General features: G+C 65.1%; 56 protein-coding genes and 1 riboswitch (1 of these 57 only partly in view). Of the genes, 31 read left to right on the top strand and 25 right to left on the bottom strand.

Annotated features, from left to right (window positions below):
• Positions 1–29: 29 nt before the first annotated feature.
• The 3 genes from RQP54_RS14305 to RQP54_RS14295 all read right to left on the bottom strand — a co-directional run bounded on the left by RQP54_RS14305 (position 30) and on the right by RQP54_RS14295 (position 3,277).
• Positions 30–779, bottom strand: coding sequence for an electron transfer flavoprotein subunit beta/FixA family protein (locus RQP54_RS14305; protein ID WP_315679058.1), 750 nt, complete (start codon positions 777–779; stop codon positions 30–32).
• A gap of 193 nt (positions 780–972) precedes the next feature.
• On the bottom strand, positions 973–2,250 hold the full coding sequence (locus RQP54_RS14300; RefSeq protein ID WP_315679057.1) for a mechanosensitive ion channel family protein: 1,278 nt from the start codon (positions 2,248–2,250) through the stop codon (positions 973–975).
• A 73-nt stretch (positions 2,251–2,323) separates the two neighbouring features.
• Positions 2,324–3,277: a histone deacetylase family protein gene (locus RQP54_RS14295; protein WP_315679056.1), complete on the bottom strand. Its 954-nt coding sequence runs from the start codon at positions 3,275–3,277 to the stop codon at positions 2,324–2,326.
• 44 nt (positions 3,278–3,321) lie between these two features.
• Between RQP54_RS14295 and RQP54_RS14290 the strand changes: the two genes are divergently transcribed.
• Genes RQP54_RS14290 through RQP54_RS14270 form a run of 5 tightly spaced genes read left to right on the top strand, consistent with a single transcriptional unit; the run spans position 3,322 to position 9,943 of the window.
• Complete coding sequence (locus tag RQP54_RS14290; protein ID WP_315679055.1) at positions 3,322–4,242, top strand: MoxR family ATPase; 921 nt, start codon at positions 3,322–3,324, stop codon at positions 4,240–4,242.
• Between the two features lie 12 nt (positions 4,243–4,254).
• Entirely contained in the window at positions 4,255–5,265 is a 1,011-nt protein-coding gene (locus RQP54_RS14285; protein ID WP_315679054.1) for a DUF58 domain-containing protein, read from the top strand.
• A 12-nt stretch (positions 5,266–5,277) separates the two neighbouring features.
• Entirely contained in the window at positions 5,278–7,299 is a 2,022-nt protein-coding gene (locus RQP54_RS14280; protein WP_315679053.1) for a DUF3488 and transglutaminase-like domain-containing protein, read from the top strand.
• A 55-nt stretch (positions 7,300–7,354) separates the two neighbouring features.
• Positions 7,355–8,497: a lytic murein transglycosylase B gene (gene mltB, locus RQP54_RS14275; protein ID WP_315679052.1), complete on the top strand. Its 1,143-nt coding sequence runs from the start codon at positions 7,355–7,357 to the stop codon at positions 8,495–8,497.
• A 3-nt stretch (positions 8,498–8,500) separates the two neighbouring features.
• Entirely contained in the window at positions 8,501–9,943 is a 1,443-nt protein-coding gene (locus RQP54_RS14270) for an SPOR domain-containing protein (protein ID WP_315679051.1), read from the top strand.
• Between the two features lie 34 nt (positions 9,944–9,977).
• Here the strand turns inward: RQP54_RS14270 and RQP54_RS14265 are convergent, their stop codons facing one another.
• Both RQP54_RS14265 and RQP54_RS14260 read right to left on the bottom strand, forming a co-directional pair.
• Positions 9,978–10,844, bottom strand: coding sequence for an HDOD domain-containing protein (locus tag RQP54_RS14265; protein WP_315679050.1), 867 nt, complete (start codon positions 10,842–10,844; stop codon positions 9,978–9,980).
• Positions 10,845–10,930: 86 nt separating this feature from the next.
• Entirely contained in the window at positions 10,931–12,301 is a 1,371-nt protein-coding gene (locus RQP54_RS14260; RefSeq protein WP_315679049.1) for a tryptophanase, read from the bottom strand.
• Positions 12,302–12,494: 193 nt separating this feature from the next.
• Positions 12,495–12,579: riboswitch (cyclic di-GMP riboswitch) on the top strand.
• 62 nt (positions 12,580–12,641) lie between these two features.
• On the opposite strand from RQP54_RS14260, the gene RQP54_RS14255 reads away from it, so the two are divergent.
• On the top strand, positions 12,642–13,088 hold the full coding sequence (locus RQP54_RS14255) for a hypothetical protein (protein WP_315679048.1): 447 nt from the start codon (positions 12,642–12,644) through the stop codon (positions 13,086–13,088).
• A 27-nt stretch (positions 13,089–13,115) separates the two neighbouring features.
• Here the strand turns inward: RQP54_RS14255 and RQP54_RS14250 are convergent, their stop codons facing one another.
• From RQP54_RS14250 to RQP54_RS14240, 3 genes are all read right to left on the bottom strand, one after another.
• Positions 13,116–15,554, bottom strand: coding sequence for a ComEC/Rec2 family competence protein (locus RQP54_RS14250; RefSeq protein ID WP_315679047.1), 2,439 nt, complete (start codon positions 15,552–15,554; stop codon positions 13,116–13,118).
• 121 nt (positions 15,555–15,675) lie between these two features.
• A complete protein-coding gene (locus RQP54_RS14245; protein WP_315679046.1) occupies positions 15,676–16,581 on the bottom strand; it encodes a DMT family transporter in 906 nt (301 codons plus the stop codon).
• An 8-nt stretch (positions 16,582–16,589) separates the two neighbouring features.
• Entirely contained in the window at positions 16,590–17,258 is a 669-nt protein-coding gene (locus tag RQP54_RS14240; RefSeq protein ID WP_315679045.1) for a ProQ/FINO family protein, read from the bottom strand.
• A gap of 94 nt (positions 17,259–17,352) precedes the next feature.
• On the opposite strand from RQP54_RS14240, the gene RQP54_RS14235 reads away from it, so the two are divergent.
• Both RQP54_RS14235 and RQP54_RS14230 read left to right on the top strand, forming a co-directional pair.
• Complete coding sequence (locus tag RQP54_RS14235; protein WP_315679044.1) at positions 17,353–18,552, top strand: EAL domain-containing protein; 1,200 nt, start codon at positions 17,353–17,355, stop codon at positions 18,550–18,552.
• 101 nt (positions 18,553–18,653) lie between these two features.
• A complete protein-coding gene (locus RQP54_RS14230) occupies positions 18,654–19,424 on the top strand; it encodes a hypothetical protein (protein WP_315679043.1) in 771 nt (256 codons plus the stop codon).
• A gap of 75 nt (positions 19,425–19,499) precedes the next feature.
• Here the strand turns inward: RQP54_RS14230 and RQP54_RS14225 are convergent, their stop codons facing one another.
• From RQP54_RS14225 to RQP54_RS14210, 4 genes are all read right to left on the bottom strand, one after another.
• Positions 19,500–20,333 (bottom strand): undecaprenyl-diphosphate phosphatase, encoded by an 834-nt coding sequence (locus RQP54_RS14225; RefSeq protein ID WP_315679042.1) that lies wholly within the window; start codon positions 20,331–20,333, stop codon positions 19,500–19,502.
• A 91-nt stretch (positions 20,334–20,424) separates the two neighbouring features.
• The gene (locus RQP54_RS14220) at positions 20,425–21,660 is read right to left on the bottom strand and encodes an ABC transporter permease (protein ID WP_315679041.1); all 1,236 of its coding nucleotides are present in this window, start codon (positions 21,658–21,660) and stop codon (positions 20,425–20,427) included.
• Positions 21,657–22,376, bottom strand: a complete 720-nt coding sequence (locus RQP54_RS14215; RefSeq protein WP_315679040.1) for an ABC transporter ATP-binding protein — start codon at positions 22,374–22,376, stop codon at positions 21,657–21,659. The genes RQP54_RS14220 and RQP54_RS14215 overlap by 4 nt, the downstream gene beginning before the upstream one ends.
• 3 nt (positions 22,377–22,379) lie before the next feature.
• A complete protein-coding gene (locus tag RQP54_RS14210; protein ID WP_315679039.1) occupies positions 22,380–23,732 on the bottom strand; it encodes an efflux RND transporter periplasmic adaptor subunit in 1,353 nt (450 codons plus the stop codon).
• A 147-nt stretch (positions 23,733–23,879) separates the two neighbouring features.
• Between RQP54_RS14210 and RQP54_RS14205 the strand changes: the two genes are divergently transcribed.
• From RQP54_RS14205 to RQP54_RS14165, 9 genes are all read left to right on the top strand, one after another.
• Positions 23,880–25,169 (top strand): alpha/beta hydrolase, encoded by a 1,290-nt coding sequence (locus RQP54_RS14205; RefSeq protein WP_315679038.1) that lies wholly within the window; start codon positions 23,880–23,882, stop codon positions 25,167–25,169.
• A 3-nt stretch (positions 25,170–25,172) separates the two neighbouring features.
• Complete coding sequence (gene trhA / locus RQP54_RS14200; protein ID WP_315679037.1) at positions 25,173–25,793, top strand: PAQR family membrane homeostasis protein TrhA; 621 nt, start codon at positions 25,173–25,175, stop codon at positions 25,791–25,793.
• Between the two features lie 125 nt (positions 25,794–25,918).
• A complete protein-coding gene (locus tag RQP54_RS14195; RefSeq protein ID WP_315679036.1) occupies positions 25,919–26,332 on the top strand; it encodes a DUF2306 domain-containing protein in 414 nt (137 codons plus the stop codon).
• Positions 26,333–26,363: 31 nt separating this feature from the next.
• A complete protein-coding gene (locus RQP54_RS14190; RefSeq protein ID WP_315679035.1) occupies positions 26,364–26,654 on the top strand; it encodes a 2TM domain-containing protein in 291 nt (96 codons plus the stop codon).
• A 14-nt stretch (positions 26,655–26,668) separates the two neighbouring features.
• Positions 26,669–27,715: a sensor histidine kinase gene (locus tag RQP54_RS14185; RefSeq protein WP_315679034.1), complete on the top strand. Its 1,047-nt coding sequence runs from the start codon at positions 26,669–26,671 to the stop codon at positions 27,713–27,715.
• The gene (locus tag RQP54_RS14180) at positions 27,712–28,503 is read left to right on the top strand and encodes a LytTR family DNA-binding domain-containing protein (protein WP_315679033.1); all 792 of its coding nucleotides are present in this window, start codon (positions 27,712–27,714) and stop codon (positions 28,501–28,503) included. Before RQP54_RS14185 ends, RQP54_RS14180 begins: the two co-directional genes overlap by 4 nt.
• Positions 28,504–28,546: 43 nt before the next feature.
• Positions 28,547–29,137, top strand: coding sequence for a hypothetical protein (locus RQP54_RS14175; protein ID WP_315679032.1), 591 nt, complete (start codon positions 28,547–28,549; stop codon positions 29,135–29,137).
• Between the two features lie 144 nt (positions 29,138–29,281).
• A complete protein-coding gene (locus RQP54_RS14170; protein WP_315679031.1) occupies positions 29,282–30,442 on the top strand; it encodes a branched-chain amino acid ABC transporter substrate-binding protein in 1,161 nt (386 codons plus the stop codon).
• A 251-nt stretch (positions 30,443–30,693) separates the two neighbouring features.
• Positions 30,694–31,833 carry a branched-chain amino acid ABC transporter substrate-binding protein gene (locus RQP54_RS14165; protein ID WP_315679030.1) on the top strand — a complete coding sequence of 380 codons (1,140 nt, stop codon included), beginning with the start codon at positions 30,694–30,696 and terminating at the stop codon, positions 31,831–31,833.
• Positions 31,834–31,925: 92 nt separating this feature from the next.
• On the opposite strand, the gene RQP54_RS14160 is transcribed toward RQP54_RS14165, so the two are convergent.
• Entirely contained in the window at positions 31,926–32,804 is an 879-nt protein-coding gene (locus RQP54_RS14160) for an MBL fold metallo-hydrolase (RefSeq protein ID WP_315679029.1), read from the bottom strand.
• Between the two features lie 120 nt (positions 32,805–32,924).
• Between RQP54_RS14160 and RQP54_RS14155 the strand changes: the two genes are divergently transcribed.
• A complete protein-coding gene (locus tag RQP54_RS14155) occupies positions 32,925–33,368 on the top strand; it encodes a MerR family transcriptional regulator (protein WP_315679028.1) in 444 nt (147 codons plus the stop codon).
• Here the strand turns inward: RQP54_RS14155 and RQP54_RS14150 are convergent.
• Entirely contained in the window at positions 33,323–34,507 is a 1,185-nt protein-coding gene (locus RQP54_RS14150) for a DUF2157 domain-containing protein (RefSeq protein ID WP_315679027.1), read from the bottom strand. The genes RQP54_RS14155 and RQP54_RS14150 overlap by 46 nt on opposite strands.
• Positions 34,508–34,588: 81 nt before the next feature.
• On the opposite strand from RQP54_RS14150, the gene RQP54_RS14145 reads away from it, so the two are divergent.
• From RQP54_RS14145 to RQP54_RS14125, 5 genes are all read left to right on the top strand, one after another.
• On the top strand, positions 34,589–35,485 hold the full coding sequence (locus RQP54_RS14145; RefSeq protein ID WP_315679026.1) for a transporter substrate-binding domain-containing protein: 897 nt from the start codon (positions 34,589–34,591) through the stop codon (positions 35,483–35,485).
• A gap of 148 nt (positions 35,486–35,633) precedes the next feature.
• On the top strand, positions 35,634–36,893 hold the full coding sequence (locus tag RQP54_RS14140; protein ID WP_315679025.1) for an HD-GYP domain-containing protein: 1,260 nt from the start codon (positions 35,634–35,636) through the stop codon (positions 36,891–36,893).
• Positions 36,894–36,955: 62 nt separating this feature from the next.
• On the top strand, positions 36,956–38,797 hold the full coding sequence (locus RQP54_RS14135) for a glutamine--tRNA ligase/YqeY domain fusion protein (protein ID WP_315679024.1): 1,842 nt from the start codon (positions 36,956–36,958) through the stop codon (positions 38,795–38,797).
• A 63-nt stretch (positions 38,798–38,860) separates the two neighbouring features.
• Entirely contained in the window at positions 38,861–39,886 is a 1,026-nt protein-coding gene (locus RQP54_RS14130; RefSeq protein ID WP_315679023.1) for a ParA family protein, read from the top strand.
• A 1-nt stretch (position 39,887) separates the two neighbouring features.
• Entirely contained in the window at positions 39,888–40,760 is an 873-nt protein-coding gene (locus tag RQP54_RS14125; RefSeq protein WP_315679022.1) for an SIR2 family protein, read from the top strand.
• A gap of 193 nt (positions 40,761–40,953) precedes the next feature.
• On the opposite strand, the gene RQP54_RS14120 is transcribed toward RQP54_RS14125, so the two are convergent.
• Positions 40,954–41,700 (bottom strand): NYN domain-containing protein, encoded by a 747-nt coding sequence (locus tag RQP54_RS14120; RefSeq protein WP_315679021.1) that lies wholly within the window; start codon positions 41,698–41,700, stop codon positions 40,954–40,956.
• Positions 41,701–41,834: 134 nt separating this feature from the next.
• Between RQP54_RS14120 and RQP54_RS14115 the strand changes: the two genes are divergently transcribed.
• The 3 genes from RQP54_RS14115 (at position 41,835) to RQP54_RS14105 (ending at position 43,805) form a co-directional block, all read left to right on the top strand.
• Positions 41,835–42,374, top strand: a complete 540-nt coding sequence (locus RQP54_RS14115) for a DUF924 family protein (protein ID WP_315679342.1) — start codon at positions 41,835–41,837, stop codon at positions 42,372–42,374.
• 130 nt (positions 42,375–42,504) lie between these two features.
• Positions 42,505–42,888 carry a hypothetical protein gene (locus tag RQP54_RS14110; protein ID WP_315679020.1) on the top strand — a complete coding sequence of 128 codons (384 nt, stop codon included), beginning with the start codon at positions 42,505–42,507 and terminating at the stop codon, positions 42,886–42,888.
• Complete coding sequence (locus tag RQP54_RS14105) at positions 42,885–43,805, top strand: M48 family metalloprotease (RefSeq protein WP_315679019.1); 921 nt, start codon at positions 42,885–42,887, stop codon at positions 43,803–43,805. The genes RQP54_RS14110 and RQP54_RS14105 overlap by 4 nt, the downstream gene beginning before the upstream one ends.
• Positions 43,806–43,906: 101 nt before the next feature.
• On the opposite strand, the gene RQP54_RS14100 is transcribed toward RQP54_RS14105, so the two are convergent.
• The gene (locus RQP54_RS14100) at positions 43,907–44,683 is read right to left on the bottom strand and encodes a substrate-binding periplasmic protein (RefSeq protein WP_315679018.1); all 777 of its coding nucleotides are present in this window, start codon (positions 44,681–44,683) and stop codon (positions 43,907–43,909) included.
• A 195-nt stretch (positions 44,684–44,878) separates the two neighbouring features.
• Between RQP54_RS14100 and RQP54_RS14095 the strand changes: the two genes are divergently transcribed.
• Entirely contained in the window at positions 44,879–45,205 is a 327-nt protein-coding gene (locus tag RQP54_RS14095) for a hypothetical protein (RefSeq protein ID WP_315679017.1), read from the top strand.
• A gap of 141 nt (positions 45,206–45,346) precedes the next feature.
• The gene (locus tag RQP54_RS14090; RefSeq protein ID WP_315679016.1) at positions 45,347–46,555 is read left to right on the top strand and encodes a serine hydrolase; all 1,209 of its coding nucleotides are present in this window, start codon (positions 45,347–45,349) and stop codon (positions 46,553–46,555) included.
• 9 nt (positions 46,556–46,564) lie between these two features.
• On the opposite strand, the gene RQP54_RS14085 is transcribed toward RQP54_RS14090, so the two are convergent.
• The 3 genes from RQP54_RS14085 to RQP54_RS14075 all read right to left on the bottom strand — a co-directional run bounded on the left by RQP54_RS14085 (position 46,565) and on the right by RQP54_RS14075 (position 48,267).
• Positions 46,565–46,873, bottom strand: a complete 309-nt coding sequence (locus RQP54_RS14085) for a single-stranded DNA-binding protein (RefSeq protein ID WP_315679015.1) — start codon at positions 46,871–46,873, stop codon at positions 46,565–46,567.
• A gap of 22 nt (positions 46,874–46,895) precedes the next feature.
• A complete protein-coding gene (locus RQP54_RS14080; RefSeq protein WP_315679014.1) occupies positions 46,896–47,447 on the bottom strand; it encodes a hypothetical protein in 552 nt (183 codons plus the stop codon).
• Between the two features lie 190 nt (positions 47,448–47,637).
• On the bottom strand, positions 47,638–48,267 hold the full coding sequence (locus RQP54_RS14075; protein WP_315679013.1) for a TetR/AcrR family transcriptional regulator: 630 nt from the start codon (positions 48,265–48,267) through the stop codon (positions 47,638–47,640).
• 68 nt (positions 48,268–48,335) lie between these two features.
• On the opposite strand from RQP54_RS14075, the gene RQP54_RS14070 reads away from it, so the two are divergent.
• Positions 48,336–48,806 carry a hotdog fold domain-containing protein gene (locus RQP54_RS14070; protein WP_315679012.1) on the top strand — a complete coding sequence of 157 codons (471 nt, stop codon included), beginning with the start codon at positions 48,336–48,338 and terminating at the stop codon, positions 48,804–48,806.
• A 96-nt stretch (positions 48,807–48,902) separates the two neighbouring features.
• Here RQP54_RS14070 and RQP54_RS14065 read toward each other — a convergent pair whose 3' ends face one another.
• The 5 genes from RQP54_RS14065 to RQP54_RS14045 form a co-directional block, all read right to left on the bottom strand.
• Positions 48,903–49,469, bottom strand: a complete 567-nt coding sequence (locus tag RQP54_RS14065; RefSeq protein ID WP_315679011.1) for a hypothetical protein — start codon at positions 49,467–49,469, stop codon at positions 48,903–48,905.
• Positions 49,470–49,564: 95 nt separating this feature from the next.
• Positions 49,565–50,020 carry a hypothetical protein gene (locus RQP54_RS14060; protein WP_315679010.1) on the bottom strand — a complete coding sequence of 152 codons (456 nt, stop codon included), beginning with the start codon at positions 50,018–50,020 and terminating at the stop codon, positions 49,565–49,567.
• Positions 50,021–50,099: 79 nt separating this feature from the next.
• Complete coding sequence (locus tag RQP54_RS14055; protein WP_315679009.1) at positions 50,100–51,053, bottom strand: histone deacetylase; 954 nt, start codon at positions 51,051–51,053, stop codon at positions 50,100–50,102.
• A 16-nt stretch (positions 51,054–51,069) separates the two neighbouring features.
• Positions 51,070–53,001 (bottom strand): putative bifunctional diguanylate cyclase/phosphodiesterase, encoded by a 1,932-nt coding sequence (locus tag RQP54_RS14050; RefSeq protein WP_315679008.1) that lies wholly within the window; start codon positions 52,999–53,001, stop codon positions 51,070–51,072.
• 164 nt (positions 53,002–53,165) lie between these two features.
• On the bottom strand, positions 53,166–54,101 hold the full coding sequence (locus tag RQP54_RS14045) for a LysR family transcriptional regulator (RefSeq protein ID WP_315679007.1): 936 nt from the start codon (positions 54,099–54,101) through the stop codon (positions 53,166–53,168).
• A gap of 131 nt (positions 54,102–54,232) precedes the next feature.
• Between RQP54_RS14045 and RQP54_RS14040 the strand changes: the two genes are divergently transcribed.
• Positions 54,233–54,844 carry an FMN-dependent NADH-azoreductase gene (locus RQP54_RS14040; protein ID WP_315679006.1) on the top strand — a complete coding sequence of 204 codons (612 nt, stop codon included), beginning with the start codon at positions 54,233–54,235 and terminating at the stop codon, positions 54,842–54,844.
• Between the two features lie 134 nt (positions 54,845–54,978).
• On the top strand, positions 54,979–55,641 hold the full coding sequence (udk, locus tag RQP54_RS14035; protein WP_315679005.1) for a uridine kinase: 663 nt from the start codon (positions 54,979–54,981) through the stop codon (positions 55,639–55,641).
• Between the two features lie 4 nt (positions 55,642–55,645).
• Here the strand turns inward: udk and RQP54_RS14030 are convergent, their stop codons facing one another.
• Positions 55,646–55,936, bottom strand: the 3' portion of a protein-coding gene (locus RQP54_RS14030; RefSeq protein WP_315679004.1) for a polyketide cyclase/dehydrase. The gene runs 129 nt beyond the window's last position; the window shows 291 of its 420 coding nt (coding positions 130–420); its start codon lies beyond the right edge, outside the window; the stop codon is at positions 55,646–55,648.

The following is a 55,936-nucleotide window of genomic DNA, read 5'->3' as shown; positions in this document are numbered from 1 at the left end:
AAGGCAAGCGCCAGCTTGACTCAGGGGTGTTAGATAACTTTCGCTTCGGTCTTGAGCTTGGCAACCAGGGTGGCCACGTCGGGCACCTTGATACCGGCGCTGCGCTTGGGCGGCTCGGAAACCTTGAGGGTCTTGATGCGGGGCGCCACGTCCACGCCGAGGTCTTCGGGCTTGACGGTATCCAGCGGCTTCTTCTTGGCCTTCATGATGTTGGGCAGGGTGACGTAGCGCGGCTCGTTCAGGCGCAGGTCGGTGGTCACCACGGCCGGCAGGGTCACGGACACAGTCTGCAGACCGCCGTCAACCTCGCGGGATACAGAAGCCTTGCCGTCAGCCACTTCCACCTTGTTGGCGAACGTGGCCTGGGGCAGGTCGGCCAGGGCGGCGAGCATTTGGCCGGTCTGGTTGCAGTCGTCGTCAATGGCTTGCTTGCCCAGGATGATCAGGCCGGGCTGTTCCTTGTCGACCAGGGCCTTGAGCAGCTTGGCCACGGCCAGGGGTTGCAGTTCAGCATCGGTTTCGACCAGGATGCCGCGGTCGGCGCCGATGGCCATGGCGGTACGCAGGGTTTCCTGGCACTGGGCCACACCGCAGGACACGGCGATCACCTCGGTAACCACGCCCTTTTCCTTCAGGCGCACAGCCTCTTCCACGGCGATTTCGTCAAACGGGTTCATGCTCATTTTGACGTTGGCAATATCCACACCGGTGTTGTCCGACTTGACGCGAACCTTCACGTTGTAGTCCACCACACGCTTGACGGCGACCAGGGCTTTCATGGCATCCACTCCAGTAGTTTTAAATGGGAATTACTTGACGTACACGTCAACTCTCGCATTCTATGCTGCAGTGCAGTGCGGACTCTAGCCCTGCGCACAAAAACAAAAACGAACGGTCGTGCTAATTTGTATTATAGACCGCCCGCCGCTGCGTGCAAGCAGAAATTTTCTCGGTACGCACCACTACCTACGCTCAGCGGCTGTGCACCACGCGCTGGGGGTAAGGGATCTCGATGCCGTGGGAGCGCAGGGCGAGCAAGACCGCAATGTTGACTTCCGAACGCAGGTTGCCCTGCCCGTTCTCGATGTCATTGATCCAGTAGACCAGGGTGAACTCCAGCCCATCTGCACCAAAGGCGGACAGCTGCGCCGAAGGAGCCGGATCGCGCAACACACGCGGCTGCGACAGTGCGGCCTGCACCAGGAGCGACTGGACCACGGCCACATCGGCGTCGTAGGCCACCGTCACTGCGGTACTCTGGTACACGGAAGGATCGGCCAGCGACAGGTTCTCGACCCGGCTGGTGATGAGCATTTCGTTCGGAACGATCGACTCGCGCCCGGCCGGGGAACGCACGATCGAGTAGCGGGCGTTGATGGCGGTAATCTGCCCTTCGAAGCCATCGACCTTGACGTTGTCGCCGATGCGCATGCTGCGCTCGGCCAGGATGACAAAGCCCGAGACGTAGTTGGCCGCCAGTTTCTGCAGACCCAGGCCTACACCCACCCCCAGCGCACCACCCAGCACCGACAGGGCGGTCAGGTCAATGCCGACCGCCGACAGCGCCAGCAGCAGCCCCACGAACATGAGGATGGCCCGCACCGCGTTACTTACCGCCTTGCGCAGCGACAGTTCTCCACCGGTGGCATTGCGCAACAGCCGCGACTCGATGGCCGAGGACACCCACAAGGCCAGCAGCAACACCAGGCCAGCCGTCAGCCCGCCTTCGAGCACATTGCGCAGGCTCAAGCGTGAATTGCCCACCTTCCAGGCGATCTGGTCCATCTCGCCCAGCAGCAACGGCAGCAAGCCCGTGACCCACAGCACCATTGCCAGCCACGCCATCCAGGAAATGCTTTGCTCCAGCAGCTTGACCCAGCGGGCGGCACCGAAGGCCACCTGCAGCACCTTGACGCCAACCCGGATCGCCACCAGGGAAAGCAGCACTGGAATGGCCACCGTAAACACCGCCAGATCAAGGTAACGGTCCAGCACCGTGCGCGCCAGGTAGCCCAGGCTGAGCAGCAGCAAGGGGAAGAGCACGCCGTCAATCAGCCGGTCACCGAACCAGACCGAGCGGCTGTCGGACACCGGGGCATTCGCCCCGCGCAGCGCCCGCACCAGCCACCACGCCAGCACGACACAGGCAGCAAGCACGGCCAGTTCGGCCAAGGCCGAAGGGTGGGCAAAGCTGTCCAGCCAGGCCGAGAGGTCGTCGATGGGCTTGGGGGCGGGAAGGCGGGAGGACATGGGCAAATGAAAAGGGCGACTGCAATCAGTCGCCCAGTGTACCCAGCGGCGTAACGGGAAGAACTCCCTGCGATCAGATGTCGGCCAGCACCCGGATATGCGCCTCGACGCTGCGCGCCAAGGCACTGAGGTCGTATCCTCCCTCCAGACAGGACACGATCCGGCCCTGTGCATAGCGCTGCGCCACTTCCTTGATCCGCTTGGTGATCCAGGCGAAGTCGGCCTCGGTCAGCCCCATCTGCCCCATGTCATCCTCGCGGTGCGCATCGAACCCGGCGCTGATGAAGACCATCTCCGGCTTGTAGGCTTCCAGGCGCGGCAACCAGTGCTGCTCAATCAACGCGCGCACCTGCTCGCCCTTGGTGTAGGCGGGAACGGGCATATTCACCAGGTTGCTGGCATTCGACAGCGAGCCGCCTTCCGGGTAGAACGGATGCTGGAAGAAGCTCACCATGAGGATGCGCTGATCACCGGCCACGATGTTCTCGGTGCCGTTGCCGTGGTGCACGTCGAAGTCGACGATGGCCACGCGCTTCAAACCATGCCGTTCCAGCGCATAGCGCGCCGCAATCGCCACGTTGTTGAAGAAGCAAAAGCCCATGGCCTTGTCCTTGCAGGCATGGTGGCCCGGCGGACGGATGGCGCAGAACGCATTGGCCAGGTCCCCCGCCATCACCGCATCGGTCGCGGCAATGGCAGCACCCGCCGAGCGCAGCGCCGCATCCCAGGTATGGACGTTGATGGAGGTGTCAGGGTCGATCTGCGCATGCGTGGGGCCACCGGCGTTGATTTCCTCGCGCAGTCCGTCGGTCAGGCCGCGGATGGAGGCAATGTACATGCGTCCGTGGGCCAACTCGATGTCGGCGATCGGCGCCGGGTCGGCTTCGCGGCGATCCAGCACGTCCAGCACACCGCTGACCAGCAGCCGGTCGTCAATGGCATCGAGCCGTTCGGGGCATTCGGGGTGACCCGCACCCATTTCATGTTTGCGGCAGTCTCGGTGGGTAAAGTATCCGGTCGTCGTCACGGGCGTCTCACACAATTTGTCGTTTTCGGGTAAGGTGGCACGCCATGAACACGTCCACCAAACTCGCTGCATTGCTGTCCCAGCTTAACACGGTCATTGCCGGCAAATCCTTACAGGTGCAGGACTGTGTGGCCTGCCTGCTGGCTGGCGGCCACCTGCTCATCGACGACGTTCCCGGCGTCGGCAAGACCACCCTGGCCCACGCCCTGGCCCGCACCTTCGGCCTGCAGTTCTCGCGCGTGCAGTTCACGGCCGACCTGATGCCCAGTGATCTGACCGGCGTGTCGATCTACGAGCGCGGCAAGGAAGCCTTTGTCTTCCACCCGGGGCCGCTGTTCGCCCAGGTGCTGCTGGCCGACGAGATCAACCGTGCCAGCCCCAAGACGCAGAGTGCGCTGCTCGAAGCCATGGAGGAAAAGCAGGTTACGGTGGAAGGCGAAACACGCCCCCTGCCCCAGCCCTTCTTCGTCATCGCCACCCAGAACCCGCTCGACCAGCTGGGTACCTACGCCCTGCCCGAGTCGCAGCTGGACCGCTTCCTGATGCGCATCTCGCTGGGCTACCCCGACCGGGCTTCCGAGCGCGAACTGCTGCGTGGTGGCGACCGCCGCGACCAGGTACTGGCGCTGCCGGCCCTGCTCGCGCCCCAGGAACTGGCGGCGCTGCAGGCCCAGGTACTGGCAGTGCACGCCGCCGACCCCTTGCTGGACTATGTGCAGGACCTGATCGCGGCCACACGCTCGGGGCGCTGGTTCGTACAGGGCCTGTCGCCGCGGGCCGGTCTGTCGGTGCTGCGCGCGGCCAAGGCCCAGGCACTGCTGCAGGGGCGCGACTACGTGGCCCCCGACGACGTGCAGGCCATCCTGCCGCAGACCATCGCCCACCGCCTGAACCCGGTCAGCGACAGCGGCCGCGGTGCCGTGGAGCAGGTCCAGGCCATGATCGAAGCAACCCCGCTACCCTGACGCCCCCCGACCATGGCTCCTGCGGATACCGCCATCGCCGCGCTCCCAACGGGCCGATTGAGCCGATGGAGCCCGGTTGCGCGCCTGCGTCAACGCCTGCAGCACTGGTTCGAGTCGCGCCTGACACGGCGCGACACCATGGAGCTGACCCAGCGCAATGTCTACATCCTGCCCACCGGCGCCGGGCTCATGCTGGCCACGACCCTGCTGGTGCTGCTGGTCGCAAGCATCAACTACCAGCTCAACCTGGGCTACCTGCTGACCTTCCTGCTGGCCGGCTGCGCCGTGGTCGGCATGCATGTGTGCCACGGTAACCTGCGTGGCATTGCCATGCATCTGCTGGCACCTTCCGCAACCTTTGCCGGGACCAGCACCGCGCTGGACATCCAGCTGAGCAGCAAACGCAAGGCACTGCGACCGGCCATCGGTGTCGCCGTGCTCGGCAGCGGCCACTGGAGCTGGACCGACGTTCCGGGTCAGGGCAGCTGCAAGGTGCAGGTCGGCTTTGCCCCACCCCAGCGAGGCATCCACCCGGTACCGACCCTGACGCTGGAAACACGCTTTCCCCTGGGCACCTTCCGGGTCTGGACCGTGTGGCGACCGGCCTCCACGCTGGTGGTCTACCCCCGCCCCGAGGCGCATCCGCCGCCCTTGCCTGCGTCCACCCCGGTGGGCAGTGGGCAAACCACTGCACCTCGTTCCCAGGCCACCGGCGAATTTGACGGCGTGCGGGCCTACCGGCGTGGCGACGCACTCAAGTTGGTGGTGTGGAAGAAAGCTGCCAAGAATGACGAGTTGGTGAGCCGGGACGCGGTCCACGCCCAGCGATCCGAACTGTGGCTGGATCTGCAGCACGCCGGCAGCGGCGACCTGGAGAACAAGCTCTCGCGGCTGTGCGCCTGGGTGCTGCTGGCCGAAAAGCGGGGGCTGGACTATGGCCTGCGCCTGGGTGCCCAGGAAATTGCGCCGGCGCAGGGTCCGGCCCAGCAGGCGCGCTGTCTGCAGGCACTGGCCCGCTACTGAAACGCACTGGCCATGGCTTTTCTTTCCGCCCCCGCGACCTTGCGCCAGCTGCCGCGCGACACGCGCGACACCTGGTTCCTGCTGGCCGTCATTGGCTGGACCATTGCCCCCCACTTCGAGCACCTGCCACTATGGTGCAGCGCCATGGCTGTGACCCTGCTGCTGTGGCGCGGCCGCATTGCCTGGCATGCCCACCCGCTGCCCTCACGCTGGTGGCTGCTGGCGCTGCTGGTCGTCGCCGTGGGCGCCACCTTGTTCAGCCACCGCACACTGCTCGGCCGCGACCCCGGGGTCACGCTCATCGTGGTGCTGCTGGCGCTCAAGACGCTGGAGATGCGGGCCAGGCGCGACGCTTTTGTCATCTTCTTCCTGTCCTTCTTCACGCTGCTGTCGAACTTCTTTTTCTCACAGAGCCTGCTCACCGCGGCGGCCATGCTGCTGTCGCTCCTGGGCCTCTTGACCGCCCTGGTCAACAGCCACCTGCCGGTCGGGCGTCCGCCGCTGTGGCAATCGGCCCGCACGGCCTTGTGGATGGCTCTGCTGGGCGCCCCGATCATGGCCCTGCTGTTCATGTTCTTCCCGCGCATCGCGCCCCTGTGGGGCATGCCCGGGGATGCCATGGCGGGGCGCAGCGGCCTGTCCGGCCAGATGAAGGTGGGCAGCGTCACCAGCCTGGCGCTCGACGGCAGCGTGGCCTTCCGGGTGGAGTTCCTGGACAAACGCCCGCCTCAGCGCGAACTCTACTTCCGCGGCCCAGTGCTCACGCAGTTCGATGGCCGCGAGTGGCGCGCCGGCACCGCCGACCCGTTCACGGCCCCCGCTCCTGCAGCACTGGCGGTCGAAGGCACGGCCTACCCTTACCGCGTGACACTGGAGGCGCACCAGCGGCCCTGGCTACTCACGCTGGACGCCACGCCAGAAGCCCCGAAACTGCCCGACGGACGCGCCCGCATGCAGAACGACCTGCAGTGGTTCTGGGACCGTCCGGTAACGGAGTTGCTGCGCTACGAGGCCACTGCCTATCCGGCCTTCCGCCATGGCCCCGCACGCGCCCATCCCGGTCTGCAGGAAGCCCGCAGCCTGCCCCCCGGATCCAACCCACGCACGCAGGCCCTGGCCCAGGAGCTGCGCCGCAGCCTGGGCGAGCGCACCGACACGCCGACCCTGATCGAGGCCGTGCTCACGCGGCTGCGCACCGGTGGCTACACCTACACGCTGGAGCCGGGTGAGTACGGTGAACACACGGCGGACGAGTTCTGGTTCGACCGCAAGCAGGGCTTTTGCGAACACATCGCGTCGAGCTTCGTCATCCTGATGCGCGCCCTGGGGGTACCCGCGCGCATCGTCACCGGCTACCAGGGTGGCGAAATCAATGGCCTGGACGGATTCTTCACCGTGCGCCAGAGCGACGCCCACGCCTGGGCCGAAGTCTGGGTGGCCAACCAGGGTTGGGTGCGGGTAGACCCCACCGGTGCCGTGGCACCCGGGCGAACCGGCAGCTTCCAGCCCCTGCGTGCACCCAGCGGAGCCCTCACCAACGTGGTGGTCACTGTCAGCCCGGCACTGGCGGCCCAGCTGCGCGCCCTGTGGGATGCCACCAACAACCGCTGGAACCAATGGGTACTGAACTACAGCCAGGCCAAGCAGCTCGACTTGCTGCGCAGCCTGGGCGTACAGACGCCGCGCTGGGAAGACCTGGTCTACGTGCTGGCGGGTCTGGTGTTTGCGGCCGGCGCCCTGGGTGCCCTGTGGAGTGCCTGGGAACGCAGCCGCCAGGACCCCTGGCTGCGGCTGCTGCACCAGGCCCAGCGGCGACTGCAAAAGCTGGGCCTGCCGGTGCACAGCGCCACGACTGCGCAGGCCATGGCGCGGTGGGTGAAGGAGCAAGCCTGGGGGCACGACGCGGCGGGTCAGGCCCTGGTGCATTGGCTGCAGGCTCTGGAGCAGCAGCGCTACGCACCCTCGCCAGCAGCGCAAAGCCTCGCTACACTGCGCAGCCAATGGCGCCACCTGGCGTGGCCCGCCCAGCGATGACGCACGGCGGCTTGTCTCCTGCCCCCGGGGCTGCGGCCCCGAACCTGAACCTGTTGTGAATCGCACCCTCCGCACCGTCGCTCTTGTTTTTATAGCTACCTGCGCAATAGGCGCATGGGCTGCACCCAAGAAATACCCCAACAAGAAACCCAGCGCCAGCCAGAAGGCCCAGGCCGTGCAGCAGCGCGTCGCGAAGGATCGGGCCACGCTGCTGGCGGCCATGCCGCTGTACGCCCAACGCGCCGATGCCCTGGCTGCCGCCCAGTCGATCGCACAGCGCCGGGACCTGAACCAGGCCTGGGTTGCCCACATCATTGGACAAGCCCGCTTCATGCCGTCCATTGCCCAAGCCGTGCTGCCGCCCAGCGGTCCTGGGGCTCGCAACTGGAACCTGTACCGGGAGCGCTTCGTCGAACCCAAACGCATCAATGCCGGGGTAGCGTTCTGGCAGAAGCACCGCGAAACCCTGGAGCGGGCCCAGGCGCAGACAGGGGTGCCGGCCGAAATCATCGTCGGCATCATCGGCATTGAGACCCTGTACGGCAAGAACGCCGGCGGCTACCGCGTGATCGACGCGCTGTGCACACTGGCCTTCGACTTTCCGGTCGCCCACCCCCGCGCCGCCCAGCGCACCACTTTTTTCCAGAGTGAGCTCGAAGCCTTCCTGGCACTGACTGCGCGCAACAACCTCGACCCGCTGAGCTTGCGCGGGAGCTACGCCGGCGCCATGGGCATGCCGCAGTTCATGCCATCGAGCTGGGAAAAATACGGTGTCGACTACGACGGCGATGGCAAGGTTGACCTCTACGGCAGCCCGGCCGACGTGATCGGTTCCGTGGCCAATTACTTCAAGGCCTTCCAGTGGCAACCGGGCATGCCCACGCACTATCCGCTGGAACTGGACCCGATTCGGGCCGACCTGGCCACACTCCTGCTGCCCGACATCAAACCCAGCTTCAGCCCCTTCGACATGGTGGCCCATGGCGTGCGGCTGGACGAGTCGGCACAGCGCCACCCCGGGGCGCTGGCCCTGCTGGAACTGCAGAACGGCAACGACGCCCCGCTGTACCTGGCCGGTACCGACAACTTCTACGCCATCACACGCTACAACTGGAGCAGCTACTACGCGCTCGCCGTCATCGAGCTCGGCCGCGCCGTCGCCAAAGCTATGCCAATGCCCACTGCCATGCAAAAATAAGCCATGACCGAACCCGCAGCCCTCCCCGATCGCACCGAACCGACCCTGGACAGCACCACGCGGGCCGACCAGTCGGATGAGTTGGCCACCACGACCATGCTGCGCGGCGCCATTGGCGCGGTCAACACCGACTACTACCTGAAGATCTTCACGCGCTTCGACGCCCAGGACCGGGCCGGCCCGAGCTGGAACACCGCTGCCGCCGTAGCCACCCTGAACTGGATGGTGTTCCGCAAGATGTGGAACGCTGCGCTGGCCTATGCCGGCATCGCCCTGACGGTGGCGCTGCTGGTTTTCGGCATTGGCAAGCTGGCATTCCATTACACGACGGAAGTGCAGTGGGCGCTGGCCGGCGTGTACGCGCTGTTGCTCGTGCTCATTCCCGGCCTGTGGGGCAATGCACTGCTGTTTCGCCAGATGCGCAGTGACATGGCGGGCGCCCTGTCAGCCAACCAGAGCATTGCCGACGCCGCAGCCATGCTGCTGTCGCGAGCGCCCACGCGCATGCGCCTGCTGGTGTTGGCGATGATCAATGTCGTGCTTGTTGGCTTGGTACTGGCACTGTACGCCTGGGCCCGGGACTTCCAGGGTCTGTCCGGCAGCAGCGCATTGACCGAGACCACGGCCATCGCCCCCCCTGCGGGCCCGGTGGCCAGCGGCAACCTGGCAGTAGGCAAGGCCATGGCAAACAACGCCCCAGCCGCCGCACCGGAAGCAGGTGCTGCTGCATCGGCCCCAGCGCGTGTGGCTTCGGCACCGGCAGCGCCCGCATCGGCAAGCCCTGTCGTACCTGTGGCCGCCCCCGCCCCCGCAGCCTCAGCACCGGCAGCCAAAGCGTCTGCTGCCGCCAGCGCGCCCAGCGCCGCTGCGTCGGCGCCTGCAGCAGCCGCATCGGCTGCAGCCCAGGGCACTGCCAAGGCGCAGCCACCCGCGCCGTCCCCCACCGCAGACAAGAAACCGGCCGAAGTGTCTGCGCCCAAAGCAGCGGCAGCCAAGCCCGCCACAGCAGCGCCGCAGCCCACGCCGAAGAAAGCCCCGGTCACCAGCAGTGCAGAAAAAGCCGAGGCCGCCAAGCTGGCACCGCAGGCCAGCGCCCGGGTGCCCCAGTCGGCTCCCCGCGCCGCGCCCAAAGCGACGTCGAGCGCCACTGCCGCTGAAAAAGCCCGACCAGCAGCCGCTCCCGATGCACCCGGTGTGCCCGCCGGGCAGTTCGGCATCAATGTCGGCGTTTTCGCCGACGACAACAATGCCCGCAATGCCTTCATCAAGCTCAGCGATGCCGGTTTTCCCGCTTACACGCAGGAGCTGCGCGGCAAACAGGGCAAGCTCACCCGCGTGCGCGTAGGCCCGTTCGACTCGTCGGCGGAAGCCGAGCGCAGCGCCGCGCGCATCCGCACCATGGGGCTCGATGCGCTGGTGTTCCAGCAAGGCGCAGCGTCACGCTAAGGGGTAGAGAACCGGCGACGCGCCGGCGGGCGCGTCAGACCGTTTCGCTGGCGAACTGGTCGTGCAGGGCGTCAGCCCAGACCGTCACCTCGTGTTCCTGTACGTGCAGCAATGCCAGGCCGGCGCTGCCGTGCAGCTGCCAGTCGCTGGTCTCGGGCACATGCTCGTACTGCGCCACCATGTGCTCCGTGACCAGCAGCATGGCCACGAGCTGGCGCACGGCCAGGGGAACACTCTCGTCCGTGAGTACCGAGAAATCGTGGTGCAGCCGCACTGCGAGGGCAATTTCAGGCGGCAGCAACCAGGTCTTGGCCACGATCGCGCCGACCACCGCGTGGTCGGTCTGGTGGGCGCCGTTTTCAACCTCGGTAAAGCTCTGCTCGGTGGCCGCCATGGCCGACTGCAACGTTGCTTCGTAGCCGCGCAGCCCCTTGATGAGTACCGGCAACGCGATGTGGCAGAACAGGCCACAGGTGTGGGCCACTTCGGGATCGATGTCGATCAGCTGGCGCGCCACATAGCCCATGGCGGTGGCGCGTCGTGCCGACGACAGCCAGAAGTGCTCCAGCAGCGGCGACTGCGTGGGAAAACTGCGCCGTACGACAAAGCCCGTGAGGATGGACACCGAATGCGCAACACCGAGCATGGCCACGGCATCGGCCACGGTGGATGCCGAGCGCGAACGGGCATAGAGCGGGCTGTTGGCCACCTTGATCAGCGCCGCGGCCATGGCGACGTCGGACGATGCCACCCGCACGATTTCACCGGGCTCGGGATCCATGCTGCGCAGCACGGCGCGCAGTTCCACCAATTGGCGCGGACAGGGTTCGATGATGATGTCCTTGAGCGGTCCGCGGCTGCGGGCCTGCTCCAGTTCACGGTGGACTTGGTCGACTTTCATGGCTGCTCCTGTCAGCACGCATTATGCGAAATCCCCCCTGCTGTGGAACAAGGCCCGGAACTATTTTTTCCACCGCATGACCCGGATCAAGCCCAATCGCACTCGCAGGTGAAATGGCGCAGGAACCTGGGCTGCTTGGTGATCTTCACCCCGCGGATGCTGGCCGCTTTCTGCTTCACCTCGGCAATCACCTCGGCGGCGTAGTCGAAGTGGCTCTGTGTATACATGCGCCGCGGAAAGGCCAGGCGCACCAGCTCCATGCTGTGGAAGGTCTCCACGCCGGAGTCCAGGCGCTTGCCGAACATGACCGAACCGATCTCGACCCCGCGGATGCCGCCTTCCAGGTACAGCGCATTGCACAGGGCCCAGGCCGGGTACTGCTCGACGGGCATATGGGGCAGCACGGTCTTGGCGTCGATGTAGACCGCATGGCCGCCGGTAGGCTTGACGAAACTCACACCCGCGACCTCCAGGCGCTCGCCCAGGTACTCGGCCGTGCGCAGGCGGTAGCGCAGGTAGTCCTCGTCCATGCCCTCCTCCAGCCCCACGGCCAGCGCTTCCAGGTCGCGACCCGCCATGCCGCCATAGGTGGGAAAACCTTCCATCATGATCAGGCCGTTGCGCACCGCGTCGAGCCACTCTTCGCTGCGCAACACGATGAAGCCGCCGATGTTGACCATGCCGTCTTTCTTGGCGCTCATGGTGGCGCCGTCGGCATACGAGAACATTTCCTGCACGATTTCCCTGATCGACTTGTTCTCGTAGCCCGGCTCGCGCATCTTGATGAACATGGCGTTCTCGGAGAAGCGGCACACGTCCATGATGAAGGGCTTGCCGTACTTCTTGAGCAGTGCAGCATAGGCTCGGATATTGGCCATGGAGACCGGCTGGCCACCACCGGTGTTGTTGGTCACGGTGATCATGCCGAAGGGGATGCGGTGGCCTTGCTCCCTGAGTACGGACTCCACACGCTCCAGATCGATATTGCCCTTGAACGGGTACACCAATGCGGGTTGCAGTCCCTCGGGAATCACCAGGTCCAGTGCCTCGACCCCGAGGTATTCGAGGTTGCCGCGCGTGGTGTCGAAGTGGCAGTTGTTGGGCACCAGGTCGCCGGCCTTGCACACGGCCGTGAACAGCACCTTTTCGGCCGCACGCCCCTGGTGGGTGGGCACGAAATACGGCATGCCGGTAATGTCCTGGATCACCTTTTCCAGGCGGTAGAAGCTGCGCGCGCCAGCGTAGCTCTCGTCGCCTTCCATGATGGCGCCCCATTGCCTGGACGACATGGCGCCGGTACCGGAGTCGGTCAACCAGTCGATCAGCACGTCTTCTGCGCGCAGCTTGAAGACATTGAGCTTGGCTTCCTCCAGCAGGCGCTCACGCTCGGCGCGTGTGGTCATGCGGATGGGTTCGATGCTCTTGATGCGGAAGGGTTCGATGAGGGTCTTGGGCATGGGGTATTCCTGCGGCGGGTTCTTGAAAGAGCGCGAAGGTAGCACCGCAAAAACAGGCATGGTGTCGGTTTAATCCAACAGCTGATCGGGCTTTGATGCGCATCAAACGCGAGCACGCACCGGCTGAAAGAACGCGCCCGGGGCCTGGGTTCGGGTGCTAGGCAATACCGCCACCGCACCCTACAATCCGGCCCCAGATCCAGGGCAAACCTGCCGTAAGGCAGGGACGCAAAGCCTCCGGTCCCAACCGCATTGCGGTGGATAGCGGGGTTGCCATTCTTCCAAGGGGAAGGGTGCTGCATGTGTGTGCCCATGGCTGGTCCATTTTCGGAGGCACCGCATGAAGCAAACCAAACCCTATGGCCGCGCGCACTGGACGGCGGATGAACGTGCCGCCATGGCGCAGGAAGCCGACATCGCACCGACACCGGAGCGGGAGCCGACGCCAGCGTCAGCCGCTACCACCCCCGACCTGTTCAGCCTCCATGCGACCGCGCTCGCACCCCGCCCCAGCGCCCTGCGCACGAACCGCTGGTGCGCTGGCTTGATCTACACAGGCCTGGGCATCGCGGCCCTGTGCGTCTTCGTCCTGGTGCGCGACAGCCTGCTGCTGGCGCAGATCCTGCAGCAGATGTCTTCTGAGGAGGCCGTGATGGTATGCAAGGAGGGCGCGATGCACTACGCCCGCAGCAACCCCCTGGACATGCTGCTGGGGCGTGGCCATTTCGTCTGCACCGAGTGGAGCATCCGGCGCAGCATGCTCTCGATTCCCCGCCCCTATTACTGATGTGGCAGCGGCAACGCCCCTAACACTTCAAGGTGCGCGGTGGTGCCAGTAGCGGCGCTGGCGGTCGCGCTCGCAGCCCATGGTGTCGGGTGCGGTGCTGACCCAGTGCATGGCACCGCAATGGGGGGAATCCGCCAACACGATGCCGCGCTCGACATAGCGCGCCGATACCGGCGCTGCCGGGTGACCGAAGCGGTTGCGGTAGCCCGCCTGCACCCAGGCAAAGCGCGGTTGCACGGCATCCAGCAAGGCCTCTGTGCTCGACGTCTTGCTGCCGTGGTGCGGCACCAGCAGCACATCGGCGTGCAGGTCGGCCCCGGAACGCTGCACCAGCGCGCGCTCCTGCTCCGCCTCGATGTCGCCTGCCAGCAAGGCGCTGTGGCTGCCGGCGCGGATGTGCAGCACGCAGCTCAGGGCATTGGGCTTGAGGCGGCCCTGCTGCACGTACTCTGCGGCGGTGGGGTGCAACACGGTGAACGCCACGCCATCCCATTCCCAGTGTTGCCCGGCTTCGCAGCGCTGGTGCGCACGCTGCGCCAGCAGCGGATGCGCAGGCTCCAGCGAACTCAGCAGTTGCATGCCCGGGACCATGTCCAGCAAGGCCTGCGCACCGCCCACGTGGTCGGTATCGCGGTGGCTCAGCACCAGCAAGTCGGGCTGCCACTGCAGGGTCTGCAGCAAGGGCACCATGACGCGGTGCCCGGCATCGGACTCCAGCCCGTAGCGTGGACCGGCATCGAACACCAGGGCGTGGTGGGCAGTGCGAACCAGCACCGCATTGCCCTGCCCCACATCGGCCGCCAGGAGCGAAAACGCGCCCGCCTCGGGTACCGCCGGGCGCCACAGCAGCAACGGCAGCACCAGCGGGAGGGCCTGCACGCGCATGCGCCAGGACCAGGGAAACACCGCCACCATGGCCCCCACACAGGCGAGCAGACCGATGCCGAGGGGTGGTCGCGGCCACCACCACACGGCCAGCGGCCACTGGGCCATGGGCTGCAGCACGGCATGCAGCGCCTGCGCCGCCAGGGCCGCGGCGTCCCAGGCCAGCGGGTGCAGCAGGCCCAGAAAGCTCAGTGGCGTGAGCACCAGGGTAACCCAAGGCACCGCCAGCAGATTGGCCAGCAGGCCCACCACCGACACCTGGCCAAACAGCACCACGGCCAGCGGCGCCAGGGCCAACCCGATCACCCACTGCTCCCGCAGCATGGAGCGAAAACGATCCATAGCCCTTGTGGAATTTGCTTTAGCAGCTCCTGAATCCGTAGCAAACAGGACACCCACGGCGACGAAGCTGAGCCAGAACCCGGCCTGCATCAGGGCCCAGGGGTCCCACAGCACCACCGCCAGGCAGGCGGCCAGCCACACCAGCGGCCAGGGCCAGCGCCCCCCGGTGCTGCGCACACCCGCCACCACCGCCAGCATGAGCACCGTGCGCTGGGCCGGCACACCCCAGCCCGCAAACAGCGCGTAGGCCCAGGCCAGGGCCACACCGCCCCACAGCGCCACCGTGGGTGCGGGCACCACCAGGCAGGCCTTGGATGAGCGCCGCCACAACCAGCCCAGCACCCGTGCGGCCAGCCACGCGAACAGGGTCACGTGCAGCCCGGAGATGCTGACCAGGTGGGCAATGCCAGTGGCGCGGTACACGTCCCAGTCGCTGCGCTCGATGGCGGCCTGGTCGCCCACCACCAGCGCGCTGATCAAGGCCGCAGCCGAACGCTCCGCTACCGCCGCCTGGATGCGCTCGCGCACCGCGAAACGGGCGCCATCGACCGACAGCCAGGGCGCTTCCTCCAGGCGAACAGGCGCCGGGTCGGCCACCCCGGCACGCACATAGGCACTGGCCTGCACGCCCTGCTCCCACAGGTAGAGCTCGTAGTCGAATCCGTGCGGGTTGACATTGCCATGGGGCGCCTTGACCCGCAGCCGCATCTGCCAGCGTTCACCGGGGCGCAGCGCCTGCGGCAGGCGCTGCAATTCCAGCCCACCGCCCGCGGTACCGCCCCAGCCGTGGTACCAACCCACATCCATCAGCGCCGGCAGGTCGACAGCCTCGCCCTGGGAACGCGCAGACTCCAGCTGCAAGCGAAAGCGCAATCCAGCGGCCTGGCTCTGGGGCATGCCGCTCACTACCCCCACGACATCGAAGTCGCGCCCTTCGAGCGCCGGTGGCAGGGCCGTGCTGGCAAAGCGGGCGGCGCGCCAGCCGGTGCTGGCAGCCCCCAGCAGCAGGCACGACAGGGCCAGCAACCCCAGGGCCACCCAAGGCCCCAGGCGCTCGGCGCTGCGGTGCCACCCGGCCAGCACCAGCCCGACACCGCCCAGCAGAAGCCAGCCCAGGTACAGCGACGCACTCCACAAGTCGGCTTGCTGCAACTGCAGTGCCACGCCCGCCAGCCAGGCCAGCGCCAGCACCGTCCCGCGCAGGGGACGCACAGATACGGTGGCTGGGGTGGAAGGCATGGGCCCATGCTAGCCCAAGGCGGTGGCGCGCGGCACCCCGCCATGTGCCAGCGGCTGCACTGCAGTTTGGAGTCGCTATAATTTCAGTAGCTGTCCACGCAATTGATATGCGGGCTGCAGCCTATTTTGACTCGACATCGCGACCACTGGGCTCGATGATGACCAGCGCAATGCCGCACACCAGCAACCCGGCCCCAGCCCAGAAGGCCGTGGTCGGCGTTTCCGAAAAAATCAGCCAGCCCAGTGTGGGGCTGAACAGCAGCAGGCTGAAGCTGCCCGCCTCCACGGCCGAAGCGTCACCCGCGCGGTAGGCGAAGAAGTAGCACAGGTAGATGCCGCTGGCGCTGAGCGCAACCACCGGCAGCAGCCACAGCATGTCCAGCGTGTTGGCCGGCAGCTGGAAGCCACTGAGCAATCCGAACGCCACCCAGCAGGCCACCTGGCTCCAGGTCAGCACGGCGATGGGGTGTTCCTGCCCGGTGTACTTCTTGAGCACCACGCCCAGCAGGGCTTCCATCAGTGCGCCGAACAGGGCCACCAGCGCGGCCATCTGGAACGCCGCAGCACCGGGCTGGAAGATGACCAGCACGCCGCCAAAGCCCACCAGCACGCCGAGCCAGCGCAACCAGTGCGGCTTTTCACCGAGCAGCAGCACACCCAGGGGCAGCATGAAGAGCGAGCCGGTCATGAGGTAGGCGCTGGCCTCGGCCAGCGGCAGGTGCGCCACCGCCCAGGCGGCGCACCAGGCCGACACCACGATGATGCAGGCACGCAGCAGGTGCAGTTGCGGCTGGCGGGTGCGCACCAGGCGCCCCCGGGTGGCCAGCGTCAGCGGTGCGAGCATGGCCAGCACCGAGCAGGCCTGAAGAAACAGCGTCTGCGCCGGCGTCGCGCCACCAGCCATGATGTGCTTGTTGCAGGCGTCCAGCACCGACCAGCAGGCCATAGCCAGCATCACCAGCAGCACCCCGCGCGTATTGCCCGACCAGCCTTGCCAGCGGCGGCGCGCCAGCGCGGCGAAACTCATCCCGACACTCAAGCGTCGTTGCGGCCGTTGCGCTTGAGCATGGAACGCACCTGGGTGGCCGGCACGCCGTAGGCAAAGGCGAACTCCATCACCGACTTGCCGGCGGCATCGAAGGCCTGCAGCAGGGCCGCGTCCTTGGCGCGCACACGCTCCACCTGCCCCAGCACCTCTTCCAGCGCCGCAGCCACTTCAGGTTCGGGCGTTCCGGCCAGGGCCAGGTAGTCGGTGCGGCCCAGGCCACTGGCCTGCACGGCATGGGAAAGCTCGCGCTGCAGGCGGCTTAGGGCATCGGGCTGCTTGCGCATCTGGCGACGGCGGTAGAGCTCGACCACGGCGCTGTACACGTGCTCTGGGGCCACCGGCTCCACCGCCTGCATCTGCAGGTCGTGGCGTGGTTTGGCACTGGCCATGGCCTGCAGGTAGCGGGTGGAGCGGGTGTGCACCGACAGGGCTTCCTTGAGTGCGGCCTTGTCAAAGGCATCGGGGTGGGCCTGCATCAGGTCCTGGAAGATGCCGCGCTTGAGCGGCAGGAATTCGGCGCCGAACAGCCCCGGGTACAGCGCAAACAGTTTTTCCAGCACCGGCATGGCCTGGGCCTGGCGCGCGTTGCGCGACTTCTTGGCCGGTGCGGCGGGAGCGGTGGCGGATTCGGGAGCGGTGGCGACTTCGGTACTCATGGGGCTCGTCAGACGAAAAGGGAAACTTTGGATTGTCGCATTTCAGGGCCACATGCCGCACAATGCCAGTTATCACGCCCCACAGGAAGATTGCATGCCCCCCACCAACACGGGACTCAACCGGGAAGTCATTCCCGCCCATACCCTAGTGTTCAGCACCGGAGACGCAGGCGATGCCGCCTACGTGATCGAGTCCGGCTCGGTCGAAGTGCTGGCTGGGCCGCCCACGGCCCTTCGCCGCGTGGCCACCCTGGAGGCGGGGGCCATGTTTGGCGAAGTCGCCCTGCTGGACCGGCAGAGCCGAACGGCCACGGTGCGCACCCTGGCCCCCACGACGCTGGTGCGCATCGACCGCGCCCACGTCGATGAGCTGCTGGCGCGCTCGGACCCCGTCATCCAGTACCTGCTGCGCCTTCTGCTTGAGCGCTACCGCAGCACCAGCGGCGCCCCCGGTGCCAGCGCCGCGGCGCTTCCATCCGAAGCCGCCCCCGGGGAAAGCGTGCACAGTGCTGCCGTGCGCACGCTCTCCTTGCTGCATGACCTGACCCAGGCGCTGGAATCAGACCAGCTCGCGCTGTACTACCAACCCTTGATCAACCTGCAAGACGGCCGGCGTGTAGGCTACGAGGCACTGATGCGCTGGCGCCACCCGACCCTCGGGCTGGTCAGTCCGGACGAATTCATCGGTCTGGCCGAGAAGACCGGCATCATCGCCCGCATCGGCCAGTGGGGCCTGCGCCGCGCGGCGCAGGACTGGCCCCGTCTGCGCGCCGCCCACCCGGACGATGCACCGCCGTTCGTGAGCGTCAACCTGTCAGCGCCGGAGCTGTGCACGCCGGGCATCGTGGAGCAGATCCACGCCTGCCTGCAGCAGTTCGACATGCCCATGTCGGCACTGCGCATCGAACTCACCGAAACCACGGTGGTGAACAACCTGCAGGCGGTCATCGACTCCATCGCCGCCTTGCGCGCACTCGGCTCCGGCGTGGCGCTGGACGACTTCGGTACCGGCTACGCCGGGCTGGAGTACCTGCAGAACATGCCGTTTTCGAGCATCAAGATCGACCGCGCCTTTGTCGAGCACATGCACACGTCGAGTCGCAGCTACTTCATCATCCAGTCCGCGCTGGAACTGTCGCGCAAGCTCGGCGTCAACACCGTGGCCGAGGGCATCGAGGACGCCCGCACCGCCGAAGCCCTGGCCGCCATGGGCTGCCACATCGGTCAGGGATACCATTTTGCAAGACCGATGCCGCTGGACGAGTTGGAGGCGCGGGGCATTCAGGAGCGCTAGTTCCGCGCCCTTGCAGGCGCGTCAACAGGTGCCGGTGTCATCCGAAGGAGAGTCGCGTGACAGTATTCAGGTGCTTACTACCGATCGCAGCAAGCTGTTGCATGGCCGCGGCACCGATGGCTGCCCATGCCGCCGATCTGACCTTGAAGCTCACCAGCTTCCCCAACGGCAACCACAAGTACTACCACCGCTTGCTCGAGGAATCCTTGAAGGCCGCGGGCCATACCGTCAGGATTCAGTCGCAAGGCAACCTGCCGCAGCCGCGCATCCTCGCCTATCTCGATGATGGTGACTTGACCTTGCACTGGATGCTGCAGACCAAGGAACGTGACGCGAAGTACGTGGTCGTGAACCACAAGCTTACGCAGGGCCTCATTGGCCAGCGCATCATGCTGGTGAGCAAGGACGATGAAGACGCCTATGCCAAGGTGAAGTCGCTGGAGGACTTCAGGGCCACCGGCAAGGTGGCGGGACTCGGGCAAGGCTGGTTCGATGTGGGGGTCTGGAACGAGAGCGGCCTGGGAGTCAGAGAGCAAGGCGGCGACTGGAGGAACCTCTACGCCATGTTGGCATCGAAGAACCGCGGCATCGACTACTTCCCGCGCGGTGCCATCGAGATCGTCGCCGAGGCCAAGGACAACCCCAACCTGGCGATCGAAAAGCATTTGATGCTGGTCTATCCGCGCGATTTCGTGTTCTACCTGTCCAAGGCCAATGCGGGGTTGAAGCCAGTGATCGAAGCCGCCCTGCGGCAAGCTGAGAAATCCGGCCTGCAGAAGAAGCTGATCGATGAAAGCTTTGGCCCGTCGATTGCGTCGCTGGGCCTGGACAAACGCACCAGGATCACCCTGAAGAACCCGAGCAACAACTGAGCCCACAGGGACCCCGATCGCTGCGCCGCCACAGGATGCGGATCAGACGCCAGCGATCATCCGGCGACAGACGACTCAAGCCGCCCAGGTGACGGTGCCGGTCCAAGCGGTACCCAACACCACCAGCCCAAAGGCAATGCGGTAGTAGGCAAAGCCCACGAAGCTGTGGGTGGAAATGAAGCGCAAGAGCCAGCGCACGCACAGCCAGGCGCTGATGAAGCTCACCACCAGCCCGACGGCGAACAGCGGCACATCGGCCAGGCTCAGCAGTGCACGCTCCTTGTACAAGCTGTACACCCCGGCCCCGATGAGCGTGGGAATGGCGAGGTAGAAGGAAAAGTCGGTGGCTGCCTTGCGCGACAGCCCGAGGAACATGCCGCCGATGATGGTAGCGCCGCTGCGGCTGGTACCCGGCACCATGGCCAGGCACTGCACCAGCCCCACCTTGAGCGCGTCCAGCGGTGTCATCTGGTCCACGTCGGTGATGCGGGCCAGGCCCGGGTTGCGCTTCTGCCGCGCTTCGGCCCACAGGATGATGAAACCGCCGAGGATGAAGGTACTGGCCACCACCGTGGGCGTGAACAGGTGCGCCTTGATGGCTTTGCCGAACAGCAGGCCCAGCACCACGGCAGGCACGAAGGCGATGAGCACATTGAGCGCGAAGGTCTGCGCCTGGCGCTCGGTGGGCAGGGCCACTAGGGTGTCGCGGATCTTCTGCCAGTAGACCAGGATGACGGCAAAGATGGCTCCGGTCTGGATGGCGATGTCGAATACCTTGGCCTTGTCGTCGTCAAAACCCAGCAATGCGCCGGCAAGGATCAGGTGCCCGGTACTGGAAATGGGCAAAAACTCCGTCAGGCCCTCGACCACGCCCATGATGGCGGCCTTGATCAACAACACAGCGTCCAAAACTCTCTCCCCGAAGAAAACAACATCAAAATCAGGCCACAGCCCGCACGGAAATTGCGCAAGCAGCTAGCAAAACAATAGCATCTGGATTCTACTCGTAACGCAGCGCCTGGATCGGCAGCAGCCGCGCAGCCCGGCGCGCCGGATAAAACCCGAAAAACACGCCCACCACACCCGAAAAGCCCACGGCCAGCGCCACGGCACCGGCACTGAGCGACACCTGCCAGCCGGCCAACTCGCCCACGCCCCAGGTGGCCACCGCCCCCAGCAGCACGCCGATGGCACCGCCTATCAGGCTCAGCGTCACCGCCTCGATGAGGAACTGCGCAAGGATGTCGATGCCGCGCGCCCCCACCGCCATTCGCAGGCCGATCTCGCGGGTGCGTTCCGTCACGCTCACCAGCATGATGTTCATGATGCCGATGCCGCCGATGATGAGGCTGATGCCCGCCACCGCCGCCAGCAGCAGGGTCATGACGCGGCTGCTCTCCTCCTGCGCCTGCAGGATTTCGGTGAGGTTGCGGATCTGGAACGGGTCTTCGCCCCCGGCGGGCACCTTGAAGCGCTGCCGCAGCAGCTCCTTCACGCTGTCTTCCACCGCCTTCATGTCCATGCCATCGCGCACCTTGACCGATATGGAGCCCACGCGCTTGAGGCGGCTGGTGGCGTCGCCGCCCCAGATACGGTTGCGCAGGGTGGAGAGCGGGATCATGATGGCGTCGTCCTGGTCCTGGCCCATGGAGTTCTGGCCCTTGGGCGCGAGCACGGCAATCACCTTCATGGGGATGTTGCGCACGCGGATGGTCTGGTCCACCGGGTCTTCGTCGCCGAACAGCTCGCGCGCCACAGTGGCGCCGATCCAGGCCACCTTGGCCGATCCGGCCAGCTCACCGTCCTCGAACATGCGACCGCTGGCAATGGGCCAGTCGCGCACTTCGAGGTAGTCATTGTTCACGCCGATGATGGTCGTGCCCCAGTTGGTGTTGCCAAACACCAGCTGACCGCTGGTGCGCGAGGTAGGCGCCACCGCCTGCACCTCGGGGATCTCCAGCTGGATGGCCTGGGCGTCTTCCTCGGTCAGGCGCTGGCGCGTCTGTGCGCCCAGCCGCACCCCGGCCTGCGACACCCCACCGGGCAGCACCAGCATGATGTTGGAGCCCAGGCCCTTCATCTGCTCCTGCACCCGTTGGGTGGCCCCATTGCCCACCGCCACCATGGTGATGACCGCCCCCACGCCGATGATGATGCCCAGCATGGTCAGCAGTGAGCGCAGCTTGTTGGCCAACAGGGCCCGCAAGGCGCTGCGCAGGGCGGCAAGGAAATTCACAGCGGCACCTCCGCCGACGCGCTCGGCCGCAGCGGCGTCTGGCGCACGTCTTCCACGATCTGCCCGTCACGGAACACCAGCCGGCGTTGCGCCCAGGCGGCGATGTCGGCCTCGTGGGTGACCATGACCACCGTCATTCCCTGCTCGTTCAGATCGGACAGCAAGCGCATGATCTCTTCACTGGTGTGCGTGTCCAGCGCACCCGTGGGCTCGTCGGCCAGGATGAGCGCCGGCTGGTTCACCAGCGCCCGCGCGATCGCCACGCGCTGCTGCTGCCCGCCCGACAGCTCCGACGGTGTGTGGTCACCTCGCGCGCCCAGACCGACGCGCTGCAGGGCCGCCTGGGCCTTCTGGCGGCGCTGTGCCGGCGCCACGCCGGCGTAGACCATGGGCAGCTCCACGTTTTCCAGCGCGCTGGTGCGCGGCAGCAGGTTGAACTGCTGGAACACGAAACCGATGCGCCGGTTGCGTATGCCTGCCAGCTGGTCCGGCGTCATGACCTCAACCTCTTCACCTGCCAGACGGTAGACACCGCTGCTGGGCTGGTCCAGACAGCCCAGGATGTTCATGAGCGTGGACTTGCCCGAACCCGACGCGCCCATGATGGCCACAAACTCTCCGGCCTCCACGGTCAGCGACACGCCACGCAGCGCGTGCACGGTCTGCGCCCCCATGACGTAAGTCTTGGTCAGGTCACAGGCTTCGATGAGTGCCATGGATCAGAATCCCATGCGCGGACCGGCAGCGGACTTGCTGGCACCGTTCCCAGGCGTGACCACCGCCGTCACCACTGTGGCACCCTCGGTCAGCACCGCGGCCTGTGGGCTGTCGGGCGGCACGATCAGTTCGGTGGCATTGCCATCGCTCACGCCCAGGCGCACGCTGTAGGCCTGAACCGCGCCGGAGGCATCCTGCAGGTAGATGCGGCCCCGGGTGCCCCCGCCCTGCCCCGCTTCACGCCAGCCACCGGTCGCCTTGTTCGGCGCGCTGGCGCCACCCTGAGGACGGCTGGCCGGCGCCGCCGGCTCCACCCCGGCAATGCGCACGCGCAAGGCCGCGTTGGGTACTTTCAGCACCTTGTCGCGCACGTCGGTCACCACCTTCACGTTGGCCGTCATGCCCGGCAGCAGCTTGCCCGCGTCGTTGGCAAAGCCCACCACCGCCACGTAGGTGACCACGTTCGCCACGTTGGTGGCGGCCTTGCGCACCTGCTTGATCTGGCCCTCAAAGGTCTGGCCCGGATAGGCGTCCACATTGAACGAGGCCTTTTGCCCCACCTTCAAGCGCCCCACGTCGCTTTCGTCGATGGCCGCTTCCACCTGCATGTCCGACAGGTTCTGGGCGATGATGAACAGTTCTGGCGCCTGCAGGCTCGCGGCCACGGTCTGGCCCTTTTCGATGGCGCGCTTGATGACGATACCGTTCACCGGTGAGGTGATGCGCGTGCGCGCCAGGTCCACCCGGGCCTGGGCCAGCGTGGCCTGGCGCTGCGCGACGTTGGCCTGGGCCGACTGCACCTGGGCCTGGGCCACGCCCACCTGCGCCTGCACCGACTTCAAGGCTTCGAGGCTGGTATTCACCAAGGCGCGCGCCTTGTCGGCTTCGCTCTGGGCAATGAACTGCTTCTCCACCAGACTCAGCTTGCGATCAAAATCGCGCCGGGCCTCGTCCAGGTCCACCTGGGCGCGCGACACCTGGGTCTTGGCGGCCAACAGGTTGGCCTGCGCCGTCAGCACCGCCGCATTGGCAGCGTCCACATCGGCCTGGGCCGAACGCACCCGGTACTCGAAGGTCTCGGGGTCGATCTGCGCGAGCAATTGCCCGGCCTTCACTTCGGAATTGAAGTCCACGTACAGGTCGCGGATCTGGCCGCTCACCTGCGAGCCCACGGTGACCAGCGCCACCGGATTGACGGCGCCACTGGCCGCCACCGTGGCCTGCAGGCTTCCGCGCTCGATCTTGGCCGTGCGGTACTGCACCGCCTCGGCGCCGCCCTTCCAGGCCCACCAGGCACCACCAGCGGCCAATACCAAGGCCAGCCCCGCACCCGCCCACCAATATGTCTTTTTCATGGGTCGATTGTAGGAACCGGCACCCTTTCCCTGATGTGCCACAGGTTGAGCACAGCGCTTGGGCGCAACCGGTCGCGGTTTAGGTCAGCCAGACTAAAGCGGCAATTGGCACGCGACAATTAATATACATGTGTGCACAATTGATGCATGACCAAACCTCGCCACCTCCGGCTCACCGACCTGCGCGGTATCAGCCAGCTTGCCGTGCAAGCCACCCTAGGCATAAACGACCTGGTGGAAGCCATGCACCACACCATCCTGGCGCTGCCCACGCCGCGGGCAAAGACACCCGCGCCCGAGCCGCACAACCGCGCGCACGCGGTCGTGTACCGCGTCTTGCAGAAGTCCAGCGCGGCGGTGTACGGCGCAGTGCGTGGCACCGCAAAGCTGGTGGGGGGCGGCCTGGACGCCGCACTGGCTGCCCTGCAACCCGAAATGGAGCACCTGCCCTCCACCCGGGAACGCGAAGCCATGCTGGCCATCGTCAACGGCGTGCTCGGCGACCACCTGACCACCACCGACAACCCGCTGTGCATTCCCATGGCGTTTCGCCACCAGGGGCAGGCACTGGCCCTGAACCGCGCGGCGCTGCGCCAAGCCTACCCCAAAGCGCGCAGTGAGCTGCTGGTGCTGCTGCATGGCCACTGCATGAATGACTTGCAATGGGCCAGCAACGACGCTGCCCCGGTGCACACCCTGGCCAAGCTGCCGCGCCACAGCACGGTCACCCTGCGCTACAACACCGGGCGCCACATCTCCCACAATGGCCGTGAATTGGCCGACCTGCTGGAGCAGCTGGTGCAGGCCTGGCCCGTGCCCGTGCAGCGCCTGCGCATCGTGGGCTTCAGCATGGGCGGGCTGCTCGCCCGCAGTGCCGTGCACTATGCGCAGGGGCACACCTGGCCGCAACAGCTGCACCAGCTCTTCTTCGTCGGCACCCCGCACCACGGCTCCATGGTGGAGCGCGCCGGCAACATGGTGGACCTGCTGCTCGATGCCAGCCCCTACTCCCGCGCCCTGTCGCGACTCGGCAAGATCCGCAGCGCGGGCACCACCGACCTGCGCCACGGCAACCTGCTCGACGAGGACTGGGCGCCGCATGACCGGTTTGCCGTACCCACCGACACCCGCACCCCCGTGCCGCTGCCCGTGGGCGTGGCCTGCTATGCCATTGCGGCGGTGGCACAGCCCGAGCCCGGTGCCTTGCGCAGCCAGTGGGTGGGCGACGGCCTGGTGCCCTTGTCCAGCGCCCTGGGCCAGCACCCCCAGAAAGAGTTTGACCTGGCACTTCCTCCCGAGCGCACGCGCACCTTCTTCAGCACCACCCACCTGGGGCTATTGCGCCAGCCCGAGGTGTTCTCGCAGATCAGTCGCTGGATCAGCGCATCGTCCGACACATTGCCCGATGCGTCGTCGCGCACCCCTGCCAAGGTCTGAACCATGTACCCCGGTGAACGATTCAACGCCATCAGCCATCTGGTAGGCGCCGCCCTGGCGGTCTCGGGCCTGTCCATCCTGATGACCTTGGCGGTGCAGCAGGGCAACGTGCTCAAGGGCATCAGCTTCGCCGTCTATGGCGGCACGCTGGTGCTGCTGTACGGTTTTTCCACCCTGTACCACGCCGTGCGTACACCCCACATCAAGGCCGTGCTGCAAAAGCTCGACCACCACGCCATCTACCTGCTCATCGCCGGCACCTACACCCCCATCGCGCTCATCACCCTGCAGGGTGCCTGGGGCTGGACCCTGTTCGGTCTGGTGTGGGCGCTGGCCATCACAGGCATGCTGCAGGAGCACTTTCTGGGTCGGCGCACCCGCAAGCTGTCGCTGGTGCTGTACGCGCTCATGGGCTGGCTGGTGGTGATCGCCTGGAAGCCACTGGCACTGGCCCTGCCCACGGCCGGTCTGGCCTGGCTGCTGGCCGGAGGCCTGGCCTACAGCGGCGGCATCTGGTTCTATGTGCAGAGCCACCGCGTGCGCCACGGCCATGGCATCTGGCACCTGTTCGTGCTGGCAGGCAGCCTGTGCCACTTCCTTTGCATGCTGCTGTACGTGGCCTGAAGGTCTCCGCCCGCGCCACGCAGCTGCATTTCGCGCCACGCCCTGTGCATTTCGTCGCACGGTGATGGCGCCAGAAGATGCCCGCAGGCACAGTGCCGTCCATCGACAGCCACTGAAAGCCTGCCATGCAAATGTCCCCCGTCATCGCCGTCCACCTCACCGCTGCCCTGGGTGCCGTGGTGCTGGGCCCCATTGCCCTGTATGCCCGCCTGGGGCCGGTGCTGCGCCCGCGCCTGCACCGCGCCATGGGGTACGCCTGGGTCACGCTCATGGTGCTCACCGCCGCGTCGGCACTGTTCATCCGTGACTACCAGTTGCCCAACATCGCCGGCTACACCCCCATCCACCTGCTGGTACCGCTCACGGCCTTCGGCCTGACCGCCTCCTTCATGGCACTGGCCCGCCGCGACTATGCCAAGCACCAGCGCTTCATGCAGCGCCTGTACCGCGATACCTGCCTCATTGCCGGGGCCTTCACCCTGCTGCCCAGCCGCTACCTGGGCCAGTTGGTCTGGGGCCAGTGGCTCGGTCTGATCTGAACTGAATCTTCAACCACCCAGGAGTTCCACCATGCAACCCTTCCCCATGCCCCTGAGCCCCGACCAGGAGAAGCTGGCCCGCCGCCGCGCCGCGGCCAAGATGGGCTGGTACACCCATGCCACCGTGTTCGTGCTCGTCAATCTGCTGTTACTGTTGAAATCGAGTGTTTCCGGTCACCACTGGGCCATCTATCCTGCCTTTGGCTGGGGCATCGGGCTGCTGGTGCATGGCTTCGTGGTATTTTTCGGCTCTGCTGGCGGCTTCGGTCTGCGCCAGTCCCTGCTGGAGCGCGAGCGCCAGCGCCTGCTCAACGACCGTTAGTGAAACCACCTTCCATGCGCCCCTGGCTGCCCAACCTGCACGGCTCTGCCCTCAGCCACCTGTTGCCCACGGTGGTGCTCAACACCGTCATTGCCCTGGGCATCACCGTCTTCGGGGAGGAATCGTTCCTGACCAATTGGGTGTACTCCCAGTGCATCGGACTGCTGATTGGCTCGTTCAATCACCTGGGCATCCGCTGGTTCATCCGCGACTGGGATTCGCAGTGGCGCCGGATCGCCCTGGTGGTGCCCGTGGGCTCCGTGCTGGGGTTCATCGCCGGTGTGGCGCTAGGCGACACGTTGCTGGGCCACCACAGCATGGAATACTGGACCCGCGACCCGCGCAAGGCCTGGGGCTTTTTGGTGCTGAGCCTGGTCTGCGGCATCGTCATCACCCACTTCTTCGCCAGCCGCGCGCAACTCGCCCGCGCTCGGGAAAGTGCCGAGATAGCCCGTCGCCAGGCCGCCGAGGCGCAGCTGCGGCTGCTGCAGTCGCAGCTGGAGCCGCACATGCTGTTCAACACGCTGGCCAACCTGCGGGTACTCATCGGACTGGATGCCGAACGGGCCCAGCACATGCTGGACCACCTGGTGAACTACCTGCGCGCCACGCTCGATGCCTCACGCGCCACCGAACACAGCCTGCAGCAGGAATTCGACCGCCTGCGCGACTACCTGGAGCTGATGGCCGTGCGCATGGGCGCGCGCCTGCGCTACCGTCTGGACCTGCCGGAGGATCTGGCCGCGCACCCGGTCCCACCACTGTTGTTGCAGGCCCTGGTGGAGAACGCCATCCAGCACGGGCTGGAGCCCAAGGTCGACGGCGGGGAAGTGCGGGTGAGCGCCCAGCGAACCGGCAATACCCTGGCGCTGGAAGTCTTGGACACCGGCATCGGCAGCCGCACCGACCTCAATGCGCCTGGCGCGAACCGGCGGGGCTTCGGCGTGGAGCAGGTACGCGAGCGCCTGGCAACCCGCTACGGCAACGCAGCCGCTATTGTTTTCGAAGCACCCCACGCAGGTGGTACGCGGGCCAACATCACAATTCCCCTACAAGCATGAGCACAGCCCTGATCGCGGAAGACGAACCCCTGCTGGCGGCCAGCCTGCAGGCCGAGCTGGCCCGCCTGTGGCCGGACCTGCGCATAGTCGCCTCGGTGGGCGACGGCGCCAGCGCCGTGGAGCAGGCCCTGGCGCTGCAGCCCGAGGTGCTGTTCTTCGACGTGCGCATGCCTGCACTCTCCGGCCTGGAAGCCGCCGCCGAACTGGCCGACCGCTGGGATACCGCGGCCCGCCCGTTCCCCGCACTGGTGTTCGTCACCGCCTACGACCAGTACGCCGTGGCAGCCTTCGAAGCCCAGGCGCTGGACTACGTGCTCAAGCCCGTGCAGACCGCGCGGCTGCGCAAGACGGTGGAGAAGCTGCAGGCCGCGCTGGCGCACCGCGCGCCGGCCAGCGCCGACTTTGATGCCACGCTGGCAAAACTGCGCAGCATGCTCGCCCCTGCAGCGGCGCCGCCGGTGGCCCGAAGCACCCTGCTGCAGGCCAGCGTGGGCAACCAGATCCACATGGTGCCGGTCGCCGAGGTGCTGTACTTCGAAGCTGCCGACAAGTACGTGCGTGTGCTCACCGCCGAGCGCGAGTACCTGCTGCGCACGCCGCTCAAGGACCTCATGGCCCAACTCGACCCGGAGCAGTTCTGGCAGGTGCACCGCGGCACCTTGGTGCGTGCCACCGCCATCGACCGCGTGGTGCGCGACGAAAGCGGCAAGCTGCGCCTGTACCTGCGCCAGCGGGCCGAAACCCTGGTCGTGAGCCGCCTTTACGCCCACTTGTTCAAGGCGCTGTAGCGGATACGATGCGGGCTTTGCGCACTGCCAGACAACGCCAGCCATGACCATCAGCTACACCACCGTGATCAATCGCCTGCCCGAAACCAAGCTGCGGCTGTACCCCACCAAGGTCATCAACATCATTGGCGGGCCCGGATGCGAGAAGTCGCTCGTCGCTGCCGCCATCAAGGTCTACCTGAACGTGCACGGCAAGACCGTCGAAGGCATACCCGACTTCGCCAAGACCCTGGTCTGGCAACAGAACTACGAAGTGCTCAAGAACCAGTACTTCATCGCCCAGCGCCAGTTCGAGATGCTGAGCCTGGTCGACGGGCAGGTGCAGTTCCTGCTCAACGAGTGCTCGCTGCCGCAGGTCATGTACTACAACGAAACCTACCCGGACAACATCTGCGACATCGCCAAGACGCGCGAGCAGATCCTGGAATGGCACGGCCAGTTCGACAACATCAACCTGCTGGTGGAGCGTAGCGACCGCAAGTACGTGCACACCGGCCGCTTCCAGGACGAGGAGCAAGCCCGCACGGTAGACCGCGGACTGCGCGCCCTGCTGGAGCGGGAAGGCTTGCCGTTCACCACCGTGACGCCCAGCGTGGACGCAGTCAACGCCTTGGCCCAGTCGCTCATTGCCTGATGCATTGCAAGCCCAATACGGGTCGCTGCGCCGCGGTGTGAAATAGTTCCGCACCGCAACGCCGGCTATTAGGGTAAATCCGGTCATCGGCCGGACCGGCGGGCGGATAGAGTCACGCACCCTTTTCTGTTCCCCAAAACTGCCATGACCCAGACACCATCCCGTCGTACGTCGTTGGCGTTGCTTGCTGCCCTTACCCTCTTGGGCTCTGCCTCTCTGACTGGCTGCAACAGCGCTCCCTCCACCATCAAGATCGGCGTTGCCCAGCCGCTTTCCGGCCCCCTTGCCGCCTTGGGCAAGGACATGCTCAACGGCGTCGAACTCGCCGTGGAAGAACTCAACAAGGAAGGCTTCCAGATCAAGGGCAAAATCGTCAAGCTCGAAGTCGTTGCCGTGGACGACCACGCTGACGCCAAGGCCGGCGTCGATGCCGCCAAGCAGCTCGTCGATGCGGGCGTATCGGTCGTCATCGGCCACCTGAACTCGGGCGTCAGCATCGCTGCTGCGCCCATCTATGCCGAAAAGAGCATTCCCCAGCTCGCCATCTCGACCAACCCCAAGTACACCGAACTGGGCCTGCCCACCACGCTGCGCCTGGTGGCCAACGACAAGCTGCAGGCCAAGGCCATCGGCAGCTTCTCGGCCTCGCAGTTCCCGGCCACGCGCTACGCCACCGTGGACGACGGCACGCCTTACGGCAAGGACCTGGCCGCTGGTGCCGCTTCCGAGCTGACCAAGGCCAAGAAAGAAATCGTTGCGCAGGGTACGTTTGACGAAAAGACCGTCAAGTTCGACGAGTTCGCTGCCAAGCTCAAGGAAGCCAAGGCCGAAGCGCTGATCTCCACGCTCAGTGACTTCCAGCTGGTCGCGCTGCTGGAAGCCCTGGGCAAGATCGACTACAACCGCATCACCGTGCTCGGCGCCGACACCGTCAAGACACCCGACATGCTCAAGGGTGCCGGACTGGCCTCTTCGTTGTACGTCACCTCACCGATCCTGGAGCCGCGTGAATTCCCGGCTGGCAAGGCCTTCCTGGACCGCTACCGCACCAAGTTCCAGACCGTCCCGGCCTACGCTGGCCACTACTCCTACGACGCCACCTTTGTGGTTGCGTCCGCCATCAAGCGCGCCGAAAGCGGCAAGCCCGAAGCGATCCTGCAGGCACTGCGCAAGATCGACGGCTATGCCCCGGTCACCGGCTCCATGAAGTGGGACGACAAGGGCGAGCAGCGCTACGGCGTCATCGGCGTGTACCAGGCCCGCGGCGGCAACTGGGAATCGCGCGTGCGCTCCGATTCCTGGTAATTGGCACGACCATTGCAAGGATCAACACTGCACCACACAAGGGTGCAGTTTCCTGCGTCAACGCCGACCCGCGTTGGTGCGTTTTACGCGAACCTTACAAACCAAAAAGGTGCCATCGAAAAAGCCGCTTCAATCCCCTAACTTTCATCCCCCAATTGGTAACTACCCTTACGTTTATCAACGGAAGAATCGGTTATCGTGTCATGTGTGAGCAACACAATTAGCGCTCATCTTTTTTATTGGAGTTTTCTATGCAATTGAAATTGAAAGTCACCGCAGTCGCTGCCCTGGCACTGACCACCGGCTTTGCCTTCTCGCAAGAAGTTGTGACCATCGGCCACGTGGGCCCCACCAGTGGTGCCATCGCCCACTTGGGCAAGGACAATGAAAACGGCGCCGTGCTGGCCATCGAAGAGCTGAACAAGAAGGGCGTGACCATCGGTGGCAAGAAGGTGACCTTCAAGCTGCAAGCCGAAGACGACGCTGCTGACCCCAAGCAAGGCACCGCTGTTGCCCAGAAGCTGGTTGACGCCAAAGTGCAAGGCGTTGTGGGCCACCTGAACTCCGGTACCACCATCCCCGCTTCGCGCATCTACAACGATGCCGGCATCCCCCAGATCTCTCCCTCCGCTACCAACCCCAAGTACACCCGCCAAGGCTTCAATACCGCCTTCCGCATGGTGGCTGACGACGCCATCCTCGGCGGCGTGATGGGCAAGTACGCTGTGAAGGAACTCAAGGGCAAGAACATCGCCGTGATCGACGACCGTACCGCTTACGGTCAAGGCGTGGCTGAAGAGTTCGCCAAGGCTGTGACCGCTTCCGGCGGCACCGTGGTGGCCAAGGAATTCACCACCGACAAGGCTACCGACTTCAACTCCATCCTGACCAACATCAAGGGCAAGAACGCTGACATCGTGTTCTTCGGTGGTATGGACGCCGTTGCCGGCCCCATGCTGCGCCAGATGAAGGCCCTGGGCATCAATGCCAAGTTCATGGGTGGCGACGGTATCTGCTCCATGGAGCTGGTGAAGCTGGCTGGCGACGCTGCTGGCGACAACAAGGTGTTCTGTGCTGAAGCCGGTGGTGTCGAAGGCGCCCAAAAGGCTGGCATGGACGCATTCAAGAAGAAGTTCAAGGAACGCTTCAAGACCGACGTGCAGGTGTACGCTCCCTACGTGTATGACGCTGTCAACGTGATGGTTGCCGCCATGGTCAAGGCCGGTTCGTCTGAACCCGCCAAGTACCTGCCTGCTCTGGCTGCCACCAAGGACTACAAGGGCGTGACCGGCGACATCTCCTTCGACAAGAAGGGTGACCTGACCGCTGGTACCTTGACTCTGCGCACCATCAAGGGCGGCAAGCTCGAAGAACTGGCTGTGATCAAGTAATCACCCGGTTCAGCCACTGGCGCAAGCCGGTGGCACCCAAAAAAAAAACGCACCCCACGGTGCGTTTTTTTATGCCCGCTCCATTCCCGCCTTCAGGGCACCCAGCGCGGGAAGTAGCCCAGCACATCCTGCACCACGCTGTCATGTGCCGGTATCACCTGCAGCTCCGGCTCGGTGCGCATGAGTTGCTGCACCTGCTCCAACGATTGCTGCGTGGCCGGCCCATCACCATCGACCAGCTTGCTTGCCAACCAGAATTTCGGCGCAGCCTGCTCCAGGGCCTCGCGCGTCCAGGCCACGTCGCCAATCAGGAAGTAGCGGCGTCCCGAATCCACGGTCACGAACAGGCCCACTGACCCGGGGGTATGCCCCGGCATGGGCACCAGCACCACGGCACCATCACCGAAAAAGTCCAGGCTGCGGGGATAGCCCCGGTAAGGCTTGTCCGTGAACACGAGAGGCTCCCAGGCAATGGACGAAGCACCCACCTGGCTCGGCCACGCGGTACCCACACCCGCGCGCGCCTGGGTGATGCGCTGCATCTCCTCCTGCGCCACCGCCACGCGCACGCCGGAGAAGTCCGGGATGCCGCTGGCATGGTCCCAGTGGCTGTGGCTCAGCACCACCCGCTCCAAGTTCGCGATGCCCGCCTTGTGCAGTTGGTCCACCGCCGGGCGGATGGGCTGTTCATAGCCGAACGCCAGCCGCGCCCACACGGGCATGTCCTGCCGGTGCTGGGCATCGATCCCGCGCCCCAGCCCGGTATCGAACAGCATGTAGCGTGACCCGTGCTTGACGAGAAATGCCGAGAAATTCGCCGCACGCGTGCGCAGCACACTGCCGCCCGGCACCAGGGTCGCCTCCACCGCCTGCGCCTGGCCGGTCTGCACAATTGACAGCCCTACCCTGGGCTCCTGAGCGCCCGCGCGCAGCACGACCCATGCTGCCATCACCACCAACCATCGTTTCACGTCCTGACTCCTTGTACAAAGCGGGGCACCAAGTCCCCATCCGGTTGAAATGCCAGCAGCGTAAACCTTGGTCTATGCTCCAATGTCAAGGCATTTGCGCAACTACCGCAAGGACGACCCATGAACATCGGCGAACTGGCCCAGGCGGCTGGGGTCACCACCGACACCGTGCGCTACTACGAGAAGCAGAAACTGCTGCCCCCGGCCCTGCGCCAGGACAACGGCTACCGCCGCTACACGCCGGCCCACCTGGGCCAGCTGCGCTTCGTGCGCAGCGCGCAGGGGCTGGGGTTTTCGCTGCGCGAGATCCGCGACATCCTGCCGGCCCTGAACGCAGGGCGCTTCAAGCGCGGCCAGATCGAAGAGCGGCTGCATGCCAAGCTGGCAGAAATCGACCAGCACCTGGCTCTGCTGAATCAGCGCCGCCAGGAACTGCTGGACACCTTTGCCCTGCTCAAGTGCAGCCCGGAGACACCGTTGGCCGCGGCGCAGGCCACGGCACCGGCGCACGCCGCAGCTCAGCCGCGCGGCCGCAAGCCTGCAGGCACCCAGCGGGCCAGGTAGGCGTTGATGGCGGCCTCGTTGCGCTGCCACTTCACGCCCAGCCACACCACGCCCAGCCCCAGCAGCGAGAGCGCAAACGGAAACAGCAGACTGTCCTGGAACACCCGGTGCGACAGGTAACCCAAGTAGCCCGCCACACCCAACGCACCGAACACCGTGAACACGCGCCGGCCAATGGCTGCGCCGAACAGCACCAGGAACACGTTGAGCACGGCGTACAGGGCCTTGCCGAGCTCGCTGTTCGAATCGCGCAGGCTCAGGGAACTCCAGAACATGATGGCACCAAAGAGGTAAAGCCAGAAGGCGAAGTCCTGGCGCCACGCCGCGTCCTTGCTCAGGCGCGTGCGTACATCCACCCACATGGCCATGGCACAGGTGCCCAGGCCGAACACCAGGGAGATGTCACGCATCAGCTGGTAGTCCCAGCCATCCACCTGCATCAGGCCGTTGGCCACATCCATGCTCATGTACCACAGCGTTACCGCCACCGGCATCACCATGAAGGGCAGCTTGTAGCGCCACAGCATGACCGCCGCCGCAGCCAGTGTGCCGAACTCCAGCATCATCCAGCGCCAGTCGATGAAGTAGTGGTAGTCCGCATAGTTGCGGCTTACCCCGGTGGGCCAGGCGCCTGCCAGGCTCTGCACGCACCACAGGACGAGCGGCACCAGCACCACGGCCAGCGTGGCCATCAGCCCCGCAGGCACCGGCAGGGCACGGGCCTTGAAATGGTCCGCCACCTTGAGGGCGCCCAAGGCATAGGCCAGGCTGATGAGCAGCACCGCCTTGAGGCCCATGGCCTGGTAGCCCAGCGTGATGAACAGCGTCATGGCACCGATGGCCACCATGCCGCCAAAGTAGTACAGCACGTTCACGAAACTGAAGCCCGGCCCGGCAGCCACCGGCTGCACCAGTGCCGCTTGCGTCGGCGCAACCGCTGCCGCAGTGGGAACAGGCCGCGCCAGCGGCGGTGCTTCTTCCCCATGGGCCCACAGGCGCCACAGCGCCTGGGCCTGCGCGTCGGTAATGACTTCGGCACGCGCGGCTTCCTTCAGATCCGTCTCGGTGATCGGGATGCTTTGCAGCGTGCTCGGACCGTAGTCCATCATCTGGGTGGGCTCGTAGTCGTGCTGGGTCATGGCCCCATGGTAGCGCCAGCCAGCGAAGCACGCCAATGCCACTACACTGCATGCGCCGGATCCATTTGCCCACCATCGCCCGTGAACAGCCCGTTGCCCCCGTCACGCCCCCGCGCCCGCCAGCAACCCGTAGGCACGGTGTTCCATCTGCTGAGCCTGTTGGTCGCCCTGCTGCTGCCGGTGCTGGCGCAGGCGCAGGCGCAAAGCCATACCATCGTGTACCCGGCACAGGACAAGGGCTACGAGTACCCCGTGCAGCTGCTGGACCTGGCGCTGCACAAGTCCGGCAGCAGCTTCACGCTCAAGCCCCACGACACACCCATGCTGCAGGGCCGCGCCCTCAAGCTGCTGGCCAAGGGGCAGGAGCTGCGCGTGGTCTGGAGCATGACCTCGACGGAGCGTGAGGCCGAGCTGCTGCCCATACGCATCCCCATCGACAAGGGCCTGCTGGGCTGGCGCGTGTTCCTGGTCCACGAGAGCCAGGCGCAGCGCTTTGCCCACGTGAACACCCTGCAGGACCTGGCAGCCTTCGAAGCCGGGCAAGGCCACGACTGGCCCGACACCGAGATCCTGCGCGCCAACGAGCTCCCGGTGCAGGCGGTGCCAGGTTTCCAGAACCTCTTTCCCATGCTCGAAAAGGGCCGGTTCGACTACTTTCCGCGCTCCATCCTCGAAGTGTGGGGCGAACAGCAGCAGCACGCCGACCGCCACCTGGTGGTGGAACCCCGGGTGGTACTGCACTACCCCACGGCCTACTACTACTTCGTGAACAAGGCCGACACCGCCTTGGCCCAGGCGCTGGAGCGCGGCCTGCGCGCCGCCCTGAAAGACGGCTCGTTCGATGCCCTCTTCAACAAGACCTACGGCGAGGCCATCCAGCGCGCGCGCCTGAACCAGCGTACCCGGCTGGAACTGCGCAACCCGCTGCTGCCGGCGCGCACGCCGCTGGACCAGAAGGAACTCTGGCTCAACCTGTAGCCGCCCACGCGCAGACAAACGGCGCGTTTCGCACTCCCAGCGGTGTTGGTTTTTGCGCGCTTTGTCACCACACTTGCGTCAGGTGCCCAGCCTGCACACAGCCATTGCATGAAGGCACTCCCGTCCACACGCACAGGGCCCCTTCGCCATGCAAGCTGTTTCATTCACACCCGGGCAAGCAGAAGCCCACCCGGACTTCGTAGCCGCACTGGTACAGGCCAGTGCCTCCTACTCCATCGTCGCCTCGCAAGACATTGTCGACGTGCGCGGCATCAAGCTGTGGGCCAAGGGCCTGCCCGTGTCCGCCACGCTGCAGCAGCGCCTGCTGGAGCGCAAGCTGCGCACCCCCATCGAGAGTTGCCTGGTGGCCGAAGACGGCGTCACCCCCTTCTACCTGCACCATGCGCTGGGCCAACTGCTGGCACAGGGCAGCGGCCTGTCGCGCGCGCTGCAACCCCACGCCCTGCTGCTGGACAAGCTCATCAAGCAGATTCCCCTGCACCCCGTGGCCCAGCTGCTGCTCACCACCGCCCTGGCCACCCGGCCCGGCGCCGTGGAGCACGCCGTGCAGGCCATGGCCCTGGCCGGTGCCATGGCGCAGAGCCAGACCACCCCCATGGACGTGCGCCTGGCCATGATGGGCGGGCTGCTGCACGACATTGGCGAAACCTATGTGCAGCCGCAATACCTGGACGGCGAACGCCCGCGCGACGTGGTGGGCCACAAACACCTCATGGTGCACCCGCGCATGGGCCAGCTGCTGCTTGAAGGCACCACCGACTACCCGGCCCTGCTGTGCCGCGCCATCGGCGAACACCACGAACGGCTCAACGGCTCGGGCTACCCGGCCCGCCTCTCGGGCGACGCCGTCTCGCCCCTGGGTGCACTGCTCTCGGCCGTGGAAACCGTGCTGGTGCAGCAGCACCACTCCGAGGCACCGCTGACCAGCGGCAGCTTTGCACTGCGCGTCATATCGGGCGAATACCCAGAGCGCTACAGCTCCATCGCCTTCAACATGGCCCGCGACGCGCGCGAAGCGCTGCCCGCCTCTACCACCATCCCCTCCGAGCGCCTGCGCGCCATCCACGGTGCGCTGATGCTGGCCGAACAGACCGCACTGGAGCTGAAGAACGCCCACCTGAGCGCCCCCGGTGCCGCCGTGGCCACCCTGGCCCAGCAGCGCACCGCCCGGCTGCGCATGGCCTGGAATTCGCTGGGCGTGTGGGACATTCGCCCCGAACTGCTCACCGACGCCGACCGCTTCGAGATGACCTGCGCCTGCAACGAGCTGGAGCAGCGCCTGTACGAGCTGGAACGCGAATGCATGCTGCTGGCCGAGCCGCTGGGCGCGGCCGAGCGCCAAAGCCTGGCACCACTGTGGGCTGGGCTGGACCTGCCGCCGGCCTGAAACCCCGCAACCATGCCGCTTTCAGCGGCTTTCTGCGGCAAACCGCCGTCTAAAATGGCGCGATGAATTCCCCTGCTTCCCCCAAGGCTGCGCCTGCAGCCGCTGCCGCTGCGTCCGAACCCGTCAAACCCAGCAACTTCCTGCGCCAGATCATCGAGAAAGACCTGGAACAGGGCACCTACGCCAGCCGCCGCTGGGCCGGCAGCCCCGGCGACGCCGCCCACCACGCTTTAGGGCAGCCCGACCCCGCCAAGATCCGCACCCGCTTTCCGCCTGAGCCCAACGGCTACCTGCACGTGGGCCACGCCAAAAGCATCTGCCTGAACTTTGGCCTGGCGCGTGACTATGGTGGCGTGTGCCACCTGCGCTTTGACGACACCAACCCCGAAAAGGAAGACATCGAGTACGTCAACAGCATCGTCGACGCCATCCGCTGGCTCGGCTTTGACTGGGCGCAGAAGGGCCAGGCGCCTGGCAGCGCCGCCCCCTACCAGGCCAGTGACTACTTCGGCTTCATGTACCGCGCGGCGGAGTACCTCATCGAAGCCGGGCACGCCTACGTGGACGAACAGAGCGCCGACGAAATGCGCGCCAACCGCGGCGACTTTTCCAAGCCGGGTGTGGACAGCCCGTTCAGAGCCCGCACCCCGGCCGAGAACCTGGCGCGTTTCCGCGAAATGCGCGACGGCAAGCACCCCGACGGCAGCATGGTGCTGCGCGCCAAGATCGACATGGCCAGCCCCAACATCAACCTGCGCGACCCGGCCATCTACCGCATCAAGCACGCGGAACACCACAACACCGGCAACCAGTGGTGCGTGTACCCCATGTACACCTTTGCCCACCCCATTGAAGACGCGCTGGAGCAGATTACCCACTCCATCTGCACGCTCGAATTTGAAGACCAGCGCCCGTTCTACGACTGGCTGCTGGACCGCATGTGCGAAGGCGGCCTGCTGGCCCAGCCGCACCCGCGCCAGTACGAATTTGCCCGCCTGAACCTCACCTACGTCATCACCAGCAAGCGCAAGCTCATGCAGCTGGTGAACGAAAAGACCGTGAGCGGCTGGGACGACCCGCGCATGCCCACCATCGTCGGCCTGCGCCGCCGTGGCTACACGCCAGAGAGCCTGCACCTGCTGCACGAACGCACCGGCACCAGCAAGGCCGGCGGCTGGATTGACTACAGCGTGCTGGAAGGCTGCCTGCGTGACGACCTGGAAAACAAGGCCCACCGCGGCATGGCCGTGCTGGACCCCGTGAAACTGGTGCTGACCAACTGGGACGAAACCCTGGGTGCCGGCCACCTGGAACCCTGCACCCTGCCCGCCCTGCCCCACGCCATTGAGGGCCAGCCCGAACCCGCCGCCCGCCAGTTCGTCATTGGCAAAGAGGTGTGGATCGAGCGCGACGACTTTGCCGAAGTACCGCCCAAGGGCTACAAGCGCCTCACCCCTGGCGCCAAGGTGCGCCTGAAGGGCGGCTACGTGGTGGAATGCACCGGCTGCGCCAAGGACGCACAAGGCAACGTGACTGAGGTGCACGCCACCGTGTTCCCCGAAACCAAGAGCGGCACGCCGGGTAGCGGCACCGTCAAGGCCGCAGGCGTCATCACCTGGGTGGCCGTGGCCGACGCGGTGCAAGCCGAAGTACGCCTGTACGACCGCCTGTTCAGCGACGCCCAGCCCGACGCCGGTGGCAAGAACTTCTTGGACGCCCTGAACCCCAACAGCCTGAAGGTCGTCACCGCCTACGTGGAACCCTCACTGGCCCAGGCCCAGCCCGACCAGAAATTCCAGTTTGAGCGCATTGGGTACTTTGTGGCGGACCGCAAGGACCACGTTGCGGGGGCCAAGCCGGTGTTTAATTTGGCGGTGGGGTTGAAGGATTCTTGGGGGAAATAGTCTTTCAGACTCAAACGAATCAACACAAATTTAAATACTAAACAACAGAAATCGGGAGTCAGCGTGAAATCAGTAGCAATGTTCAACAACAAGGGAGGGGTAGGAAAAACAACCCTTCTCTGTAATTTGGCAGCTTTCTTGTCTTTAGTAATGCACAAGAAAGTACTAATCGTTGATTGCGATCCCCAGTGCAATACAACTCAGCTTGTAATGGGCGAAGAGTTCGCTTCCACCTTCTATTGGGATGATCATACTGAGACTTCAACAACTATCTTCGATCTTTTGAAGCCAATTCAAGAAGGCGATTCTGCGATTTCCGCCGTCTTCCAACCCATCCAAGCAGCACGAAATCGTTTTGGAGTGGATTTGGTTGCGGGTCATCCCAGTCTTTCATTCTTGGAAGACAAATTGAGTGCTGCTTGGGGCGAGGTATCGGCCGGTCAAATTGGAGGCTATCGCAAGACAAATTGGGCGAGAGCTTTTTGCCAACAGTACTGCGCCGAGTATGACGTGGTGCTTTTTGATGTCGGTCCAAGCTTAGGCGCAATAAACCGCAGTGTTTTATTAGGTTGCGACCATTTCATTACTCCAATGGGTAGTGATATTTTCAGTATCTTAGGACTGCGCAATATTTCCAAATGGCTTCAGGAAGCCATCAGAACTTATGAGCATGGGCTTCCACGTTGCGAAGAGCTTGCCCCTGGTAGTCTTGACAAATACGGGATCCCTAAAATTCCGAGCATAAAAACTGGATTTATTGGGTACACGCTGAATCAGTATCTGACCAAATCCAAAGGTGGTGAGCGAATAGCAACTGACAGGTACGAAGACATTCTCAAGAAGGTTCCTGCTGAAATTGAGGATCTTCGCGAGAAGTTTGGTGGAGCACTTCCGGACGTAAAAACTGCAAAGCTTGGCGATGTCCCTCACATGTACAGTCTTATTCCATTAGCGCAGACTCGCGCATGCCCAATCATTACTCTTGCTTCAAAAGATGGCATCGTTGGTTCTCAATATCGCATGATTGAAAATTACGCAACCATACTTCAGAGTATCGCCAAGAACTTCAGTAAAAATATAAAACTGTGAGATGAAAATGATTGATTGGGGGGATGCATTAGTTAAGGAGTTGGCCGCTCGACGCTGTATTGTTTTTACTGGCGCCGGTGTTTCAGCGGGTTGCAAGTCGACAATTGGAGACAGAACCCCTCCAAAATGGGATGAACTACTCACCGAGTTGACAAAGAAAATTCGGAATCAAGACGATGTACGCACATTGAGTGAACAATTAATTGCTGAGAAGAAATTTCTAGATGCAGCCGAAGTAATTGTTTCTGCACTAAATCATGCGGATTATGTCGATGCAATGCGTCAAATATTCGATATTCCTCGCTATCAGCCATCGACATTGCATGATGCCATTTTGAAGATTGATCCCAAGGTTCTGATAACAACGAACTACGATACTGTATATGACAGATTCTGCCAGCAAGGCCAAGCAGCAGAAGGTTATAACGTATTTAAATATACTGACCATCACTTAGTTGGCCAATTGCGATCTCCTATTCGCTGCGTAATCAAAGCCCACGGTTGCATTACCGATCCTGAATCGATCGTACTTACGCGATCTAGTTATTTTTCTGCAAAGCAAAATAATCCGCATTTCTTCAAAACTCTTGACGCTCTATTTTTAACTAACACGATTATTTTCATTGGATACAGCCTGGGCGACCCAGATATACAGATAGCACTTGAAAACGCAAATATTTCCGCACCGTCATCTCACAAGCACTACTTTGTGACCGGCTCTGGAACCCCCCCTTCTCTCAAGAAAGCGGCCGAGCGCACATACAACTTGGAGTTCATTGAATACGAAAGCGGCAATTTCGAAGCCCTATCGGCATCAGTGGAGGCCCTTGCAGATCGAGTACTTTCATATCGCGATGAAAATCCAGATATTTAATCTAGCGAAGCCTAAGTACCATCTGCCATCTGCAACGCTTCTGGGTTGAAGTCTTGTAATCCAACATGCGGCACAGCCAGTAGAGGCAAATTCTCCCGCAGTCGCTACGCTTTTTATAGCTGCTTGCGCACATTCCACGAGGGCTGGGTGCCAATTTGGCACCCAAAAGCGCCCAAAGCCCGCCTCAGCAGCTTCACCCCTTCTGCGCCCCCGCCTTGCGCCGCACATGCAAGTGCACCTGGGCGGCATCGCCCTCCCCGCTTTTCACTTCCTTCACTTCCAGGTACGCAGCCTGCTGGCGGATCAGTTCGCCCAGTTTGGCTACGCCGTAGTTGCGGGGGTCGAATGACGGGTTGCTGCGGTTCAGCTGGCTGCCCAGAGCCGATAACGTGGTCCAGCCGTCTTCCCGCGCCGTGGCGTTCAGAGCGTTGAGCAGCATGGGCTTGAGCTTGGGCAGCTCGGCCACGGGCTCGGGCGCGGCCTTGGCCTCTTCTGCCGGGGTGCGCAGAATTTCGGTGTACACAAACTTGTCGCAGGCGGCCACGAAGGGCTCGGGGGTCTTGCGCTCGCCAAAGCCATACACCACCAGCCCCGCCTCGCGGATGCGGGTGGCCAGGCGGGTGAAGTCGCTGTCGCTGCTTACCAGACAGAAGCCGTCCACGCTGCCGCTGTGCAGCACGTCCATGGCGTCGATGATGAGGGCCGAGTCGGTGGCGTTCTTGCCCGTGGTGTAGCTGAACTGCTGTATGGGCTGGATGGCCAGCGCGTGCAGCACCTCTTTCCAGCTTTTGAGGTTGCTGCTGGTCCAGTCGCCATAGGCGCGCTTGATGGTGGCGGTGCCGTAGCGCGACACTTCAGCCAGCAAATCACGGATGACGCTGGCCTGCGCGTTGTCCGCGTCAATGAGCACGGCCAGCTTGTGGTTGGTATTGGTTGCCATGGTGTTCCTCCCTGTTTTGTGCAGCATGGTAACGCCGCCGCATTCGCTATGCTTTTCGTAGCTGCCTGCGCAATTTCCACGCGGGCCAGAAGCCAATTTGGCACATGAACACCGGCCTGCGTACACTGGCACCCATGCAAGCCCAAGCCATCCTCCACTTCTGGTTCACCGAACTCACCCCCCAGCAGCACTTCGTCAAAGACCCCGCGCTGGACGAAACCATACGCACCCGCTTCGGTGCCACGCTGGAAGCGGCGGCTAGGTGTGAGCTGTTTGGCTGGCGCACCACGCCCGAGGGGCGGCTGGCGGAGATCATTGTGCCGGACCAGTTCTCGCGCAACGCCTACCGCGACACGCCCCGCGCCTTTGCGCAAGACGCCTTGGCCCTGGTGCTGGCACAGGAGCTGGTGGCTTGTCGGGGGGACCGCAGCCTGCCGATGGAGCAACGCAAGTTCGCCTACATGCCCTACATGCACAGCGAGTCGGCGCTGGTGCACGCGCAGGCGGTGGCGCTGTTTGCACAGCCGGGCCTGGAAGGCAACCTCGACTACGAGCTGCGCCACCAGGCCATCATCACCCGCTTCGGCCGCTACCCGCACCGCAATGCCGTGCTGGGGCGCAGCTCCACAGCCGAAGAACTGGCCTTTCTGAGCGAGCCGGGCTCGTCGTTCTAGCTGGGGAAGGCGGCGCATTTCCCAAGGGTGCGCTGGGTGCTCGGCAGCACCAAAAAAAGTCCGCCGCCCCCGGGGTGGAATGACTAAACTGTATTGATCCCGACATTGCGGTTTCTGTTCAGGAGGCCCCATGAGAGTACGTGGCGTGCATCTTGCGCTGCTGCTGGCACCAACGCTGGTGCTGGCCCAGAGCAACCCATTGACCGGGTTTTTCCGGTCCATTACCGGCGCACTGGGCGGAACCACCAAGCCTGCGCCCCAAACCCCGACGGCCACCCTGGGCATACGGGGCATGGACGATGCCAGCGCAGCAGCCCCGGCCGCAGGCGCGGAAGCACCCGCAGCAGACATCCGTCTGCTGGAAAGCTGGGCAGTAGGCCGTACCGAGGCCGAGTCGGCCGCAGCACGGCGCGGCCTGAGCGCGCGGGTGGTGGAACTGGCCGGTGCACCCGCCTCCAAGCCAGCGCCTGCCCCAGCAGGCCCGGCTGCCCCGGCACCGGGGGGGCTGCCATGACGCGCCGCCCCACCCTGCCGCTGCGCGCTGCCCTGTGCGCGCTGGCCCTGCATGCAGCAGGTGCCATGGCCCAGACCACGATTGACTTGGGGGCCATATTCAACACCGGCAAGAACCTGGTGAAAAGCCAGACCGTGGGTGCCATGGGCACGGAAGACGAGGTGCGCGTGGGCAAGGACATCGTGGCTGCCATGCTGGTGACGTACCCGCTGGTGCCGGACGCGGCTTTCCAGCAGTACCTGAACCAGGTGGGGGTGTGGGTTGCGCTGCGCTCCACCCGGCCGGAGCTGCCCTGGCGTTTTGCGCTGGTGCAGTCGGACAGCATCAACGCCTTTGCGGCCCCGGGCGGCACCGTACTGGTGACGCAAGGCATGCTGAAGCTGGTGGTAAACGAGGCCGAGCTGGCCTGTGTGCTGGGGCATGAGATTGCCCACATCAGCCGACGCCACCACATCAGCGTGATGCAAAAGAGCCTGCTGCTGGAAGCCGGTGCCAGTGCGGTGCAGATCAAGTCGGACAACCGCAGATCCGGCGCCAGCCTGGTGCCCGACTCGCGCAGCTGGGCGCTGAGCGAGGGCAAGGAGCTGTTCACCCGGGGGCTGGACCGCAGCGCGGAACAGCAGGCCGATGAAGAGGGCGTGCTGCTGGCGGCACGTGCAGGCTACGACCCCGCGGCCTGCGTCAACTTCATGCAGCGCCTGGCCAGCCTCAAGGCCGATACCGGCCCCCTGGAAGCCCTGTACAAGACCCACCCACCCGCCAGCGACCGCGTGGCGGACGTGGACCAGACCTTGCGCAAGCTCACCGGTGCAGCCGCAGGCGAAGGGGCGCGGCCCGCCATGGCGCCCATGCCCGTGGCACACACTCCTCCCGCTGCACCTGTCGCCGAGACCAAGCCCCAGGCACCCCCAAACTAGGCAGAAACGGGCGGCACATTGGCGCGCCCCCAATTGCTACCAATTGAATAGCTGCCTACGCACATTCCATGCGGGCTGGATGCCGATTTGCATCAAAAACACTAGCGCACGTTCGTGGTGGCGGCTATGGCGGCGTTGATCTTGCGCATGACATCGGGCGATACGCGCTTGCTGCACATGACATAGCGGCGCTCGGTCTCGGGTGCGTCCTTGAACACCAGCACCTTGAAGTTCCGCGTGAACGCGGGGTCGACCGCGCTGTAGAACTCGATTTCCTCCTGCGCCAGCAGCACCACATCCGCCCGGTCGGCGGCAATCATCTTCAGCAGGTTGGTCGCTTCGCCCGTCACGCGCTGCAGGCGCTCGGGCGGGGCCTTGGCGAGCAGTGCGTCCAGGTACGGCCCGTAGGCAAAGCCCTGCTTGAGCAGGATGCGCATGTTCATGCCGGTCAAGGCCGTGGCGGCCGTTACCTGCGGTGGGACGTCGACACCGGCCCGGAACACGCCGCGCAGGGGAAGGTCCTTGTAGACCGGCTTGGAAAACTGGGCAAAGGCCGCGCGCTCGTCGTTCATGTACCAGCCGATCGCGCAGGCTGGCATGTCGTTGCGGGTGAGTTCCATGATCACGCGGTTGGCCGGCAGCATGACCTCGGTGTACGACAGCTCGGCCTTGGCCAGCAGCTTGCGGCCTATGTCCACCAGCAGGCCCCGGGGCTTGCCGTCTTCCCCGGTGTACTGGAAGGGAATCCGCTCCGTCCACAGGATGGTCAGGTCTGTGTCGGCGCTGCCGACCTGCGCCGCCACAGGCAGGGCCAGCAGGGCCAGGCACGTCAAGCCGGCAGACGCCAGGCCAGGTAATGAGAAGTCGATTCGTTTCACGCTTGTCTCCTACCGTTGGTGCGCGACAGTCTATCGCCAAGCAGAAGCACTCCGCGCTGCAGGGCGATTGGGGGCTGGCTCGCCTGCTGCAGTGCGCCGCCGAATGAGCAATCGGCCGTGGCGGCGCTACATATTTGCTAGCTTCCTGCGCAGCATCCAAGCGGGCCGGGTGCCAATTTCATTCACAATGCGGCCATGGCACGCCGCAAACACCACCACGTCTATGTGATTGAACTGGCGAAGGACGTGCTGCTGGAGCCGCGCTTTCGGCGCTGCAACCCCGGCTATGTGGAAGGCAAGCCCTGCGTGTATGTGGGCATGACCGGGCTGGACCCGGATGTGCGCTTCGACAAGCACAAGGCCGGCATCCAGGCCAACCGCTTCGTGCAGCAGTACGGCCTGCACCTGCTGCCCGACCTGTACGAGGCCTTCAACCCCATGGGCTACGAGGATGCGGTAGCCAAGGAAGTAGACGTGGGCATAGACCTGCGCTCAGCGGGTTTCGGCGTGTGGCAGGCGTAACGTAGGCGACACCCCCGCGCCGTGTCCTGGCGGTTTGCCCGATGCGCGCCGGGCACCACCGCCCTACACTGTTTGGGCGCGTCTGAAGCGTCGGCACCACCGACCGCAGGCGACGACGCTACAACAACGAGGAGAACGGTTTTGAAACTCAAGAAAATCTTGCTGGGCACCGTGGTGGTGCTGGGCGTGGCAGGTGTGGGCGGCTGGTTCAGCCTGGACAAGGAAACGCGTGGCCTGCTGGCCACCTTGCCCACCAACCCCGACGTGCTGTTCTGGTCGCAACCGCAACGCGACGCGGCCTTCCGTGCGCTGGACCGCCTGCCGATTCTGGCCAAGGCCAACGTGGTGCCGGCCAGCGGCACACCTTCGCCCCTGCCCACGGGCGCGCCGCTGAAGCTGCCCACCGACGTGGATGCCTACATGGCGGCCCAGCACAGCGCGGCGCTGCTGGTGGTGCACGACGGCAAGCTGCGCCTGGAGCGCTACGGCCTGGGCTTTGACGCCGCGGGCCGCTGGACCAGCTTCTCGGTGGCCAAGTCGTTCACCTCCACCCTGGTGGGTGCGGCGGTGAAGGACGGCTTCATCAAGAGCCTGGACGACAAGGTCAGTCTCTACATTCCCGACCTCAAGGGCTCGGCCTACGACGAGGTGAGCGTGCGCCAGCTGCTGACCATGACCTCGGGCGTGCAGTGGAACGAGGACTACAACGACCCCAACTCGGACGTGGCCCAGTTCAACAAGCACAAGCCCGAAGGCGGCATGGAAGCGCTGGTGAGCTACATGCGCAAGCTGCCGCGTGCGGCGCCCGCGGGCACCAAGTGGAACTACAGCACCGGCGAGACCAACCTGGTGGGCACGCTGGTGCAGCAGGCCACCAAGAAGCCGCTGGCCACCTACCTGGCCGAGAAGGTGTGGGGCCCGGCCGGCATGGAGCAGCAGGCCACCTGGCTGCTGAGCAAGACCGGGCAGGAAATTGGCGGTTGCTGCGTGCAGGCGGCGTCGCGCGACTACGCCCGCATGGGCCTGTTCATACTGGGCGGGGCCAAGGTAAACGGCCAGAGCATCGTGCCCGAGGGCTGGTGGGAAGAGGCCACCACCAAGCGCACCGAGATTGGCGTGCCGGGGCGCGGCTATGGCTACCAGTGGTGGACGCTGGACGACGGCACCTACATGGCCCGTGGCATCTTCGGCCAAGCCATCTTCCTCGACCCCAAGCGCAAGCTGGTGATCGTGTCCAACGCCAGCTGGACCGGTGGCGCGCGTGACGCCGCGGCCATGAAGGCGCGCGACGAGTTTCACCTGACAGTGCAGAAGGCCATCGACGCCGAAGGCGGCGCGCCCGCGCAGTAGCCGCAGCGCTTATTGGCCGCTGGGTGGGTAGGCCGTCAGCACCCGGCTGGCCACCATGTCCAACGCAGGCTTGGTGTTGCCCTGCTTGTCGCTCCACACCTTGGGCGTGAGCGCACCGGCCAGCGCTACGCTGTCTCCGTCGTCCAGGGCCAGCAGCGCCGCGCAGGCCTCGGGCGCGAAGGCGATCACGTTGACCACCACGGCTTCACCGTCACCCGCCGTGGCGCGCACCTTGGCCACGGCGAAGCGCGTGGCGTTCTTGCCCTCGCGCTGCTCGGCCACACCCACCAACCTGCCCGATACGAGGCCATCGATCACAGTAGTTCCTTGGTTCGTCGATTCAGGACGGCTGCAACAGATCGTCGCGGGCCTGCTGGTTGGCGCGGACGATTTCGGCGTCCACGTGCGCGTCGGGGCTCAGGGCCTGGATGCCCTTGCCCAGCGAGCCGCCTTCCTTGGTGATCTCGGCCTTGAGCGCGTCGAAGGGAATGCCCAGGTTGTTGCTGGCATGGGCCGCGGCCACGAACTGGCCGAAGTTCTTGAAGCCCGCTACGGCGTCGGGCATCTCGGCCGGGGTCTTGGCGATGAGCGGGGCCAAGCGGTCGGCCAGCTTGGGGTTGGCAGCCAGCTGGTCGGCCACGGTGTGGCGGCCCTTGGCGCTGACCTTTTCCGGTCGCTGCTTGTGCTTGCCCTGCTTGCGCTGTTTGACTTGGCTGACCGTCTTGGCCTGCTTGGCGTGCTTGGTTTTGGCAGCGGCCGTGCGGTGCTGTGGACTCTTGGCTGAACTGGCATGGCTGGCTGCGCTGGCCTTGGTATTGCCCGCAAAGCTGCCCATGGAAGCCCCCAGCAACAGGGCAGCCAGCACAGGAACGACGAGGCGAGAGGTGAGCATGGGTAGGTTCAAAAGAAATCGAAAGATGGGAAGTGTTGCGGCGGTCTGGCCATGGACAAGGCACGGTGCCAAAACCTGCCATTGTCCCGCACCTGCGCGTGGTGCACGGCCACCGCGCACGGCATTTCGAATTGCTATATTTTCAGTAGCTCATCACGCATATTTCATAAGGGCCAAGGGCCAATTGCGCTCAGGACTCCAACCCGACGGCACGCCAGGCGGCATCTGCAAACACCGTGGCCATGTCTTTTGGAGGCGTCTGCACCCGGCCCGACAGCCAGGCGCGGCCGTAGTTCTCTGCCGCGCCGATGAGCAAGGAGGCATAGGCCTCGCGCGGCAGGGCACGGATGCTGCCCTGGCGCACGCCGGTTTCCAACCACTGCAGCAGGCTTCCGTAGCGCTGCTTGTTGCGCTGGGCCAGCGCATCCTTGTACGGGCCATCGGCCACGCTGGCGCGGGCCTGCACCATGAAGCGCGCCAGCTCGGGCTGCTCGGTCATCCACGCCATGAAGGTGTGCACCAGCGCGTGCACGGCTTCCTGGGCGCTGCCTGCGCCTTCGATGCGGGGCTGGGCCTGCGCCATCTGGTCGTCCAGCGCAGCGAAGAACAGGGCTGCCACCAGACCGTCCTTGTTACCGAAGTGGTGGTAGATGGAGCCGATGCTGCTGTTTGCCCGCTCGCGGATGGTGTCGATGGTGGTGGCCGCGATGCCCGCTTCGTTGAAGCAGCGCAGCGCCACGTTCAGGATCAGACGCTTGTGCGCCTTGCGCGCGCCCGGCTCCACGCGCTCGAACAAATCGGGTTCCGTCGGTTCAACCATAGAGTGATTGTACTAAAACATTGTTCTAGAATCTTGTTCTGTTTTAACCACCACGGAGCAAGCACCGCATGAGCAACACCCTGAAAATCTGGCAACGCATGCAATCGCAACCCGGCGGGAAGTGGCTGTTTTCGCGCCTCGTGACCTTCAAGGCGCCGTATTTCCGCAGCATCCGCCCGCAGTTCGACGAGCTGGAGCCCAACCGCTGTCGCATCCACATCCCCAAGCGGCGTGCGGTGCAGAACCACCTGGGCACGGTGCATGCCATTGCCATGTGCAACATGGCCGAACTGGCGGGTGGAACCATGACCGAGGTGAGCGTGCCCGCCACGCACCGCTGGATACCCAAGGGCATGGAAGTCGCCTACCTCAAGAAGGCGGAAACCGACCTGGTGGCGGTGGCCAGCCCAGCGGCAGGCACGGACTGGACGCAGACGGGCGAGCACCAGGTGCACGTGGAGGTACGCGACACACGCGAGCAGCTGGTGTTCCGGGCGACCATCGCGATGTGGGTATCACCCAAGAAGCCACGGGCATAAGGGCAGCAACAAAAAGCCCAGCGCATGCTGGGCTTGATGGTGCAACGCGGCGCCAGCGCTGCGCCCCTTGCGCAGACACACACGCGCCGCAGGGCGTCAGGAGGTTTGCTTGAGGTCGTCCTGCGCCTGCTTGTTGGCCTTGTTCTCTTCGGTATCGGGGTTGGCCTTGGGGCTCAGGGTCTTGATGGCCTTGCCCAGCGAGCCGCCGTTGGCGGTCATTTCGGCCTTGAGCTTGTCGAACGAGATGCCCAGGTTCTGGCTCACGTGCATGGCGGCGGTGAATTGGCCCAAGTTCTTGAAGCCGGCTGCGGCCGTCTTCAGGTCGGCGGCGCTCATGCCCGAGAGTTTGCTCAGGCGGTCGGCCAGTTGCGGGCGGTCAGCCAGCTGGTCGGCAGCCGAACGCTTGCCCTGTTCCTTGTCAGCAGCAGACTTGTGCTGTTCGGCCTTGCCCTTGGCGTCGTCACCACCCTTGTGCTGCTCAGCCTTTTCTGCCTTCTCGCCCTTTTCGCCGCGTTCTGAGCCGCGATCGCTTCCACGGTCACCGCCGCGATCGCCACCACCACCGCCACCCCCACGGTCGCCACCACCGCCACCGGCATAGGTAGCCATGGACAGGCCCAGCAGCACAGCGGCCAGCGGGGCAATGATTCGGGAAGCTTTCATGGCGTATCTCCTTCTGGTTGAAGCCAGCCGCAGTTGTACTGCGTTGGCGCGCCGTGTTCAACGTACTTTGCCGTTCGTTGCAATTGACCGCGTACCTAGGGCTGGGACGGCACCGAATCCAACCATGCCAAGGCGGCTGCCTCGCTGGGAAAGATGCGCATGTTCAATCCTGCCGCAGCGTAGGCCTGGGTCAACTGCGGCCCCAGCAGGGTCCCTCCCTCGACATCGGGGGCAATCACGTACGCCATGCGCTGCGGCGCGATGCCCTCACCACTGAGCCGCTCCAGCATGCGCTGGAATTCCCGCATGGGTTCGGGCCCGAGCAGGACACTGCCGCGAAATACGCACAGGTGGTCAAACGGACCGTCCACGCACAGGCGGCGACACCAATCCACGATTTGCTGATCCAGATGACGTGCAAGTTCCACGTTGAACGGGCCTTGCGCAAAGCCCACCAGTCGCCTTCCCTCGCAGTGAAAGCTGGCCTGACCGTGCGGCGCAAACCGGCGCGGGTTGGACGGAGGCAGCGGCTCGTTGGACGAAGGGCGCATGACGGTCTCCATTCGGCTGAGGGGGACAAGGGGGCGCGATGCCAGTCTAGCACCGCAGACCACGCAAATCCCATGGCGTTTATGCCTTGCCAGCGGGTGTCCCCCCACCCCGGCGGCGCTGCCAGCGCTCCCAGTACTCCAGCGCAATGCGGTACGTGTTGACCTGTACCTGCACGGTGGTTTCCAGCGTGTGGCCGTAGCCACCGCCCATGGCAAACGCGCAGGGTATGCGGCGCTGCCAACACCAGTCGAACACGCGCCTGTCGCGCGCCATGAGGCCGTCGAACGTGAGCTTGAGCCGCCCCAGCCGGTCGCCTTCGTGGGGGTCGGCCCCCGCCAGGTACAGCACCAGAGCGGGGGCAAAGCGCCGCTCCAGTTCCGACAGCGCGTGCTCCAGCGTTTCCAGGTATTCGGCGTCGCCCGCGCCGTCCGGCAGGCCCAGGTCGAGCGTGCTGGCTTCCTTGCGGAACGGGAAGTTCTTCTCGCCGTGCAGCGACAGGGTGAACACGCTCGCATCGCCCTGGAAGATGCGCGCCGTTCCATTGCCCTGGTGCACGTCGAGGTCGATGATGGCAATGGGCAGCGGCGCCTGGCCACCCTGCTGCACGTGCGCGTACTGCAGCGTGCGGGCGGCCACGGCGAAGTCATTGAACACGCAAAAGCCTCCGCCCTTGTCGGCATAGGCGTGGTGGGTGCCGCCGGCAATGTTGGCCGCCAGGCCCTCCCGCTGCGCACTGCGTGCTGCCGAGAGGCTGGCACCCACCGAGCGCCGCGCCCGTTCGGCCATGGCCGGGCTCCAGGGAAAGCCGATTTCGCGGTACACGCTGGCCGCCAGCGTGCCGTGGTCTATGCCCTGCACGTACAGCGGCGTGTGCACGAGTTCCAGTTCGTGGTCTTGCGCCGGTTCGGCCTGGCCCAGCCGGACCTGCGGCATGTCGGCGAGCGCGTCGCGCAGCATGCGGTACTTCTCCATGGGAAAGCGATGCCCCGATGGCAGCGGCAACACGAACTGGGTGGCATAAAAAACCTGCATCGGCAGTTCCCGATGCTCAGGCAAGCGCACCGGCGACCAGGTAGCGTGCCTGGAACTCTTCCAGCGGCATGGGCTTGCCGTACAGGTAGCCCTGGAAGGCCGGGCAGCCGTGGGTAGCAAGAAAGTCGCGCTGGGCCTGGGTTTCCACGCCCTCGGCGATCAGGTCCAGCCCCAGGTTCTGGGCCAGCGCGATCACGGTGAGCACGATGGCGGCATCCTGGGCATCGGCCTGCACGTCGCGCAGGAAGGATTGGTCGATCTTGAGCTTGTCGATGGGCAGGCGGCGCACATACGACAGCGAGGAGTAGCCGGTGCCGAAGTCATCGAGCGCCAGGCGCAGGCCCATGGCGCGCAAGGCGAGCATCTTTTCGATGGTTTCCTCGTGGTCATCGATGAAGACACTTTCCGTGATTTCGAGTTCCAGCCGCTGCGGCGCGAGTGCGTGGCGTTGCAGCGTGGCACGCACCTGCTCCACAAAGTCGCTCTGGCGCAGCTGCTCCACGCTGACGTTGACGGCCAGCGTCCAGCGGGCGCTTGCCGGGTCGTTTGCCCAGCGCGCCAGCACCGAGCAGGCTGCGTCCAGTACCTGCTGGCCCAGCGCCGGAATCAGGCCCAGGTCTTCGGCCAGCGGAATGAATTCGCCGGGGGGAATGAAGCCAAGCTCCGGGTGCTGCCAGCGCGCCAGCGCCTCGGCGCCCAGCACCTTCGCGTCGAGGTCGAACTGCGGCTGCAGGTAGATGGCAATCTGGCGCGCAGCAACGGCGTTGCGCAGTTCGGTCTCCATGCGGGTGCGTGCGTCCACTGCGGCCTGCATGGTCGGGTCGTAGAACTGCACGCAGTTGCGCCCGGCGTCCTTGGCCCGGTACATGGCCATGTCCCCATGGCGAATGGCATTGGCCGCGTTGTCGGTTTCCGGCCCCACCAGCACGGCCCCGAGGCTGGCGGTACAGACGAAGTCCTTGCCGTTCACGGCAATCGGCTTGCGCATGGCCAGCAGCAGCTTGCTGGCCACGATGTTGGCCTTGGCCAGGGCAGCAGACTCCTGGTTGCCCAGGTCTTCCAGCAGCAGCACGAACTCGTCTCCGCCAAAGCGCGACGCGGTATCGGACTCGCGCAGCAAGGCTGTGAGGCGGCGTGCCACTTCCAGCAGCAGGGCATCGCCGGCCGCGTGGCCCTGGGTGTCGTTGACGCTCTTGAAATGGTCCAGGTCCATGAACAGCACGACGCTGTAGTCGCCATGGCGCTGGTAGCGCGCAATCGCGTGGGTCAGGCGGTCCTGGAACAGGCGGCGGTTGGGCAGCCCGGTCAGCAGGTCGTGGTTGGCCAGGTGGTCGAGGTTGCGCTCCGACTGCCTGACCCGCGCCACTTCCGCGCGCAGGGCTGTCAGCGCGGCGCGCATGTCGTTGGCAAACAGCGTGCTCACGGCCGTGAAGGCCAGCAGCATGAGCCCGATGTAGACCAGGTCGTTCCAGCCGATGGGCGGCATGATGAAGCTGTGCAGGCCGGACACGCTGAGGTAGATCATGGTGGCCACGGCCCCGATCATGGCCAGCAACAGCAGTTGCGCATTGCGCCGCGAAGTGAGCATGATCGCGACCAGCAGGATCGAGGGGTAGGCCAGCATGGCATCGTTGAACGGCCCCTGGAATTCGCGCATCGAGAACGTGGCCACGCCAAACACCACCCACACGGTGGCCACTGCCGCACGGTCACTGCGGCCGCTGCTGCGCTGCCGGTGGAAGTAGCCCACCACCACCAGGCCGGCCAGCACCACGGCGGCGGTGAGCGGGTCACCATCGAGGTAGTTGGCGACAGCGCCCAGACCGAGTGTCCAGGCGGTGATGGTGTTGATCTGCACGAAACGCTTTTCGAGCACGTCCCGGCCCGACGCGAGCAGCAGCGCAGGGCGGTTGCGGACGAGGGCATTGAGCAGATCTCGGGCTTTCATGGAGCCGCTGGCGCGAAGGCCGCTTGCGTGATGGTGACGGAGTCATTGTAGTCAGGCCTCTGCCGTGCGCCAAGCGCACAGCGCCATGGTGTTGCTATGAAGCTGATAGCTTCCTGCCCAATATCCACGCCGGGATAGCGCCCGTTTTGCCCCGAAACGGGGCCTCAGTCGCCTTGCGGGCACCCCGCCGGCAGCAGCGGCATGCCCTCCACCGGGGCGTGTTCACCCAGGAAGTCGAGAAAGGCGCGCACCGCCGGGGCCAGGCCACGGCGCGAGGGGTACACGGCGTGGTAGATGCCGCGCGGCGGGGCCCAGCCAGGCAGCACGTGCACCAGCCGGCCGTCCTCGATTTCACGGCGGCACATGTAGTCGGGCATGAAGCACATGCCCACACCGTGCACGGCGGCAAACTTGAGCGTGAGCAGGTCGTCGGCCACGTAACGCGGCTGGTGCTCCAGCGTGTAGCTGCCCCCTTCAGGTCCGAGCAGGCGCAGGGTGGCGCGGCCATCCACCGCGCCCATGGCCAGGGTGTCCATGTGCAACAGGTCCTGCGGCGCACTGGGGCGGCCCTGGCGCTCCAACTGTGCCGGGCTGGCCACCAGAAAGGCCTGGGATTCGCCGAGCTTCTTCACCACCAGGCTGCCGCTGTCGTCCAGCGAGGGGCGCACGCGCAGGGCCACGTCCACGCCTTCTTCCACCAGGTCCACCACCCGGTTGCTCACGCGCATGTCCACCTTCACCAGCGGGTAGCGCGCCAGGAACAGGCCCATGATGGGCCCCACGGTGCTCTGCGCCAGCGTCACCGGGCAGGCCACGCGGATGGTGCCGCGCGGCGCGCTGTGCACCTGCTCCACGGCCTGCGCCGCGGCTTCGGCGGCGTCGCGCACGGCCAGGCTGTGGCGCAGGTAGACCTCACCCACCTCGGTGAGCGAGAGCTTGCGGGTGGTGCGCTGCAGCAGGCGCACGCCCAGGCGCGCTTCGAGTTCGGCCACGCGCCGCGAGAGCGTGGACTTCGGCACCCCCAGGCTGCGCCCGGCGGCGGCAAAGCCCCCCTGCTCCACCACTTCGGCGAACAGCAGCATGTCGTTGGTGTCGTGCATTCGGCTTCTCCTGATGGGGCGTTATTGTTCCAAATTCAGAACAATGAAACGCATTTTCGCTTACTTATCAATCATTGGCTTGAATATGACAATTATCCCATCGACACCAACCGCCTTTGAAAGGATTTGTCATGAAACTCTTGCACATCGATTCGAGCATCCTGAACGCCAACTCGGTTTCGCGCCAGCTCACCGCCGACACCGTGGCCCAGTGGGTGAAGAGCCACCCCGACACCACCGTGGACTACCTGGACCTGGCCCTGGAGGCTCCCAGCCACCTGGACGGCGACTCGCTCGGTTTCCGCGCCCCGGCCGGCACCCAGCACACCGAAGCCCAGCTGCGCGAAAACGCCATTTCCGAAGCGCTGGTGAGCCAGTTCCTGGCCGCCGACGTGATCGTGGTGGGTGCACCGCTGTACAACTTCAGCATTCCCACCCAGCTCAAGGCCTGGATCGACCGCATTGCCCAGCCCGGCCGCACCTTTGCCTACACCGCCGAAGGACCCAAGGGCCTGGCCGGGGGCAAGACCGTGATCGTGGCCTCCACCCGCGGTGGCGTGTACTCCACCAGCGACTGGGGCCGTGCTGCCGAGCACCAGGAAAGCTACCTGCAGACCGTGTTTGGCTTCCTGGGCATCACCGACGTGCGCTTCGTGCGTGCCGAAGGCCTGGCCATGGGCGAAACGCACAAGGTAGCCGCCCTGCAGCAGGCCGCCAACGGCATCGCCCAGCTCGCTGCCTGAAGCCCTCCCGCCTGCACCCAGGCCAGCCCCCGGCCTGCGGGAGCTGGCCTTTTTCTCGTTGGGGCGTGCGCGCCTTGTGGGACGGTCGGAGCCACTTGTATGATCGCCGCATCACCCGCCACCGCCTGCCGCCCATGACCGACTCCACCTTTCCCACTTTCGTCATCGGCGTGGCCGGGGGCAGCGGCAGCGGCAAGTCCACCGTCACGCGCGAAGTGCTGGCCTCGGTCGGCGCCGAGCAGGCCGCGGTGCTGATGCAGGACGACTACTACCTGGACCAGCCCACGCTGTCGTTCGAGGAGCGCTGCAAGCTCAACTACGACCACCCCGACGCCTTTGACTGGCCGCTGCTCATGCAGCATGTGGCGGCCCTGCGTGCCGGGCAGGCGATCGAGATGCCGGTGTACGACTTCACGGTGCACCGCCGCTCAGAGAAGACCATCACCGTGCGGCCGGCGCCCATCATCGTCATCGAAGGCCTGTTTGCCCTGTTCGACCCCGAGCTGCGCAAGATGATGTCGCTCAAGGTGTTCGTGGACACGGCCGCCGACGTGCGCTTCATCCGCCGCCTGCAGCGTGACATGGCCGAACGCGCCCGCAGCGCCGACAGCGTAATCGAGCAGTACCTGAGCACCGTGCGTCCCATGCACAAGCAGTTCATCGAACCCACCAAACGCAGCGCCCACGTCATCCTGCCGCACGGCGCCAATGGACCGGCGGTGGACATGATCACCACCAAGGCGGTGTCCTTCATCCGCGCACTGCAGGCCACCCCAGCTTCACGCCCCGGGGCGTGACCGCTCAGGCTGCCATCCAATCGCGCTCGGCCTCCCGCACCAATGCGGACAGGACGTCATCGAAGTCTTCCGTGATGGCGGCGCCGATCTGTGCAGCGTCCGGGCCCGTCACACGGGCGGCGTAGACCAGCTCCAGCGGCTCACCCACACGTTCGACGATGCGGTGCTCCACGGAGACGCAAATGTCACCCATGGAGGTTTCGTCCGTGAAGGAAACGCCCTCTTGCACCTGTGTCAGACGAAAGGGCATGGGGTCCTGACCACTGGGGGTCATGGAAAACTCCGCGCCAGCAAC

Origin of the sequence: Curvibacter sp. APW13, from assembly GCF_032337135.1 — a bacterium.
In the GTDB taxonomy this organism is placed as follows: domain Bacteria; phylum Pseudomonadota; class Gammaproteobacteria; order Burkholderiales; family Burkholderiaceae_C; genus Allorhodoferax.
The sequence above is the reverse complement of the archived record's forward strand: the minus strand, read 5'-3'. Positions and strand labels throughout refer to the sequence as shown.

Excerpts from the sequence above, each read along its gene's own strand:
- RQP54_RS14115 (WP_315679342.1), top strand. The coding sequence starts at position 41,835 with ATGCAAGCCCAAGCCATCCTCCACTTCTGGTTCACCGAACTCACCCCC.
- RQP54_RS14175 (WP_315679032.1), top strand. The coding sequence starts at position 28,547 with ATGACCATCAGCTACACCACCGTGATCAATCGCCTGCCCGAAACCAAG.
- RQP54_RS14120 (WP_315679021.1), bottom strand. The coding sequence starts at position 41,700 with ATGGCAACCAATACCAACCACAAGCTGGCCGTGCTCATTGACGCGGAC.
- RQP54_RS14250 (WP_315679047.1), bottom strand. The coding sequence starts at position 15,554 with ATGCCTTCCACCCCAGCCACCGTATCTGTGCGTCCCCTGCGCGGGACG.
- RQP54_RS14140 (WP_315679025.1), top strand. The coding sequence starts at position 35,634 with ATGCAAGCTGTTTCATTCACACCCGGGCAAGCAGAAGCCCACCCGGAC.
- RQP54_RS14060 (WP_315679010.1), bottom strand. The coding sequence starts at position 50,020 with ATGCGCCCTTCGTCCAACGAGCCGCTGCCTCCGTCCAACCCGCGCCGG.
- RQP54_RS14265 (WP_315679050.1), bottom strand. The coding sequence starts at position 10,844 with ATGAAAGTCGACCAAGTCCACCGTGAACTGGAGCAGGCCCGCAGCCGC.
- RQP54_RS14170 (WP_315679031.1), top strand. The coding sequence starts at position 29,282 with ATGACCCAGACACCATCCCGTCGTACGTCGTTGGCGTTGCTTGCTGCC.
- RQP54_RS14125 (WP_315679022.1), top strand. The coding sequence starts at position 39,888 with ATGAAAATGATTGATTGGGGGGATGCATTAGTTAAGGAGTTGGCCGCT.
- RQP54_RS14190 (WP_315679035.1), top strand. The coding sequence starts at position 26,364 with ATGCAACCCTTCCCCATGCCCCTGAGCCCCGACCAGGAGAAGCTGGCC.
- RQP54_RS14040 (WP_315679006.1), top strand. The coding sequence starts at position 54,233 with ATGAAACTCTTGCACATCGATTCGAGCATCCTGAACGCCAACTCGGTT.
- udk (WP_315679005.1), top strand. The coding sequence starts at position 54,979 with ATGACCGACTCCACCTTTCCCACTTTCGTCATCGGCGTGGCCGGGGGC.
- RQP54_RS14110 (WP_315679020.1), top strand. The coding sequence starts at position 42,505 with ATGAGAGTACGTGGCGTGCATCTTGCGCTGCTGCTGGCACCAACGCTG.
- RQP54_RS14255 (WP_315679048.1), top strand. The coding sequence starts at position 12,642 with ATGAAGCAAACCAAACCCTATGGCCGCGCGCACTGGACGGCGGATGAA.
- RQP54_RS14105 (WP_315679019.1), top strand. The coding sequence starts at position 42,885 with ATGACGCGCCGCCCCACCCTGCCGCTGCGCGCTGCCCTGTGCGCGCTG.
- RQP54_RS14150 (WP_315679027.1), bottom strand. The coding sequence starts at position 34,507 with ATGACCCAGCACGACTACGAGCCCACCCAGATGATGGACTACGGTCCG.
- RQP54_RS14155 (WP_315679028.1), top strand. The coding sequence starts at position 32,925 with ATGAACATCGGCGAACTGGCCCAGGCGGCTGGGGTCACCACCGACACC.
- RQP54_RS14240 (WP_315679045.1), bottom strand. The coding sequence starts at position 17,258 with ATGAGTACCGAAGTCGCCACCGCTCCCGAATCCGCCACCGCTCCCGCC.
- RQP54_RS14215 (WP_315679040.1), bottom strand. The coding sequence starts at position 22,376 with ATGGCACTCATCGAAGCCTGTGACCTGACCAAGACTTACGTCATGGGG.
- RQP54_RS14045 (WP_315679007.1), bottom strand. The coding sequence starts at position 54,101 with ATGCACGACACCAACGACATGCTGCTGTTCGCCGAAGTGGTGGAGCAG.
- RQP54_RS14185 (WP_315679034.1), top strand. The coding sequence starts at position 26,669 with ATGCGCCCCTGGCTGCCCAACCTGCACGGCTCTGCCCTCAGCCACCTG.
- RQP54_RS14050 (WP_315679008.1), bottom strand. The coding sequence starts at position 53,001 with ATGAAAGCCCGAGATCTGCTCAATGCCCTCGTCCGCAACCGCCCTGCG.
- RQP54_RS14180 (WP_315679033.1), top strand. The coding sequence starts at position 27,712 with ATGAGCACAGCCCTGATCGCGGAAGACGAACCCCTGCTGGCGGCCAGC.
- RQP54_RS14070 (WP_315679012.1), top strand. The coding sequence starts at position 48,336 with ATGAGCAACACCCTGAAAATCTGGCAACGCATGCAATCGCAACCCGGC.
- RQP54_RS14065 (WP_315679011.1), bottom strand. The coding sequence starts at position 49,469 with ATGAAAGCTTCCCGAATCATTGCCCCGCTGGCCGCTGTGCTGCTGGGC.
- RQP54_RS14135 (WP_315679024.1), top strand. The coding sequence starts at position 36,956 with ATGAATTCCCCTGCTTCCCCCAAGGCTGCGCCTGCAGCCGCTGCCGCT.
- trhA (WP_315679037.1), top strand. The coding sequence starts at position 25,173 with ATGTACCCCGGTGAACGATTCAACGCCATCAGCCATCTGGTAGGCGCC.
- RQP54_RS14270 (WP_315679051.1), top strand. The coding sequence starts at position 8,501 with ATGACCGAACCCGCAGCCCTCCCCGATCGCACCGAACCGACCCTGGAC.
- RQP54_RS14300 (WP_315679057.1), bottom strand. The coding sequence starts at position 2,250 with ATGTCCTCCCGCCTTCCCGCCCCCAAGCCCATCGACGACCTCTCGGCC.
- RQP54_RS14305 (WP_315679058.1), bottom strand. The coding sequence starts at position 779 with ATGAAAGCCCTGGTCGCCGTCAAGCGTGTGGTGGACTACAACGTGAAG.
- RQP54_RS14290 (WP_315679055.1), top strand. The coding sequence starts at position 3,322 with ATGAACACGTCCACCAAACTCGCTGCATTGCTGTCCCAGCTTAACACG.
- RQP54_RS14285 (WP_315679054.1), top strand. The coding sequence starts at position 4,255 with ATGGCTCCTGCGGATACCGCCATCGCCGCGCTCCCAACGGGCCGATTG.
- RQP54_RS14235 (WP_315679044.1), top strand. The coding sequence starts at position 17,353 with ATGCCCCCCACCAACACGGGACTCAACCGGGAAGTCATTCCCGCCCAT.
- RQP54_RS14245 (WP_315679046.1), bottom strand. The coding sequence starts at position 16,581 with ATGAGTTTCGCCGCGCTGGCGCGCCGCCGCTGGCAAGGCTGGTCGGGC.
- RQP54_RS14055 (WP_315679009.1), bottom strand. The coding sequence starts at position 51,053 with ATGCAGGTTTTTTATGCCACCCAGTTCGTGTTGCCGCTGCCATCGGGG.
- RQP54_RS14075 (WP_315679013.1), bottom strand. The coding sequence starts at position 48,267 with ATGGTTGAACCGACGGAACCCGATTTGTTCGAGCGCGTGGAGCCGGGC.
- RQP54_RS14260 (WP_315679049.1), bottom strand. The coding sequence starts at position 12,301 with ATGCCCAAGACCCTCATCGAACCCTTCCGCATCAAGAGCATCGAACCC.
- RQP54_RS14080 (WP_315679014.1), bottom strand. The coding sequence starts at position 47,447 with ATGCTCACCTCTCGCCTCGTCGTTCCTGTGCTGGCTGCCCTGTTGCTG.
- RQP54_RS14210 (WP_315679039.1), bottom strand. The coding sequence starts at position 23,732 with ATGAAAAAGACATATTGGTGGGCGGGTGCGGGGCTGGCCTTGGTATTG.
- RQP54_RS14195 (WP_315679036.1), top strand. The coding sequence starts at position 25,919 with ATGCAAATGTCCCCCGTCATCGCCGTCCACCTCACCGCTGCCCTGGGT.
- RQP54_RS14095 (WP_315679017.1), top strand. The coding sequence starts at position 44,879 with ATGGCACGCCGCAAACACCACCACGTCTATGTGATTGAACTGGCGAAG.
- RQP54_RS14205 (WP_315679038.1), top strand. The coding sequence starts at position 23,880 with ATGACCAAACCTCGCCACCTCCGGCTCACCGACCTGCGCGGTATCAGC.
- RQP54_RS14230 (WP_315679043.1), top strand. The coding sequence starts at position 18,654 with ATGGCCGCGGCACCGATGGCTGCCCATGCCGCCGATCTGACCTTGAAG.
- RQP54_RS14280 (WP_315679053.1), top strand. The coding sequence starts at position 5,278 with ATGGCTTTTCTTTCCGCCCCCGCGACCTTGCGCCAGCTGCCGCGCGAC.
- RQP54_RS14165 (WP_315679030.1), top strand. The coding sequence starts at position 30,694 with ATGCAATTGAAATTGAAAGTCACCGCAGTCGCTGCCCTGGCACTGACC.